Below are 57,671 nucleotides of genomic sequence, written 5' to 3'. Positions count from 1 at the left end.
GATACCTTCGTCAAAATAGAGCCCTGCAAAGGTCCAGTCATCACGGGAGGTGATGTAGCTTTTGTAGTGCTCCTTCTGTGCATCCAGACTTTCGAGCTGTGCATCAGAATCCGTGGAAACGCGGCAGTAAGCAGCCACATGGAGCTTCTTTTTCGAAGCCAGTGAAGGTTGGATTTTATCGATTTTGGTTACCTTCTTCATGGTGATTCACCTCCTTTGTCAGTGTAAGATTTTCATAGATTGTCCTTTCTACCAAAAAGGTGGTGAGATTGCTCCCACCACTTCCTTGGATTCTTTTTCAGTAGATTAGTTTGTCTTCTCGTAAACCTTCATGCGAGCTTCGTGATATTCAAGATCACGCTTAGCACTTTCCTGTTCGCGAATCTCACGCTTGTGGTCATTGATGAGGTTCTGGATCGCAGTGATAAGGAATACCACACTGAACAACAGCCAGATTGCAAGAAGAACAACAACGAGAATAGTCTGTAACATTTCCATAGTTGCCACCTCCATTAATTAAGGAAATCGTCATCTTCATCAGATGCGAAATCAGACTCAGCACTTGCCTTACCACCAAGAGGCTCACCGTCACGAATCTTCTGCAGATTGTTAAGTCCACAGGCGATACCCTTGTTACCGGAGCTGTTGAATGCATAGAAGCTGATGCTGGCACGACCATACACACCAGAGTAAACCTCGGAGCGAGTAAGGATCGGATTGCGATCTGCATCCACGATGCCAGGAGCAGAGGTTGTATTGGCATTTACGAAATAAGCATTGGCGTAGGCCGGATCGTCCGGATGCTCCATGTCGCCATCACGAAGCGGAGTCTTGATGACAGAGAGGGCAGGTACAGACTTGCCATTGCCTTTGAGCTTGGCCTCGCCTTTCTTGTAAGCGGCCTCGATGGCAGCTTCAATCTTGGCGATGGTCTTGGTATCAGACTTCGGAATAATCAGAGATACGCTGTACTTCGGTGTACCTCCATTGATGGATTTCGGCTCCCAGACGTTGGCATAAGACCAACGAGTGTCAGGACCAGTGATTACCTTCATAGGATTGTTGATTTTTACATTCTTGTTCATTTAATTTTCCTCCATAAAATCAGTTTTTGCATTGTTCATTGCCGGACGTTTATCGCTCTCCGGTACGAGCGTCGGTTTACCTTGAGGCTTTTCAATATAGGCGGTAAGCAGCTCATCGAATCTGGATTTGCCAAGACGCTTCTGCATGGCAGTGATACCAAGGAGCTTCTTTTCATATGGATCAAACCCGGCATCTGTAACTGCCTGGATGACTGCCTCCTCATTGGAATACTTGCGGTTGGATCTACCTTCGACCAGCTTCCAGCCAGCCCATTCCTTACCGCTGATGGCCTGCTGCAGAGCATATTCCTTGATATCGGATGCCCAGGCAACTAATTCATCTGCACGAGAGAGGATGTATTCAATCTCCGAATCCTCTAAAAGAGGTGGAAGCTTGAAATCGTACTGAGCCAGTGTGAGATTGGCCTCGGCTCTGGCACGGCATTCGTGCTTGGCCTTGCAGAAACCACACCATTCGCCACAGAGAAAGTTCCCATCTCCGGCAAAGGCAAGATCTGCGGTCGGCTTCAACACTTCATTCGCCCACTTGTACAGCTCTTCCTTGGAAAGCTCGAAGGTGGAGATGTTCTGACGTCTAGGCTGATAAATGGTCATGCTGACGTTATCAATGTCGTAGATGTCATCAAAAAGCTCCAGGGCTCCAAGTGCGTAGCACTTCATTTGCGGATTAGCGGTCGCATCTACGAGGACTCCAAGACCGTGCTTGTAATCGCATATTCTCAAGGTGCCATCTGCAATGATGATGCAGTCAGCGGTTCCGAAGCCCTGCTCCACCCAGCGAGAAAAATCTACACGCTGTTCAATCAGAACCTTCGGGTCAGCGCAGCTTTCCTTGGCGGCCTCTACCATTTCAAGGATGTAGGCGGCATAGCCATTGGCACAGTCCTCCATTTCCTCGTTGTACCAGGTGGGATTTTCCGTCGGATCACTGGCATCCATGCCCAGTGCCTTTTTCAGCTTGTACTCACAAAGCTCGTGAGCATTGGTGCCTTCCGCAGCATAATCGCTGCCTTTATCCTCGTAGGTCTCGCAGAGTCTTGCGGAAGGCGGACAGTGAAGCCAGCGGTCTGAAGAGGAAGCAGATAAGGTAGCGTGTCCTTTAGGTGGCATCGTTAAGCACCTCCGCATCCTTTAACAAGGCTTCATAGTGCTTCGGATCAACAGCAGATAGCTTGGAAGCACCATACTTCTGAAGTAATGTACGGATAGCAGCGGTATGCCCGGCACGGGACTTCTCTGCTAAGACAGCTCGTACATCTTCAAGCTTCAGCTCCTGTTTCTTTTCTTCCTTGGCAGCAGGCTCTTTGACAGGTGCTTCATAAGCAGTGCCACTAAACTGTTCTGCTAACCAGTTGGCTGCTTCGTTAATAGCAGCGGCTACACTGCGCAGCTCTTCGATGGTCATAGCCATATCGCTCATTTTGCTCATAGCGACGATCTCCTTTCTCTGATTGTCTTTGCTGTGCGAGGATTGTCATGTTTCTCGCCATTCTTGCGGATACGTGGGAGATTGTATTCAATACTGCAATCAGCTCTGTGTCGTTACCGCCTGAATCGAAGTAGGACTTCTTCATGTGTTTCACCTCCGTTTCTGTGATGGTTAAGGCTTGTTGTTTCGTGCCTTACATCTTCCACTGGAGATGAGTGGCGGATTTGAGCGGGGAAATTTTGAAAAATATAAAATCTCTCAGGACATCGGTTGTGATGGATGCCGGAGGGATGAATTTCTACATATGATATGTAGGATTAGTAGCCACGGATTTTACGAAGCTCCGTGCGGATCTTCTTCATCTGATCAGCGAAGGTGCGCTGCTTGCGGCCGAGCTGTTCTGCAATCTTACGATCAGAAAGCTCGTCCCCCAGCAGTTCAATGATGCGGTCTGCATCCGGATCAAGCTCGCGGAATCTTGTGATGAGCTGTTCCAGGAGCATCGCATCAGAAAGAACATCCTCCATGGTTGGAGCAGTATCGGGAATAGTGTCGTACATATTTGCGTTACCGTCTTCTGTCGGAACATCAAGGGAAAGCATGTCTCCGGCAGCATGATATTCACATAAGTCGCAATTACCATCGCACTTCCAGAGATACTTTCTGGTGCACATACAGCGGTGATGGTGCTGTTCACGCTTCTGGGTAGTCCAGATCTCAGGATACAAAGCTCTGTACTGAGTCTCAGTGATTTCAACGAGTGTGACATTGTAAGGATTGATCGCGTCGCGAAGTGGATAGTAGCGTTTTTTACTCTGATTGTCTTTGATTGCCATGATATTTTTCTCCTTTCGGCTTTCAAACCGAAGCGGAGATGCCCATCATGGCTGCCAGTGATATTTGTCATAGTTGGTCACCTTTCGCGGATAACTCCGCTTCATTTCTGGTAACCAGCTCGTTCGTTAAAGCTGGCACGGTATTTACTTGTTGCTCATATAACAGTTACGAACACACCTCGTGGCCACGAGAAAGGTGAACTGGTATACAAGAAGCCTTTTTATGTCTTGCTCAGGACATTGACCGCTAGCTGAGATCCGCTTCGAGGGCGAATAATTCGCTGAATACGTCTGGCAGATCACTCGGATTTAGGTCTTCGACGCTGTGAGCGCCGTATCGCTGGAATACTCCGTCAACTACAGCTGATCCCAATTGGGAGCTGATCGTAGATGCGGTGTTCTCGATATTGATAATCCAATTCTCGCGTTCGTCTTTAGTCACGTTTTTCATCTCCTTCCTGCTCAGCCTTCCGTTCAGAAGTCAGCTGCGTTATTTGCACCACCCTTGAAAACTGAACTCATCCTTGATCAGGGGATGTATCCAAGTGTTTTGGTGAGTCGGAACAATGAAGTGGTTTTTTGTCGGTTTATGTGAGTTTATAACCAACTATTATTGACAGAGACTGTGTTTCTGTGTATAATTAAATAGTTAAGGTCTCGCATTGTCGGCTTTCCGCTTTCTTTGCCCTGCCTATTATTAGTTTCGCACGGCGTAATGAGACGGCCTGACCGGTAACGTGAGACACATAGGACAAAACATAAGACAAGATTTGAGGGGAGGTATTCGATTGGAATTAAATGAATATTTCAGCCGGATATTTCCGAACACGGCATCACAGATGTATTTTCCGAGCCGGAAGAACAACGGGATCTTTGTCTCCTTCTGCTTTAGTGAAGCAGGGAGTAATTATTTCTCGCACAAGCAGGGTGATAGATTAAAGTCAGACGATGTGCCCTTGGAACGCAAGCTCTATGACGGGTCGAGAAAGATGTCTCCAGACCTGAAGGCTTCTTTTAAGACTTTTAATGAGGATGGCCTGTGCGCATATTTTGAAAAGATCATCGACAAGAATAAGTACGGCGATGTAATGCTTGCCTTTGGAATACCTCCCACGGCAGAAAAAAATCCGCAAGCACTCCGAAGAGCACTTGCGGTTCAGTTCAAAGCCTTTATAGATAGCGACAAGGAAGACGCTGCGGATATTGTGGCAATGACCTATCAGCAGCTTTTGGAGGAACCAGAACAGGAGACCAGTTCCTTTCACCACATATCGTCTCTGTACCCGGACGACACGGTGTACATCAAGCCGGATCACAAGAGAAGCTATTCCGGTTTCATGTATGAGAAGCTGACGATAATGTGGAAATTCTCTAATCTGGGTACGCAAACTTGGCATGGTCGAAAGCTGTATCTTTCCAATCATGATGAGATAAGGCCACGGGCAGAAAGCAACTACATTGAAATACCGGAGACGCAACCGAAAACCGGTGTGGAAATCTCCACAGTCATTGAGCTCAGACCATTTGAAGGGCATACGACTTGCCATTGGATCATGGTAGACAGCGATGACAATGACTGTTATCCCGGTAGTCGAATGTTCGATATAGATATAGATGTAAAGTTCAAAAGGAAGAACTCTTAAAGATGGAGGTAATAAAGTGAGCGATCAGCTGCAAGTTGAAAAATGGGTAACATTAAAAGATGTACAGGCATATCTCGGTGTTGGACGAGAGACTATTTTGCAGTGGATTTCAAAACGGAATATGCCTGCGTATAAAGTCGGCAGACTCTGGAAATTCAAACTATCCGAAGTCGATGATTGGATTCGCTCCGGCGGAGCATCCGATGATAACGTGCCTGAGAAAGAAGAACAGGATGCTGAGTGAGTCCGATTTATGGGATAACAGATTTATAGAATGAAAATATAGAGTGGCAAACGGAGGAAAATGTGATGGACAATCAGGTTCATAATCAGATAGTGAGTTTTATATGGGGAATTGCAGATGACTGCCTGCGTGATGTTTATGTGCGCGGTAAGTATCGTGATGTTATTCTGCCAATGACGGTCATTCGCCGTCTGGATGCTATGCTGGAAGAAACAAAGCCAGCTGTGCTGACAATGAAGAAGCAGCTGGATGCCGCAAAGATTGATAACCAATGGCCAGCGCTTTGTAATGCTGCAGGTCAAGCTTTCTGCAATGCTTCGCCCTTCCTACTGAAAGACTTAACAAGCCGTGCAAAGGCTCAGACGCTTAAGGCAGATTTTATTGCTTATCTTGACGGCTTTTCGCCAAATGTTCAGGTGATTTTGGATAAGTTCAAATTCCGTAATCAGATCGACACGATGGTGGATGCGGATATTCTTGGGGCCGTTATTGAAAAGTTCACTTCTTCTGATATCAACCTGAGTCCTAATCCAATTTATAAGGATGAGGCAAAGACGATCCTCAAGCATCCCGGCCTTGATAACCACGGCATGGGTACCATCTTTGAGGAACTAATCCGTAAGTTTAATGAGGAGAACAACGAGGAAGCCGGAGAACACTGGACACCTCGTGATGTTGTTGAGCTCATGGCTGACCTTGTGTTTATGCCGATTGCCGACAAGATAAAAGATGCATCTTATTCCTGCTATGATGGAGCCTGTGGTACTGGTGGTATGCTCACCGTCGCTCAGGACAGACTTCTGACGCTGGCCAAGAGACGCGGCAAGGAAGTGGCTATCCATCTGTTCGGGCAGGAGATCAATCCTGAGACTTACGCTATCTGTACTGCGGATATGCTGCTGAAAGGTGACGGCGAGGAAGCTGAGCATATCATGTACGGCTCCACTCTTTCCGACGATCAACATGCATCCCGTCAGTTTGACTTCATGCTCTCAAATCCACCTTATGGAAAGAGCTGGAAGACCGATGCCGAGAAGATGGGCGGCAAGAAAGAAATACTCGACACGCGCTTTAATACCTATCTTGAGGGCGGAGAGGCTATGCAAATGCTTCCGAGTGTTAGAGATGGGCAGTTGTTATTCCTTTTGAATAATGTGGCAAAAATGAAAAAGGATACTCCTATTGGGAGCAGAATTGCGGAGGTTCATAACGGATCATCCTTATTTACGGGCGATGCCGGAAGTGGAGAAAGCAATGCAAGAAGATACCTTTTTGAGAATGATCTTGTTGAGGCTATAATTGCGTTGCCTGATGGCATGTTTTACAACACACCTCTTGGAACGTTCATCTGGGTTTTAAGCAACAAAAAGAGTGATAAGCGAAAAGGTAAAGTTCAGCTTATTAATGCCACAGAAATGAAGGCTTCAATGTGGAAGAATATGGGAAAGAAAAACGCTGAATTGAGTCCTGACATTAGAAAAGAAATTGTTCGCATTTTTATGGATATGGATGAAAGCGAAATCAGCCATGTGTACGGTAATGAAGAATTCGGCCATTGGAGAATTACGGTTTTACATCCTCTTTATGATGAGGCCGGATCTGTTATTAAGGACAAAAAAGGTAGAACTCAGATCGATAAAACCAAGACGGAAACAGAAATTGTGCCGTTTACATATCCCGGAGGAATTGATGTGTATATGAAAACAGAGGTTCTTCCATATACTCCTGACGCATGGATTGACGAAAAGAAAACACAAATAGGCTACGAACTAACGTTTACAAAATATTTCTTTGAGCCACGTCCAATAAGAGATATAGATGCAATTGCTGCAGATATCAATGATGTAATAGGACAGATGTCCGGAGTGTTAAGCGAGGTGTTATCATGAGTACATTTCATAGTTATACAGAATACAAGCCCACAGGTGTAAGCTGGATAGAATCAATTCCATCCCATTGGGAAATGAAAAAAATTAACGATCTGTTTTCGGAACGTTCAGAGAAATGTTCTGATAAGGATTTTATGCCTTTATCGGTCACTAAGTTTGGTGTAACAAAACAGCTTGATACTGCTGTGAAATCCAAAGACAGTGATAACCGAAAGAAAGTTCTGAAAGGTGACTTTGTTATCAATAGCCGCTCTGATAGGCGTGGGTCAAGCGGCTTTTCTGAATATGATGGTTCAGTATCGTTGATAAATATAATTTTATGCCCACGAGAAAATACCTCAATGTACTATCACTATTTACTTAGGAGCCATAAGTTTATTGAGGAGTTTTATCGAAACGGCAGAGGTATTGTGGCGGATCTTTGGACTACCCGATACAGCGAGATGAAGAATATATATGTTCCGGTTCCTCCTATAGAAGAGCAGAATCATATTTATGAGTTTTTGAGATGGAAAACATCAGTTTTTAACGGCCTTATTCCTGAAAAAGCAATTACGAAGGGAAACATGATTGCTTCAAGCAAGTCGTTGCTTGCACAAGAAATGATGCTCATTGATGAATACCGAACGAGCCTGATCTCGGCTGCTGTTACGGGAGCGATTGATGTACGGGACATAGTAATTCCTGAATATGAATACATTGAAGATCCTGACGAGGAAACGGATGAGGACGTAGATACAGAAGAAATGGATACACAGGAGGATTGACAATGGCTTTTACCAACACAAAGGAAAGCGGCCTTGAATCCTTAATCGTGAAGTGGCTGGTTGAGCAGAACGGGTACGAGAAAGGAACAAACGCCGACTATAACAAAGAATATGCTGTCGACGAAACACGCCTGTTCCGGTTCCTGCAGGATACGCAGCCGAAGGAAATGGAAAAGCTGGGTGTGTTCACTTCTGATACAAAGAAGCGACAGTTCCTGAACCGTCTATCTGGAGAGATTGCTAAGCGCGGTATTATTGATGTGCTTCGCAATGGCGTGAAGGTTTATCCGGCAGACCTCATCATGTTCTACCTGACGCCGACCGAAAATAACGAGCAGGCCAGAATCATGTATGAGAAGAACATTTTCAGCGTGACACGGCAGCTGCGCTATTCGCAGGATGCCGGGAAGCTGGCGCTGGATGTTTGCTTGTTTATCAACGGCCTCCCGGTTATCACAATGGAGCTGAAGAACCAGCTCACAAAGCAGAATACCGAAAATGCTGTGCGCCAGTACAAGGAAGATAGGGATTTTCATGATCTGCTGTTCTCCTTCAAGCGTTGCATGGTTCATTTTGCCGTGGATGATGCCACGATTCAGTTCTGCACGAAACTTGCAGGAAAAGATAGCTGGTTCTTGCCGTTCAATAAAGGCTATAACGACGGCGCAGGAAATCCGCCGAATCCGGATGGTCTTATGACAGACTATCTTTGGAAGGACATCCTGACAAAGAGAAAACTGTCCCGAATTATAGAAAACTACGCGCAGGTCATCGAAGAGGTGGATGAGGATACCAAGAAGAAGTCCATCAAACAGATCTGGCCTCGCTACCACCAGCTCGATTGTGTGGAGAAGTTGCTGGCCGATGTACAGGAGAACGGTGTCGGCAAGCGGTACCTAATTCAGCACAGCGCCGGAAGCGGTAAATCAAATTCCATTGCATGGCTGGCGCATCAGCTGATCGGGCTTGAGAAAGACGGCCACCCAATGATTGATTCTGTCCTTGTGGTTACTGACCGCCGTATTCTGGATAAGCAGATCCGCAATACGATCAAACAGTTCATGCAGGTCAAGAACACCGTAACATGGGCAGAACATTCCGGTGATTTGCGTAAGGCCATACAGGATGGCAAGCGCATCATTATATCTACGATTGAAAAGTTCCCGTACATCATCTCTGAGATCGGGCAGGAACATAAGAATAACAAGTTCGCCATCATCATCGACGAGGCACATTCCGGCCAGAGTGGACGTAACTCCGCGAATATGAATCTGGCGCTTTCCGGTCTTGCCACAGATGACGATGCGGACAACGAGGACAAAATCAATGCCATGATGGAAGGACGCAAGCTCGTCTCCTCCGCCAGCTACTTTGCCTTCACCGCCACTCCGAAGAACAAGACCGAGGAGATGTTCGGTGTTGCCTATGAGGAGGATGGTGAAATCAAGCATCGCCCGTTCCATGTCTATACGATGAAGCAGGCCATTCAGGAGGGCTTTATTCTTGATGTGCTTCGGAACTATACGACCATCGACAGCTGGTACAAGATCATGAAAACGGTCGAGGACGATCCGATGTTTGACAAGAAGCGTGCGCAGAAGAAGCTGCGTGCCTTTGTCGAGGGCAATCCGGACGTCATTGCAAAGAAGGCCGTCATGATGGTGGAGCATTTCCATGAGCAGGTCATTGCCAAGAAAAAGATCGGTGGCAAAGCTCGTGCAATGGTAGTCACCGCCAGCATTCCAAGGTGTATCGAATACTATTATGCAATCAATAAGTGCCTCGCTGACAGGCATAGTCCTTATAAGACCATCGTGGCCTTTTCCGGCGAGCATAAATATAACGGTCAGGAACCGGCATTGACGTCGGCTGCCATGAATGGATTCCCGGATGCTAAGATTCCGAAGGAGTTCAAAAAAGATCCGTATAGAATACTTATCGTTGCTGACATGTTCCAGACCGGCTTCGACGAGCCGCTGCTGCAGACAATGTATGTGGACAAGCCGCTCTATGATATTGCTGCGGTACAGACGCTTTCCCGCTTGAACAGAGCGTATCCCGGCAAGGATGAAGTATATGTTTTGGACTTTGCGAACAAGACCTCTGTGATTGAGGAGGCGTTCTCGAAGTTCTACAGAACAACGATTCTTTCCGGGGAAACCGATCCCAACAAGCTGTACGATTTGATCACCATTATGGAGGAGTATCAGGTCTACGATGACAGCGATGTTGAAAAGCTGGTAGACCTATTCCTGAGTGGAGCGGAGCGTGATCGCCTCGATCCGATTCTGGATGCTTGCACAGCTGTATATAAACAGCTCGAACTTGACGATCAGATTAAGTTTAAGAGCGCTGCTAAATCGTTCGTGCGTACATATGGCTTCCTTGGTGCAATTCTTCCTTATGGAAATGTTGACTGGGAGAAGCTGTCGATCTTCCTGAACTTGCTGATACCGAAACTTCCGTCGCCTCGTGATGATGATCTTTCGGAGGGTATCCTTCAGACGATAGATCTGAGCAGCTACAGGAATGAAGCGCAGGAGGCCATTGCTATTAAGTTGGAGGATGCTGATGCAGAAATTGCGCCGGTACCTGCAGGCAAGGTAGGCCATATCGTTGAGCCGGAAATGGATCTGCTTTCCAAGATCATCATGGACTTCAACGACATGTTCGGAAATATAAACTGGAACGATGCAGATAATGTGCAGCGTCAGATTCTGGCCATCCCGGAGATGGTGTCAAAGGATAAGAAATATCAGAATGCAATGAAGAACTCTGATGCACAGGAGGCGCGTACCGAAAGCGAGCGTGCTCTGCAGGCGGTTATCTTCTCTATCATGGCGGACAACATGGAGCTCTTCAAGCAGTTCCAAGACAATCCGTCCTTTAAGAAGTGGCTCTCAGATCTGGTATTCAACCTCACCTACAATCCGGAGGGCAAGGAGTACGTGATGCCGGGTGCGGAGCGGAAGTCTGTTACTTACGATTTTAATCCGCAGCAGGATTTGATGATGGTAGCTGAAGATACGGCACCTTATGGTGAAAAGAAAGATGACGACTAATTACAGGGAGGTGTATGGGCATTGGAACTCACAAAAACTGTAAAGGATAAAACTTTTGATGATTACTTTACAGAGGTCGATCACAGCGATTGCATCAGTGAAGATCGACCGGGTTCAATGCGCCTTTTTTACCTCAATGTCAGAAGCGGAAAAATCAAGATAGCTGATCTTGAGAAATTCACAATGCTGAACATTGGCCGCTATGTATTTTCGCGGGCAAAGCAGGAACAGTATGAAAAGGCCGGAAATCTTGATGCAGTCATGCAGCAGGCTCTTCGTATTATGCGTAAACGAGGTGCAGCTGATGCCAAGGGCACTGGAAATGAGCTCGGCGAGATTATGATTTATGCTTTCCTTGAGGAGAAGTTAAAAGCATATAAGCTACTCAGCAAAATCGAGCTAAGTACGGATGCCGCGCAATATTTGAGTGAGGCTGATGGTATCCATTTCCTGTGTTCTGACGGTACCAGCGGATCGTATAACCAGATGGTATTCGGTGCTTCAAATATCGTCGGAGAGATTAAGGATGCCATAGATCAGGCTTTTGAGATCATCAAGAAGATCAGTGCCCATGAGGATGACGAGGTTTATATGATTGAAAAGACCGTCCTCGACCGGTTCTACGATGAAGACGATCTGGCTGTTCTGAAAGAGTACATTGTACCAGAGGAAGGTAAAAAAGCTAAGTACGCAATTTCGTATGGCATATTCTTAGGATACAATTTCGGCATTCTACCTTCAGGTCGCAGCGATGATGAATTGCTGGATATTATGCAGGAGAAGCTGGAACAAGACGCACAGCAACACGCTGCATACATCTCGCAGAAAATAAAGGACTGCGGGCTGGAAAACCACGCATTCTATTTTTACCTGCTTCCGTTGAATGATGCGGAGACCGAAAAGAAAACGATAATGCAGCACGTATTGGATGGAGATGTTGACCTATGAGCGGTGAAAAGAGAACACTCGGTGCCGCCATATTTGCCGACATCGAAGATAACGAATACTTGAATAAGATTCATGAGAAGGTGCTGTATAACTATGCCCTGCGACTGCTTCAACTTACCAAGAAGGAACCACTGCCTTTCGGCCAGAAGGAGAAGCGTGATGCGTTGCGTTTCGCTGACCTGCTATCGAAGTCCAATGATCCTGAAAAGGCAAATGCTCATAAAATCTGGGCGCAGGAAATTGTAATCCTCTTGAATGAGCTTTATCCGGAGGACACGCTGATCAAGCTTTATGCCGGAGATGTCTTTTCAAGCATAGGAAACCACAAGGGCATAGAACACATTAATTCCGAATATCAGGACATTACTGCGCTGGAGAGGTTCTTCTCTGAATTTAGGGATGACTATCTTACGATTCCCGCCGAACCGAGCGAGAAGTTTTTCGCTGCTCAGAAAGCGGCATATGACCACTTGACAGACGAGTGCTTCAGTTATTCGGCTCCGACCTCTATGGGAAAATCCTTCATCATGCGGATGTTTATCAAGAACGAGGTTATCCACGGCGCACAGAAAAACTATGCTCTGATTGTGCCAACAAAGGCACTCATAAACGAAGTCCGTGGCAAGGTTATTGATGACCTCGGTGAAAATGGAAACCTTCAGAAAATCAACTACCTTGACCGCTGCAATTATCGTGTGGTAACTGCGGCCAGTGATATTGCGTTGGAGGAGGAACATAATTATATCTTCGCTCTCACGCCGGAGCGCTTACTTTACCTGTTGATCAGCCAACCGAAGGTACAGATAGACTATCTGTTTGTCGATGAGGCACATAAGTTGTCTGGCAAGAACAGCCGTGCTCCGTTTTATTACAAGGTTGTGGATATGCTTTTGAAACGAGAGCATAAGCCACACTTCATCTTTGCCTCCCCGAATATTCCGAATCCGCAGGTTTATCTTCGGATGATGACGGATATAGAAGCCGGTGATGATAGCAATCTGGCAATTACATATTCACCGGTTGTGCAGGTGAAGTTCCTTGTTGATCTGAAAAACAAGGAGATACAGGTATATAACGAGCACAATGGAAAAAGAATCCATGTTGCAAATATCCGTGACATGAAAGGCAGAAAAGCAAATCTCACTGATATACTGGTGTGGTTTGAAAGTATGAATGATAGGCTTCCTGAAGAAAGGCGGAAGCAGACTATTGTTTACTTTAATGGCAGGAATAAAGCTATCGATGCTGCACGAAAATTTTCAGATGCGATCGGTGATGCAGGTGTTAAGAATGATCCTGTCTTGGAGACGCTCGCGAAGGATATCCGGCAGGAAGTACATGGCGATTATTTCCTCGCCGAGATGATTCGAAAAGGCATCGCATATCACATTGGTTATCTACCTGCTTCTATACGAGCAAGGATTGAAACGCTGTTCCAAGAGGGACATATCACAATTATGTTCTGTACCAGCACTTTGCTTGAGGGTGTCAACCTGCCAGCGGACAATCTTTTTATTACAGATAACAAGATATTTCGCAGTGAAATGGAGCCAGTCGACTTCAGAAATCTGATAGGACGCGTGGGGAGGATCAGCTTTAACCTTTTTGGAAATGTGTACTTCGTCAGTGAGGAGACGGAAAAGGTTGAATCTGATGATTATGTCAGAATGCTGCAAGAGAAAGTTCCTGAGCAGGTGCTTTCCATTACAACAGATCCGAAAGTTCTTAAAAAGGTGGAAAAGAAGTATGTCGCAGATATCCTTAAAAGTGGCAGTTCGGTAATCCCGCAGCGAGTCAATGAAGAAGGAAAAGCTCTACAATCCGAAGAATCCTACATCATGATGAGAAAGTTCGGATTGATCCTTTTACGAGACATTGTTGAGGATAAGGATACACTTGTCCGGAGGGAGTTTAAGCAATTTCTTACAGATGAGGACGAGAGGAACATCCGCGCGAAATTTAAAAATACTGAGACTGTCCCGGATGACGATATTAACACATCTGTTGATCAGACAAAGCGGTTGATTATAGCAATAAAGAGAGATAACCTCCGCTATCCTGATGTGAAGGACGGATACTTCAAGCACGATGTGGTTTTGGCGTTTTTGAGGAAGCTGAGCGATGTTTTTCAGTGGAAAATATATGAGTCCAATACTCTTGGAAAGGATACACTGCTGAGTTGGTACGCTGTTATTCTCTGCGAATGGATGGAAGGAAACGGCCTAAATTATATTATGCGGGCTGCCCTGAAGCATCATCGTGAACATCCAGAGAATTTCTGGATCAACAATTATACGAGAGATGTTTATAACGACAACGACAAAATTCATAGAAACATTGTCTTTGCCGATACGCTTGAGGTTATTGAGAACATAGTTCTATTTAGCATATCGAATTATTTCCTTCGCTTCTCTAACGAGTTCAGGCGCATTAAGGGTGACGATGAACTGGATGCCAATAACTGGTATGAATATGTTGAATATGGTACCACCAATCCGCTGACAATCCTTCTTCAGAGAAATGGCTTCTCTCGTGAGTCGGCACGATTTATCAAGGAAAATCCAGAGTACGTTGTGAAGGACGGCAGCACCGGTAAGTTGAAACTGAAGGCCTCGTTGTCAAAGTGCGGGAGAACCAGCGTGGAGAACGAAGTCGAATATATCCGGCAGAATATTCCCGGAATCTTTGTAGACGAGGAGGATTAACACAAGATGAAAGGATCAGAATGTAAATTCGTAAAATACATGGAAGGCTCTGACAAGCGCTTTGTTATCCCGGTGTATCAGAGAAATTATGACTGGAAGACCGAGAACTGCAAGCAGCTATACGATGACCTTGTAAAAATCATCAAGTGTCACCGGAAAAGTCACTTCTTTGGGAGCCTCGTTTCCGTTTACAATCCGGATGGTCACAATGAGGAGTTCCTGATTATTGACGGTCAGCAGCGTCTTACGACTGTATCATTGTTATTCCTTGCCATGTATAACCTGATTGATAAGGGGATCATTGTGCCGAAAACCGCTAATCTGAAGCAGCGGATTTTTGAGGAATACCTTGTAGATAAGTGGAAGCCGGAGGATACTCGTATCAAACTCAAACCGGTAAAGAATGACCAGACTGCCTTTGGAAAGCTGTTCTCTGATCCGACGGAGCATATCCGCGAGTCAAATCTGACTGTAAATTACGATTATTTTTATGACCGCATTCAGAAACAGGAAATCACCATCGACCAGCTTTACGATGCGATCTGTTGTCTGGAGATTATAAACATCCGGCTGGATATGGACGACAATCCACAGCTCATTTTTGAAAGCCTGAACTCGACCGGTCTTGACCTCAGCGAAGGCGACAAGATCAGGAACTTCATTTTGATGGGCTTACCGTCCAAGGAGCAAGAGGCCTACTACGAGAAATACTGGAATAAGATCGAGGTTTGCACGAAATATGATGTAAGTGCCTTCGTCCGGGATTACCTGAGTGTAAAGCAGCAGGCCATCCCGCAGCAGAAGAAAATCTACATCAATTTTAAGGACTTTGTGGAGCTTGGAAAAATCGAAACGGAACCACTCCTTGCCGAGATGCTGGCCTATGCAAAGCGGTACCAGATTCTCCTAGAGGGTAATTCTGGAAGTGCTGCCCTTGACGCTTGCATTGACCGACTGAACCGTCTGGAGACTACGGTAACAAGGCCGTACTTCCTCGAAGTGCTGCGCCTATATAATGAAAACAAACTGACTTTAACACAGGTCACGGAGATTTTCCTGACGACAGAGAACTATCTGTTCCGCAGGACGATGTGTGACCTGCCAACAAATGCTCTAAATAAAATCTTCCTCATGCTGCACCGTGAAATCGTCCGGTACGACGGTACCGAGGATGACTATGTCGAGAAGTTCAAGTATGCGCTTCTCTCAAAGAAGGAGCGTGCGCGCTTCCCAGACGATGTTGAGTTTAAGGTGGCATTTGAGGAACGTCCAGTTTATCTGATGAACAGTAAGAATAAGATTTACATCCTTGAGCGCTTCGAGAATTTCGGCACTTCGGAGGATAAGGATGTATACCGCCACTGTGATGACGGCACCTATTCCATTGAGCACATCATGCCTCAGCATCTGACACCAGTATGGCAGAAAGAACTGGGTGATGATTATGAGCAGATACATGAAGTGTGGCTGCATCGTATGGCAAATCTTACACTGACGGCCTATAACTCGAAGTACAGCAACAGCTCATTCACCGAAAAGAAAACCATGCAGAATGGCTTTGATGATAGTGGTATCCGCATGAATACCTGGATTGCCAAGAAGAACAAGTGGACGCTGGCAGAACTGGAGGAACGCAGCGAATATCTCATAGGTCGGGCTCTTTCAATCTGGGCAGCACCTGTCACAGAATACAAACCGGAAGAAAAGCAGCTTGATACTTATACGCTTGAAGATGAGGGCGAGCTGACCGGACGACTGATTGCAAAATTCACCTTTAAGAACACGGAACAGCCGGTAACGAGCTGGGTTGAGATGTTCCAAAAGGTTATTCAGATTCTGTATGCCGAGGACAAGGCTATTATCACAAAGCTGGCCATGTCGGAGGAAGAGAATATTGCTCTTCACTTCAACACTAATCCGGATGCATTCACGAAGTCAGTGGAGATTGGTGACGGCATCTATGTATGGACAAACACCAGCACGCAGAGCAAACTATCTGTCCTTAGTCGCCTCTTCAAACTGTACAATGAAGATCCTTCTGATTTAGTTTTTTATCTACGTGATGAAAATGAGGCCAATGAGGATGAGCCGGGCAGCCGTTACGAGCTCCGGAGAAAATACTGGACGTGTGCGCTTCCGATTATCCAGAAAGCGCACGGTGAGGACGGTTCTTTCTCCAATGTTAATCCGTCAAGGGATAACTGGATCAATGGCTCCTTCGGTATCGGCGGTTTTTATCTATGCTGCGTAGCAAACTATGATGCAGCACGGGCAGAGGTCGTATTTGGCAGAGGAAATAAGCAAGAAAACAAGGACGCCTTCGATAGCCTGTACACACATAAAGCGGAAATAGAATCAGCGTTGGGCACGACGCTCCAGTGGAACCGTGGTGACGATATCAAATCGTCCAAGGTTTTCATTCAGCTGAATAACGTCAGTATTGAAAATGAGACTGACTGGCTCCAGATGGCAAACTTCCACGCCGACTGGACGAAGAAGTTCTACGATGTGATTGTGCCGTTTATAAAGCAATAAAGAAGGAGCGCATGATGAAAATAGGAAGAAATGATCCGTGTCCATGTGGAAGCGGAAAGAAATATAAGAATTGTTGTCTCCGAAAGGAAACAATGAGCATCCCTGACCGTATAAAACAAGCGGTTAAAGAGAGCGGATATAATGAAGATATCGGGAATGTGCTTGCAAATATGTATAGGTACATGGAGAGAAAGCAATGGTGGGGTGCCTGCCACGCTTCATGTGCTGCGTTATACGTTTGTCTGTCTGAGCTCGGATACAAACCTAAGCTATGTATAGGTGAGGTGCTTGGTCAGGGATTGTATTTTGATCATTCGTGGATTAGCCTTGATGATAAAATGATTGATCTTGCAATAAGCATGACAATGCTTGGGGGAGCACCGGCATCAGGAGTGATTATTCTTGGAAAAGATATCAAAACAGGGCTGCCTCCTATACTGGATTATGGCGTTCCAGGAAGAGGCATCGAGGATCAGGCGAAGTTCGTGATGGGGCTCCCATTTACCCAGTATATGGATAGCTTTCCGGATGAAAAAGGTGGTCTATGGGGCGTCGTGCGTGAAGTATTAAGTACTGATGTAAATATTCCGTCATTACGTGAAAAATATAAGGACACGAAGAGAGTTCTTATAAGACATGAATGATGGTAATTATGTTGCATTTGGAGGAGGTCTATTCGTTCGTGAGTAATGATATTAAAGCAATGGCTATGAGGTGCTTGAAGAGACTGGTGACCTAAAAACAAACTACTGGGATTATATGACCACAGAGCCTATAAATTGTAACGAAGAGTTAAAACGCTTGGAATGCGCTGACTATGATTTGTGTTCAGCTTTGTTGACGATGCTATTGCGAGAAGATCATTTTTGTAATGGTGCTTTTGATCAGAGAGTGGAATCTGGGCAGGTTGAATGTATTGTTCAACGAATGATAAAATTGCTTGAAAGGTAAGGCTGGGTTTCATTTATATCATTTCCTGCAACAGGATTCAGTTATTCGAAAAATTCGAATAACTCATAATTACAAGAGTGGTCAGTTATCCGATAATTTTGGATAACTGCTGGTAGCGGTTATTCACAGGGCGAAATGGAAAAACAGTATCTACCCAATTCACAAATCAGTTTAAATGAACTATTCGGAATTTCCGGATAGTTCAAATCTAATGGAAGCTAGGGCATATGTAATACCGATAAAATAATGACCGGATACCAGGTCGAGACGGTGAAATCCGGCAACTCAACTCCCTGCGAGTGTATGGCAAATTCGTGCTCGGAGCGGATGAATTGTGTAGAAGTTGAGCGGCTTTCACTGTCTCAACGGTCGAGACAGTGGCAGGGAGCAGCAGTGTAAAATTGCCTTGCATTATATAGATAGCAAAGGCCTTATACAGATTTGTTCCCATAGACTGGGGTGGTTAAGACCGTGATATGGATGTCAATTTTGCCACAGATTGCATCTGTTTGCATCTGCGAATGCGCAATGTCAGAGGTGTGGACCTGTTTCCGTTTTGATCGGATATGTTTCCGCGAATGGGCACAATACCTGACATCAATCAGAAGGTATCGTGCCATGTGGAGACGGTTGTCTTACTTTCCAAGGCGCTAAAGGTCCGGTGGACCTTTGCTCAGCGCGGACCGAAGTGGAACGGAGAATGGTCGACAGCAGAAAAGTGGAGGTGGACTTCTCTCTGGAGGATATGGATTTATCTGAATTCAAAGGAAAAGCGACACATGAGTAGATAAAGGCATATGTACTTGAACAGACAGGACTTAAGGTTTCATCACTGTATATCGCACAGATTAAGAAGAAGTGTGGACTGGATGTCCTTTTGCTGATATGGAAGTGTTCAATGGACAAGGTAATGATACTGAGAGATATTAAGACTGATAGGAATGATATCTATCTTATCTATTGTTACTTGTTCTGATTTCTCCATTCCCGTGGGGAGACACCATAAATATTTTTAAATGCACGGGAAAAATGAAGCTGATTTTCGTATCCGACAGCAGAGCCGACATCTGCAATGGATAAGGAGGTCAGCTTTAATAATTCCGTAGCCTTTACCATGCGGTAGTTCATAAGAAATTCCTGCGGGGAGCGGCCAATCGAGTTGCGGAAGATTTTTCCGAAATAACTCCGGTTGATGCCGCATACCGCAGCGATATCTTCAATCGAAATATTATTCTGAAAATTCTGTTCCATATAATTGATCGCTTCTTTTATATAATAATCACTCATGCGTCCGCTGGAGACCAGCTTTGTCGATTTTGCCGACTGTAGCAGATAATCCAAAAACAGATACAGATGCCCAATCAGATGGAAGGAGGATTCCTGCGGATGATTGACGATATAAAGCATTTCATCGGCAAGTTTTTCCCGTAATTCTTTGGAGTGTGAATGATAAATGGGCGCGTCTTTGCACAAATCTGTGACACTTAAAGCCTCTTTTACACGTAAGCCGTCAAATTCGATCCACATATATTCCCATGGAAGCTGTTCATCGGCAATGTAAGTATTAATCTGCCCCGGGAAAATCATAAATCCCTGTCCGCTTTTTACGGAATAGGTCTGTGTATTCCCGTTTGCATTGTCTGCCATGAGTGTTCCGGTTCCGGAAAGAATGTAGTGAAACAGGTAGTGGTTGCGTGTTGCAGGCCCGAATGAATGGCCGGGATCACACTGTTCATATCCAAACTGATACATGCACAGATCGATAAAATTTTCATTTGGAAAAATATTAAAAAATGTATTACTCATAAAACACTCCGTATATACCAAAATGCGATATTAGTATCTATTATAGCACAAAATATTGCATTTGGGTATAAAATTGAAAAAAAACGGATATTTAAGGATGCATAAAGGTATGTTATAATCAGATTATCAAAAAGGCAAGCGGATATATTTAAGAAAAGGAGAGAGGAATATGGCAAAAAGGAATATTTTCCGTAGTGTTGCGGCTGTACTCGCACTTGGCATGTGCATGACGGGGCTAGCCGGATGCGGAAGTGAAAAAAGGGCAGACGGGAAAACCGAAATCGAAGTGGTTTCCTACAAACCGGAAGCAGTTAAGGCATTTGAAAAGATTGAAAAGCGGTTCAATGAAACACATGATGACATCCATCTGACGATTTCATCTCCAAACGAAGCAATGACCATTTTAAAGACACGGTTTATCCGGGAGGATTATCCGGATATCATCGCAATCGGAGGAGACATCAACTATTCCAACTTTTTAGATGCAGATCTGTTTGATGATATTTCCGATCTGGATGAAGTCCAGACCGTAAAACAGGCATATCTGGATATGGATAAGGAACTGGAGTTTATTCCAAAGGATGGCACGTATGCACTTCCATATGTGGCAAACGCGGCAGGAATTTTATATAACAAAGATCTGTTTGAGGAAAATGGCTGGAAAGTTCCAACCACCTGGCAGGAATTTACCACACTGTGTGATGAAATAGAACAGAGCGGAACACTTCCGCTGTATCTGGGCTTTAAAGATACCTGGACCTGTCTGGCTCCGTGGAATGCGCTGGCAGTCGGACTTACCGATTCGGATACCTGCAATCAGGTAAATATGGGAAATACCACATTTTCCGATACGTATGGACCGGTAGCAGAAAAGATGCGTGCGCTTTTGGATTACGCAGAAAAAAATCCGTATGCATATGGTTATAACGATGCATGTACAGCATTTGCCCGCGGGGAAGCTGCCATGTATCCGATTGGAAGCTATGCGATCCCGCAGATCAAATCGGTCAATCCGGATATGAATATCGGTTCTTTTACATTTCCTGCAAATGATGAGGAATCAGACAATGTATTAAATTCAGGAATTGATCTGCAGTTTTCCGTAATGAAATCATGCAAAAATAAAGAGGCTGCATATGAAGTTTTAAAATATCTGTATGACGATGAGACCATTCAGATTTATCTGGATGATCAGGGCGGAATTGCCTGCAAAGACGGGGATTTTGCAATTCCGGAAACACTCGAGGATATGCGTCCTTACATTGAAAACAACCGCATGGCAGATTATCAGGATCACCATTATCCGAGTGAGATGAGTGTGGATGCCATGATCCAGACGTTCCTGCTGGATACAAGCGACAATGCACAGGAAAAGTTTTTGAAAAAATTTGATTCCGACTGGAAGCGCTACAACCGGGATTTGATTCGGAAAGTACAGGATTATCAGAAAGAACAGGGGGATGCATAATGAAAAAGAAAATGTCAAACAGGGACAAAACATTCTGGGCGGTTATCATACCGGTTGTAATCTTATTTTTTGCATTCAATACACTTCCAATGATTAAAGGTGTGATTTACAGTTTTACCAATTATAAAGGATACGGAACTTACGATTATGTCGGGTTCCGGAACTATGCAGATCTGTTTACGGATTCCCGCGTGGGAAAAAGCTATTTGTTTACGTTTAAATATGCACTGGCAGGAACGATACTGGTAAATGTGCTAAGTCTGATCATGGCAGTTGGATTAAACAGTGCAATCCGTTTTAAAAGTGCACTGCGCGGTATTTATTTTGTACCGAATATTTTAGGAGGACTTGTCATCGGCTATATTTTCAGTTTTATTTTTACTTACATTCTTCCAACCGTGGGAAATGTGTTCCATATTGGATTTTTACAGAACAGTATTCTTGCAAGTGAAAAATACGCATGGATTGGTGTACTGATTGTTGGTGTATGGCAGGCAGTTGCCATGAATACCATCATCTATATTTCCGGTCTGCAGACTGTACCGGAGGAAGTCTACGAGGCGAGCATGCTTGACGGAGCCAGTAAATGGAAGCAGTTCTGGAAAGTAACATTTCCACTGGTGATGCCGTTTGTGACGATCAATCTGGTACTGAGCACAAAGAATTTCCTCATGGTATTCGACCAGATCATGTCATTGACTAAGGGAGGTCCGGCACAGAGCACCGAATCCATCTCTTACCTGATTTATAAAAATGGTATGGATGGCGGACAGTTTGGATTCCAGAGTGCAAATGCAGTCATTTTCTTTATTGTGATCGTGGCGATTTCACTTTTCCAGATGACAGTCATGAATAAGAAGGAGGAGCAGCTATGATGAAAGAAAAAAAGAAAACAAACTGGGTACTTACGATTGTTCTGATTTTGGGGACGGTTACGGTATTTTTCCCGCTGTATATGGCAGTGATCATTGCGTTTAAGAAACCGAGTGAGATGACAAACGATGTGGCGGGTGCACTTTCTTTCCCGAAACAGTGGAGTTTTGAAAATTTCCGTCAGGCAATGGAAGTGACCGATTTCTGGCACTCTCTTGGAAACAGTTTACTGATCACACTGGTAACAATCGTACTGGCAATCCTGCTCCACTCAATTGCAGGCTACGTGATCGGACGCGGCATGGCAAGAAGAAAAAGTTTCCGATTTATCTATCTGTATATTGTCAGCGGAATGTTTGTTCCGTTTTCCATCTTAATGATGCCTCTGGTAAAGCAGACGGCGCATATGGGACTTGGAAACCGCGCGGGTGTCATTCTGTTGTATCTGGTATTTTATATGCCAATGAACGTTCTTCTTTACAGTGGGTACTTAAAAAATATTCCGATAGCGCTGGAAGAGGCGGCAGATATTGACGGAGCAAGCACATGGACTACTTACTGGAAAGTGGTCTTTCCAATGATGATGCCAATGCATGCAACAGTTGCAATCCTGACAGCTCTTGGAACGTGGAATGATGTTATGACACCGCTTGTGATCATGTCTGGAACCGGACAGAATACGCTGCCGCTTGCACAGCTTAATTTCCAGACACAGTTTGGAACCAATTACAATCTGGCATTTGCTTCCTATATTATGGCACTGATTCCAATCCTTATTTTCTATGTGATTTGTCAGAAACAGATTTTAAACGGTGTGGCAAACGGTGCAGTCAAAGGATAAAAATAAAACGAGGTGACTTCTATGGCAATTATATACAATCCAAATAAAAGAATATTTAACCTGCATACGGTGCATACAACTTATCAGATGCAGGTCGATCCACTGGGATATCTGCTGCATCTGTACTATGGAGATAAAACAAACAGCCCCATGGATTATGTTTTAACCTATGCAGACCGTGGATTTTCCGGAAATCCTTATGCAGCGGGCATGGACCGCACCTATTCGCTGGATGCGCTGCCACAGGAGTATCCTTCCATTGGAACTGGGGATTACCGCAATATTGCGCTGAATATCAAAAATGAAAAAGGGGTGGAAAGCGCAGATCTGCTTTTTAAAAGTTATGAGATCCGAAGCGGCAAATACCAGTTACAGGGACTTCCGGCTGTCTGGGCAGACAAAGAGGAAGCACAGACACTGGAAATTGTCCTTGCAGACGAAAACGCACAGGTTGAAGTTCATCTGCTGTATGGTGTTTTGGAAGAAAACGATGTCATTACAAGGAGCGTCCAGATTAAAAATACGGGAACTGGGCAGATTACGATCGAAAAGGCAGCGGCAGCCTGTCTGGATTTTGTACAGGGAGATTTTGATGTCCTGCGGTTTTATGGAAAGCATGCCATGGAGCGCAATCTGGAGCGTACGCCGCTGGGGCATGGAACCATTGCGTTTGGCAGCCGCAGGGGAACGTCCAGCCATCAGTATAATCCGGCAGTGATTTTGGCAGAAAAAGGAACAACAGAGACCGCAGGCAGCTGCTATGGAATGCTGTTTGTATACAGCGGAAATTTCTCCTGTGAGGCAGAAAAAGATCAGTTCAACCAGACGCGCCTGCTTCTCGGATTAAATGAAGAACTGTTTTCCTATCCGCTTGCGGAAGGAGAAACCTTTACGGTACCGGAAGTCATTTTGTCTTATTCGGCAGACGGATTGTCTGCACTGTCGCAGCAATATCATAACTGCATCCGCAACCATGTGTGCCGCAGCAAATATGTCCATATGCAGCGCCCGGTGCTGATTAACAGCTGGGAGGCAGCATATTTCGATTTTACGGGAGATACGATCGTGGATCTGGCAAAAGAAGCTGCTTCCCTTGGAATTGATATGGTAGTGATGGATGACGGCTGGTTTGGGAAAAGAAACGATGATAATTCTTCTCTTGGGGACTGGCAGGTCAATGAAAAGAAACTGGGGGGAAGCCTGGCAGAGCTTATTACCCGTGTGCATAATCAGGGGGTGAAATTTGGCATTTGGATTGAGCCGGAGATGGTCAATGAAGACAGCGACCTTTACCGGGCACATCCAGACTGGGCAATTCAGATTCCGGGGAAAAAGCCGGTGCGCTCGAGAAACCAGTTACTGCTTGATTTTTCCAGAAAAGAAGTGCGCGACTGTGTATTTGATCAGATTTGTGCCGTGCTGGATCAGGGAAAAATTGATTATGTCAAGTGGGATATGAACCGCAGTATGGCAGATGTCTATGCCGGAAATCTTTCCTATGATTATGTGCTTGGTGTCTATGATTTTATGGAGCGCCTGTGCAGCCGGTATCCGGATCTTCTGCTTGAGGGATGCAGCGGTGGCGGCGGCAGATTTGACGCAGGAATGCTTTATTATTCCCCACAGATCTGGTGTAGTGACAATACCGATGCAATCAACCGCACAAGGATCCAGTACGGAACGTCGTTTTTCTATCCGGTTTCCGTAATGGGGGCGCACGTTTCAGCGGTGCCGAACCACCAGACCGGACGAGTAACAAGTTTCCACACCCGAGGGGTGACGGCGATGGCTGGAACCTTCGGTTACGAATTAAACCCGGCACTTTTATCCGATGAGGAAAAACAGCAGATCAGGGAGCAGATTAAAACATACAAGAAGTATGAAACGCTCATTAACGAGGGAACCTACTGGCGGCTGTCCGATCCGTTTATGGATGAAATTGCGGCATGGATGACGGTGTCAGAGGAACAGGATCATGCATTAGTCAGCGCAGTGCGTCTTAGGGCAGAGGCAAATCAGGCAGCCGTTTATGTCCGCCTGCGTGGGTTAAAACCGGATGCCTTGTATCTGGAAGAACAGAGCGGCAGACAGTATTCCGGTGCAGCACTGATGCATGCGGGAATTCCGCTTCCGCCGTTTACCAGAGAATATGAGGCGTATCAGTTTGTTTTTACAGAGCTGAAAGAGGCTGGAGCATTATACGAAAAAGTACAGAAATGGTGTGAGAGGAATACCAAAAATCGCATGGTCATCAGCATTTACGGTGGCTCCGGTTCCGGAAAAACAACACTTGCCACGGCATTGCAGCAGTATTTTTTAAATGACGGCAGGGGCTGTTACCTGCTCTCGGGCGATGATTATCCACACCGGATTCCAAAACGCAACGATGAAGAACGGCTGCGTGTGTATAAAGAAGCCGGGGAAGACGGACTGCGTGGATATCTCGGGACAAAGAAAGAGATTGACTTCGACCGGATCAATGAAGTGCTTGCGGCATTTCATGAGGGAAAAGATTCGATCACATTGCGGCATATGGGACGGGAAGATGGCGAGATTTCATCGGAAGAAACCGATTTTTCCGGAATATCCGTATTACTTCTGGAGTGGACACACGGAGGCAGTGACGATTTACATGGTGTGGATCTGCCCGTCTTTCTGGAAAGTTCCCCGGAGGAGACCAGGGAGCGGCGCATCCGCAGAAACCGCGATGAGAATGCCGCAAGCCCGTTTATCTGTCGCGTGGTAGAACTGGAACAGGAAAAACTTGAAGTGCAGCGCAAAAATGCAGGATTAATCGTGGGAAAGGACGGAAGAGTTTATGAACCATAAACCGATGCTCAATGCATATCCCGACAGCCTTGGAGGAAATCTGGGAGATATCGTAACATTGCTGAAAACTGAGGCTTTGCAGGATGTATTTTCTTCTTTTTACATTCTGCCGAGCCTGTACCATTCCGATCTCGACCGGGGATTTTCCGTGATCGACTATGACCTGAATGAGCAGCTTGCCAACCGGAAAGACCTTGAACAGTTAAAGGATATGGGAATTGATTTGAAACTCGATTTTATTTTAAACCATGCTTCCGCACAGTCCCCGCAGTTTCGGGATCTTGTGGAAAAAGGGGAGGCTTCTGCGTACCGCGATTTCTTCATCGATTGGAACCATTTCTGGGAAGGGCATGGAACCATGACGGAGGAAGGCTATATCCAGCCGGATGAAAGCTGCCTGAAGCAGATGTTTTTCCGCAAACCCGGGCTGCCGATCCTAATGGTGGAATTTCCGGATGGAAAAAAAGTGCCGTACTGGAATACCTTTTATCAGGAAGTGCATGGCAGACAGTATCTCGGACAGATGGATGTAAACATCCAGTCACCAAAAGTGTGGAAGTTTTATCGTGAAACACTGGAAAAAATAGCCTCTTACGGCGCAGCGATTGTGCGGCTGGATGCCTTTGCCTATGCGCCGAAGACACCGGGAAAGAAAAACTTCCTCAATGATCCGGAAACGTGGGAACTTTTACAGAAGATCCATGCGCTGGCAGAACCTTTGGGACTTACGCTTTTGCCGGAGATCCACGCAGCGTATGATGAAAAAATATATGAGACACTTGCAGAAAAAGGCTATGCAACCTATGACTTTTTCTTGCCGGGACTGGTCATTGATGCGATTGAGAACCGGCGGGGAACGTACCTTGCGGCATGGGCGAAGGAGATTGTGGAAAAGAAGATCTCCACGGTCAACATGTTCGGCTGTCACGATGGCATCCCGCTTCTGGACTTAAAGGGGCTACTTCCGGAAGAGGAGATCCAGTCGTTAATTGACCGGATTGTATCCCGCGGAGGCATGGTCAAAAATTTACATGGACAAAAGAATCTGTATTATCAGGTAAATGCCACGTACTACAGTGCATTGGGAGAGTCGGATGAAAAAATGCTTCTGGCGCGGGCAATCCAGATGTTTATGCCGGGCAAACCGCAGATCTGGTATCTGGATCTGTTTGCCGGAAAAAATGACCATGAAGCGGTGCAGCGCGCGGGAGAATCCGGACATAAGGAAATCAACCGGACAAATCTTTCCACTGATCAGATCACGGAAGGGTTGAAAAAAGATGTGGTTCAAAAACAGCTTGCGTTAATCCGCATGCGAAATACCCATAAGGCATTTTCGGAAGGCGCAGAGGTAGCAATCTCCGGAGGGGAGAGGTCTCTGGAAATCCGCTGGGAATATAATAGTGCATTTGCAACATTATATGTAAATTTTGAATCAGGAACATATACAACAGTAGAAAGCAGATAGTTAAGTTGGGCTGTCGATTGTACATGAAACCTAAACTTTATAATGGAAGCTTTCATGAGAGAGTAATTCTGATAATAACCGTGGATTATATTTTTCATCAGTCAGTATTTGAACTGCATCATCATTGAGATGCAGATCGGATACTGACTGATTTGTATGTTCACGTAGTTCGGTTCGGCAAAGAAGATAATCGGTGCTTACTTGATAAAAGTCTGCAAGCGTCAGTAGATTGCCAAGTGACATATCTACATTTTCATCTTTCTCATAGTTGCCGGGTGTGGAACTTGGGATGCCGGTAGCATCAGACAATTCCTGCAATGACCTTCTTTTTTCTGCGACTCTCAAATCTTTCAGCGTTCCGGTATGGTAAGCCTTGTGTGCATAGTACAAAGGAAGTGTGGGAAGCAGGTAATCGGAAGAAAGCAATAAGGACTTGTCAAAAAAATTTTTAAAAAAATAAAACCTGCCATAATATTATTCCGTCATATAAGTGAAAACAATAATAAAAACCGGTGGAACATCGGAGAAAAGAGGAAAATATTATGGCAAAAGAAAAAAGAAATCTTTATGAAGAAGTAGAATTTGGTAACGATTATGGTTATGCAATGCAGGTAAAACGGGAAGCGGAGACACAGTTATATGAGGTTCAGAAAATCTGGGGACTGGCAATTGCCGGAACGGTCTGTGGAGGTATCGGAATGGTGCTGGCATTCCATCCGATTTTTATTATGATAGGATTTGTTATGGGCTGTGTTTGTTACAGCAAAGTGGGTGGTTTTGGAATAGCGGCAAAATGGGCATGGAACATTGCAAAATTTGGCTGGTTTGTAGTCCCGTATTTTCCGATTGATTTATTAGTCGGTGCCATCGCATTGTGTTTAGGTTTCCTTTCCTTATTTTTCCTGCCTTTTTTCGTGGTTAATCATATCAGAAAACAGGCACAGCAGAACCAGCAGCTGGCAGAAGCATTCCTGCATACATGCCAACAGAATGATGGTGCAGCTGCATAGTTGTTCGTCAAAATACATATAAAAATTACAGATTATCAAAATATTTTGATATTTCATCCAAAAAAATTCTATTCTTTCCAGATTGGTTTGTGATTATAATGAATTTAGTCGATGAGACAGGTTCGGAGAAACCAAAATCAACAAATTGCAAATCAGGAGGAAAAAAGAATGAGAAGGAAAAAATTATTAACTGTATTGGTGGCAGCAACACTTGCATTATCCATGGTTGGATGTGGCTCTTCCGGAGGAAGCGGCTCTGGTGACTCAGGAAGCACCAGCAGCGTAGCAAACAAGGATAAACCACTTTGCTGGTTTAACCGTCAGCCATCCAACAGCTCCACAGGAGAACTTGACATGGATGCATTAAATTACAACAAAGATACCTATTATGTAGGCTTCGATGCAAATCAGGGTGCTGAACTGCAGGGACAGATGGTTCTTGACTATATCAAAGAAAATGCAGCGACCATTGACCGTAACGGAGACGGAGTAATTGGTTATGTACTTGCAATCGGAGACATCGGACATAACGATTCTATTGCACGTACCCGTGGTGTCCGTTCTGCACTTGGAACCGGAGTAGATGCAAATGGAGCAATTGATTCAACACCGGCTGGTACAAACGTAGACGGTTCTGCAAAAGTTGTTCAGGATGCAACACTGGATGTAGATGGAAAGACTTATACAATTCGTGAACTTGCTTCACAGGAGATGAAGAACTCTGCTGGTGCAACATGGGATGCAGCTACAGCAGGAAATGCAATCGGAACATGGACCGCATCTTTTGGTGACCAGATTGATGTAGTTGTTTCTAATAATGATGGTATGGGAATGTCAATGTTTAATGCATGGGCAAAAGATAACAAAGTACCAACCTTTGGATACGATGCAAACAGTGATGCTGTTGCAGCTATCGCAGAAGGATATGGCGGAACAATTTCACAGCATGCAGATGTTCAGGCTTACCTGACATTAAGAGTGCTTCGTAATGCATTAGATGGAGTAGACATTGATACCGGTATCGGTACTCCGGATGATGCAGGAAACTGCTTAACAGAAGGAGAAGATTACAGATATAGTGAAGAAGAAAGATCTTACTATGCATTAAATATAGCTGTTACAGCTGATAATTATCAGGATTTCACAGACTCAACCAAGGTTTATGACAAAGTATCCAATCAGCTGGATGAAAGCAAGAGCCCAAGCAAGAAGGTATGGCTTGATATTTACAATGCTTCCGATAACTTCCTTAGCTCAACCTATCAGCCACTTCTTCAGAACTATGACAAACTTTTGAATCTTGAAGTAGATTATATCGGTGGTGATGGACAGACAGAGTCTAACATTACAAACCGTCTTGGCAACCCGGGTGAGTATGATGCATTTGCAATCAACATGGTTAAAACAGACAATGCATCATCTTATACATCACTTCTTTCAAAATAAGGTTATTGCCTGGAAGAAAACAGCATAGATACAGAAGGGCATCAGATAAAAATGGTGTCCTTCTTTTCAAAGAAAAGGAAGTAGAATTATGGCAGAGGATAAGAATAAATATGTCTTATCGATTAACGGCATGAGCAAATCGTTCGGAAGAAATAAGGTTCTGAATCATATCAATCTGAATGTCAGACCTGGAACAATCATGGGACTTATGGGTGAAAATGGTGCCGGTAAATCGACAATGATGAAATGTCTCTTCGGAACTTATCAAAAGGACGAAGGAACAATAATATTAGATGGAAAAGAAGTTAATTTTTCTGGCCCAAAGGATGCACTTGAAAATGGTGTCGCAATGGTTCATCAGGAATTAAACCAGTGTCTGGAGCGCAGTGTCATTGACAATATGTTCTTAGGACGCTATCCGAAGAATTCATTGGGAATGATTGACGAAGGAAGAATGAGAAAGGAAACTTCCGATTTATTCCGTAAACTTGGTATTACTGTTAATCTGACACAGCCAATGAAAAAAATGTCTGTATCACAGCGCCAGATGTGTGAAATTGCAAAAGCAATTTCTTATCATTCCAAAGTAATCGTATTAGACGAGCCGACTTCATCACTGACAGCACCGGAGGTTGCAAAACTTTTCAAGATGATGCGGCAGTTAAAAGAACAGGGAATTTCATTGATTTATATTTCACATAAAATGGATGAAATTTTTGAAATTTGTGATGAAATATCAGTTCTTCGGGATGGCAGCCTTGTTATGACAAAGGCAAGTAAAGATACCAATATGAATGAACTGATTTCTGCAATGGTTGGCCGTTCTTTGGATAACCGTTTTCCACCGGTAGATAACCAGCCTGGTGAAACGGTTCTTTCTATACAGAATCTTTCAACTAAGTATGCACCAAAATTACAGAATATTTCTTTTGATATTAAAGAAGGAGAAATTTTTGGACTGTATGGTCTGGTTGGAGCCGGTCGTACGGAACTATTGGAAACTATTTTTGGTATGCGTACCAGAGCGGCAGGAAATGTAATTTATAATGGAAAAGTAATGAATTTTACATCCCCGAAAGATGCAATGGATCATGGATTTGCTTTAATTACAGAAGAACGAAAAGCAAATGGACTTTTCCTGAAAGCAGATATTACATTTAATACTACAATCGCCAATATGAATCATTATAAAAATGGATTCGCACTTTCCAATGATGATATGGTTCGTGCGACGGCAGAAGAAATTAAAGTCATGCATACAAAATGTATGGGACCAGATGATATGATTTCCAGTTTGTCCGGAGGAAATCAGCAGAAGGCAATATTTGGTAAATGGCTGGAGCGCTCACCAAATATATTTATGATGGACGATCCTACAAGAGGAATTGATGTAGGTGCCAAATACGAAATATATGAATTAATTATCAATATGGCAAAACAGGGAAAAACAATCATTGTTGTATCCTCTGAGATGCCGGAAATCCTTGGAATCACAAACCGGATTGGTGTTATGTCAAATGGACATCTTGCCGGAATTGTTAATACTAAGGAAACAAATCAGGAAGAGTTATTAAGACTCAGTGCGAAATATTTATAATCAGGAAGGAGCATTGGATATGGCAGACAGTAGTATTATTCTTTCATCCGCTGCAGAGGCAGAGCTTTTGAAGCCGATTGATGAATATGTAGGGAAAATACAGGCACAGATTGATGAACTTCGTAAGGATGGTTCAGATAAGGTGCGCAGCTTAAAAAATCACATTGCAATCGTAAAGGAAAATAAGAATTTAACAAAAGAAGAAAAGAGCAGAATGATTGCAAAGGACAAGGAAGCCTTAGAAAAGGCAAAAGCGGTAGAGTCTTCAAATAAAGACAAAGTATCAAAGCTTATCGCAGATGCAGAAGGTTATCTTGCAAAACATTATAAAAATGATTACTATCAGAAAGTTGCTGATAGCTGCAAAGCTGAGAAAGAAGCTGAAAATGCAGAATACAAAAATATATGTGCTTCCATCAAAGCAGAGCATGAGCAGAATATGAGCAGACTCAGCGATGCAGATGAGAAAAAAGACGAGAAGTATGTTTATAAGAATAAATTATTTGATGCCCAGATGGCACATGAGTCCAGACTTCAGGAGATTAAGGACAGAAGGCATGATGCATATGCACATAAGTATCATCTGATTGACTTACTCCGTATGTCAAGATATACATTTGCACAGAAGAGAGCACAGAAATTTGAAAATTACAAATATACCTTTAATACCACACAGTTCCTTTATAAAAATGGATTGTATATTGTCATTATTTTAATCTTCATTGCTTTATGTATTATTACACCGGTTGTAAAGAATACACAGTTGCTGACAACGACAAACATCTTAAATATTCTGCAGCAGGCTTCACCAAGAATGTTCTTGGCATTAGGTGTTGCAGGACTGATTCTTTTAACAGGTACTGACCTTTCTGTTGGACGTATGGTTGGTATGGGTATGGTAACAGCAACCATCATCATGCATAACGGAATTAATACAGGTGGTGTATTTGGCCATATCTTTGACTTTACCGGTATCCCGGTTGCTGCAAGAGCAATTCTTGCATTGGCAGTCTGTATTGTACTTACAACAGCATTTTCTATGCTGGCAGGCTTCTTTATGGCGAAGTTCAAGATGCATCCGTTTATTTCAACCATGGCAAACATGCTGATTATTTTCGGACTTGTAACATATGCAACAAAAGGTGTTTCCTTCGGAGCTATTGATTCTGCAATCCCGGCTATGTTTATTCCGCAGATTGGAAAATTCCCGACAATTATCCTCTGGGCTGTTGTTGCAATTATCGTAGTATGGTTCATCTGGAATAAAACAACATTTGGTAAGAATCTGTATGCGGTTGGTGGAAATCCTGAAGCAGCAGCAGTTTCCGGTATATCAGTATTTAAAGTAACATTAGGAGCATTTATTCTGGCAGGTATCCTGTATGGATTTGGTTCCTGGCTGGAATGTAACAGAATGGTTGGTTCCGGTAGTGCAGCATATGGACAAGGATGGGATATGGATGCTATTGCAGCCTGCGTAGTTGGTGGTGTATCCTTTACCGGTGGTATTGGTAAGATTTCCGGAGTTGTAACTGGTGTACTTATCTTTACATCCCTTACATATTCCCTTACTATTCTGGGTATTGATACAAATCTTCAGTTTATTTTCGAAGGAATCATCATTTTGGCAGCAGTAACACTTGACTGTCTGAAATATGTACAGAAAAAATAAGTAATTCGTAATCAGAATCATTCATATATAATCACCATAGGCCGCCCGCTCATCGCCAGAGATGAATGGACGGCCTAAACAATATCAGGTATTCAGAAAAAGACATTTGTCTGATATAATAAGAACAGGAGAAGAAAGAGCTGAAAGAGGAACGTCATATGGAAAAGTATAAAGTGATTTTAGTTGATGATGAAATAGAAGCAATCCAGGCAATGGAACATAAGATGGACTGGGATGGACTGGGCTTTGAGGTGTCAGGCAGTGCAACCAATGGAGTGAAAGCCCTGGAACTGGTAGAAAATATACAGCCGGATGTTGTGATAACCGATATAAAAATGCCTTATATGAATGGCCTAGAACTGGCACAGAAGTTAAATAATGATTATCCCAATATACATATTATTATTTTTACAGGATTTGATGAATTTGAATATGCCAAAGAGGCAGTACATCTGGAAATTGAAGAATATATGTTAAAGCCGGTAAATGCAGTTGAATTATCTGACTGCATGGAAAGATTGAAAGAGACTTTAAACAGGGAAAGAGAAGAAAAATTAAATGTTAAAAAACTGCAAAATTATTTCCAGGATGCACTTCCGGTGCTAAGGACGAATTTTTTTGTTTCGTTAATTGAAGGCAGGGTAAATGAGACAGAATATGAGAAATTTTTATCTGCCTATCAGATTCCACTGGAGGGACCCTATTATTGCAGCGTGGTATTTCATACTTCAGAGCACCATGTGCCGGAAGGAATGAATCCATTGTTGTTATCCATGTCTGTCGAGCATGAAATAAAGGAAAGGATTGCATCAGAACTCAACTGTCAGGAATTTATGTATCTTGGGAATACAGTTTTGATAGTATCGCTTGATTCAGAAGATAAGGCAACAGAACTGACAGATTTTTGCGATAGATTCTGCAGATGGGCGAACCGTGTGATTGGTGCAGTTGTAACGGCCGGTGTTGGAAGATATTGCGATAGTCTTTTGAATATCAGTAATTCTTATGAAGGTGCAAGAAAAGCAGTATCCTACCGGGTTCTTTATGGAACTGCAAGGGCTATAAATATTGCGGAAGTAGTTCCACGGGAGCAGACGGTAGCCGTACAGTCAGAAGATACGAAAATGCATGAGTTGTTTAAAACGATTTATCTTGGAAATGTAAAAGACATTGAGTCAGCAGTAGAGAGGGAAGTGGAAAAACTTCATAAAAGTGCTGCTACAGTAAATCAGTATCATTTATCAGTTATGGAGATGGTAGGTGCTTTTTACCGGTTCTGTGCCAATAATTTTATGGACTTTAATGATTTCTTTGAAGAAAAAGAAAATCTCTATGAAAAGGTGCCGGAACTGGATAAAGCAACTCTGATGAAGTGGATGAAAAAAGCAGCAGTGGCAATTAGTGAAAAGTTGAAAAGTGCAAGAAATAATACTTCAAGGCGGCTGATTACAGATGCAAAGAATGTTGTGGCAGAGCGTTATATGGAACCTGATTTTTCCCTGGATACGGTATGCTCAGTGCTTGGTGTATCCAATTCGTATTTTTCAACGATATTTAAAAAAGAAACCGGGAAATCCTTTATTACATATCTGACGGATTACCGGATGGATGTCGCAGTCAGGCTTATTGTAGAAACCAATGATAAAAGTTATGAAATTGGAGAAAAAGTAGGGTATCTGGACGCAAATTACTTCAGTTATGTGTTTAAAAAGAAATTTGGAGTATCTCCGTCAAAATACAGAAAATCACCAGAATAGGAATATGGAGAGGTATGGATCAGAAAAAAAACAGAAAGAAAAAGCACGAAAAAAGGAATATAATTCAAAACATGATGCAGAATATTTCAGCCTGGATGGATATACAGTCACTGCTTATGACAGTTCTTTCTGCCATGACCATTGTTACAACAATAGTTATGGGATTACTGATTTATAGCCGTTTTAAAATGTCAGTAAAAGAAACCGCAATTTCCAATGCAGAAAGCCGGATAGAGAGTACAGTGGATCAGGTAAATAATGAATTGCGGAATATGAGACAGATTTGTAATGCTGTTAATTATAATATCGTACAGGAATATGATATTTCTGACCAGGAATTCAGCAGGCAGTTCAGTCTGTTGTATGAAGTAAATAATGATAAGCTGCAGAGTATGGCCCTTTATGACAGTGATGGGAAAATTATTGCAGCAGAACCAGTAGCTACCAGAGAAAAGAATCAGAAAGTAACAGAGCAGGACTGGTATAAAAGCGCTATAGATGAGATAGAAAATATACATATATCAACACCCCATATACAGGATTTGTTTGAGAATGAGACATATCAATATAACTGGGTGGTGTCTTTAAGCAGTCTTGTGGATATGAATCATGGTGACACTCCGGACAGTGGAGTATTGCTGGTTGATATGAAGTATTCCATGATAGAAGAGGTTTTAGATAACCTGAATGAAGCAGCGGGAGAGACGTATTATTATTTATGTACAGATGATGGGGAAATTCTTTATCACCCAAGAAAAGCAGAAATAGACAGGGGATTTTTTACAGAAGATAGCAGTACGGCTGCCGGTTATGCAGATGGTACATATGAGATTTCTGTGAATGTGGAAAAAAGTAATATAGTTGTGAACAGTCTATCTTATACCGGATGGAAACTGGTAGGAGTTGTACCGGAGGGGGTGCAGACGGCAAGCATTAATAAGTTCCGGTATTATATAATTGCCACGGCAATTATTCTTCTGATGATGCTTTTTGTTGTGAATAAAATTATGGCAAGAAAGATTTCGAAACCGATTTTGAAATTGGATGAATCCGTAAAGTCTTATGAAACAGGAGAAAAGACTGAAATATATATAGGGGGTGCTTCAGAGATAAGGCATCTGGCATATTCTGTCCAGAATTCATATAAGCAGATAGAACAATTGATGGAAGAAATTATCCGGCAGCAGAATAAGCGGAGAAAAAGTGAAATGGATGCACTGCAAAGCCAGATTAATCCACATTTTCTTTATAATACACTGGAATCCATCACCTGGATGGTAGAGGCAAATAAGAATGAAGAAGCTGTTTTTATGATTTCGGAACTGGCAAAACTGCTTCGCATCAGTCTTTCAAAAGGAAAAACAGTGATAAGGATTTCGGAAGAATTACAACATAGCAAAAGTTATATGAACATACAGCAGATTCGTTATAAAGACCGGTTTCAAGTGGAATTTCTGATTGATAAAAACGTAGAGGAATGCTGTACTGTAAAACTGGTAGTACAGCCATTGCTTGAAAATGCGATTTATTATGGAGTAGGAAATATGGATGAAGATGAGGGCGGCAAAATTATTGTACGCGGTGAGCAGAAAGGGAATGATATTTTCCTGTCGGTAGAGGACAATGGAATGGGCATGAGCCAGGAAGTGGTTGATAATCTTCTGACAAATAGTGAAAAAGTTCCGAAGCATGGTTCGGGAGTTGGGCTTATCAATGTGCATACCAGGATACAACTGATGTTTGGCAAAGAATATGGATTAAAAATTTACAGTGAGCCGGATGAAGGAACAAAGGCTGTAATACATATTCCGGCAATTCCTTATTCAGAGGAAAAACGTGGAGAACTTGAAAATCAGAACAGAAAAAGAGAGAGGGTAGAAGATGAAGAAAAATAAGCTTACCTTTATTCTCACAGAACTGATGCTTATTGTACTGGCTGCATTTTTTATAATCAGGATTTTTTCAGATAATGAGTCGATGAAAAGAGTTGCGGTTATTGTGGAAGATTCCGGAGATAAGAGATGGGATGCATTGCTGAATGGGTTAAAACAGTCTGCGGAAAATAATAATCTGCATCTGATCATTTGTAATACAGATTTAATTGAAAGCATGGAGGATGAAGAAGAACTGATTAATGAACAACTGCAGAATAATGTAGATGCATTTGTAATCTGTCCGGCTCCGGGAAAAGAAACAAAGACTATGCTAAACCGGCTGCAGGGGGAGAGACCGTTTATACTGATTAATGAGGATACCTACGCAGAAGAGCCATCTGGTTATGCAACGGTAAAGCCGGATAATTATAAGATTGGTCAGATGCTTGCGGAGCGGTTAATACAGGATGATGAAGAACAACTGGAGAATAAAAAAATCGGTGTCATTCTTGGAAAGGCAGAGACAGAGGAAAATGTGAACAGAATTGCAGGGTTGAAAGATGGTCTGGAGGGAAGTGGTTGTGAAATTTCCTGGGAGTACAATTATGCCAGGGGAAACCAGAACACCAGTGAGATTATTGCATCTAAGAAACAGGTGGATTATCTGGTAATTCTGGACAATTGGGCATTAGAAGAAGTGGGGGAGGCTGCAGAAGAAAATAAGTATCACGGTGCAAAGATTTATGGAGTTGGAAGCAGTGAAAAAGCAATTGTGTTATTAGATAATCAGAATATAGAATGTCTTGTCGTACCGGATGATTATGAGACGGGGTATAAGAGTATGAATGAGATTGCAAAAAAGCTAAGGCATTCCTTTTACAAAATGAACAGTTGTAAAACAGAAGTCAGAATAATCAATAAAGAAGATTTGTATTCAAAAGATCTGGAAAGGTTTTTGTATTCATATGAGTAGAACAAGAAGAAGGACAATGGCGGTTACGGTAACACTGATAATACTGATACTGGTGCTGTCCGGATGCAATCAGAAGACAAAGCGGATAGAAAATACGCTGAGGGTGAGTGTAGTTACCTATACGCATGATGACCCGTTTATCAATGCCACGGTGGATGAACTGAAGGAAGAGTTAAAGAAGCGGGAAACAGAAGAACGGAAGATTATAACATCTGTCAGAAGTGCAGATAATGATCAGAAAGCCCAGAATGAAATTGTCGAAGAAATGATAGATGCCGGGTGTGATATTTTATGTGTAAATCTGGTTGACCGAACGGATCCGACAACCGTTATCAGACTGGCAAGACAGAATGATATTCCTGTCATTTTCTTTAACAGAGAACCGGTTCCGGAGGATTTGTCGCAGTGGAATCAACTATACTATGTAGGATGTGAGGCAAAACAGTCCGGCGAGATGCAGGGAGAAATTGCAGCAGATTACATAAAGAATCATCCTGAGGTTGACAGGAATCAGGATGGGAGAATTCAGTATATTTTACTGGAGGGAGAGGCTGGACATCAGGATGCCATCAGCCGTACAGACAGTTCGGTAAAGACACTGATAGAACAGGGAATCAATCTGGAAAAACTGAGCTACCTGTTTGCAGACTGGAACAGGGGACAGGCGGAAAATAGAATGAATCAGATTATCAGTCAGTATGGGACCGAAGTGGAGATGGTTATTTCCAACAATGATGAAATGGCATTAGGGGCAATTGAAGCTTATAAAGATGCCGGTTATAACCGGCAGGAGTGGCCGATTATATTTGGTATTGACGGATTGGAAGATGCATTAGAGGCAATACAGAATGGAACCATGCAGGGAACCGTATATAATGACAAGGAAGACCAGGCTGGAGAAATGGCAAGGCTTGCAGTGGACATTTATGATGGAAAGAATCAGGAAGTACAAAGCCTGCAGGAAGAAAAATACTATGTATCTCAGTATCGTAAAGTTGACATCAGTAATGTTGAAGATTTTATAAAATAGTGACGAAGAGGAAATATTATGCAGGAAGATTCAAAGTGGCTGAATGATTTTTATCAGGAAGTTAATGCTGGAAAAAGAATGGAACTATGGCAGAAGCACGGGTGTACGGAACAAGCAGAAGGAGATACTTTCCGGGAGCAGCTTTTATATGCTCGATATGGAAAGAAGAAAAAGAAAGAGGATACCTTTATTGGTTATCTGATGCAGATGAAATATCTTTCGGAAAGTACCGGAGTAGATTTTTCGGGACAGCGGAAGAAACAGGCAGTTGAAATCATAAATGGGTTATATCTTCTGGATGCAGAGAACCGAAGCCGGGTGGAACAGGAGATACTTCAGGCAGAATTAAAGAATACGTTTCTTACATTTATGGATGTGAGTAAAAAGGGAAGAGGTTTCACCTCTTTAGTATTTGGAATGGGACAGCTGTCAGAGGAAGGAATTGCTAAAAAAATAGCAGAGCAGATAAGTGCAATTGCATTTACAATGCCACATAAATTTCATATGGACAGGGAATTTGCAGTTTTGCAGAAAGCTGCGTTGGAAGCATTCCGGCAGCAATACCCTGAGCGGGAGCATTTTCTGATGAAATAGCTGCAGATTTTTGCCAGACAATAGAGATGAGGACTATTTTTTACTCGAAAATTGTCGAAAATTGTGGAAAATCGTAAGAATAAAACACATTAAAAATGTGAAAATTTGACAATTTTATTGAGAAATAATATTATTAACGAATAGATAAATATGAGATATTATTTGTTGAAATTGAAAAAAGGTAGCTTATGAGTATAAGTAAAGGGTGGTGCTTGAAATGAGTCTGGTTTTTACCAATGACAACTGTATTGGGTGTAACAAATGTATTCGCGTGTGTCCTTGTCCGGGGGCATGTGTGGCAGTAACAGAAGAAGATGGAACAGAGCGGATTCAGGTAGATCCGGCAAGGTGTATTGGCTGTGGTGCATGTATGGATGCCTGCAAGCATGGTGCAAGAGAGTTTGAAGATGATACGGAGCAATTCTTTGCAGACCTTGCAAAAGGTGAGAAAATATCCATACTATTAGCTCCGGCGTTCAAGGCAAACTATCCTGAAGATTATGAGAGGGTATTGGGAGGATTAAAGAATCTTGGAGTGAACCGTATAATCAGTGTATCTTTCGGTGCAGACATTACAACCTGGGGATATCTTAATTATGTAAAGAAATACAACTTTACCGGTGGAATTTCCCAGCCATGTCCGGCAATTGTGGGATATATTGAACACTACTTACCGGAGCTTCTTCCAAAGTTATTCCCGGTACACAGTCCGATGATGTGCAGCGCAATTTATGCAAAACAGGAGATGGAAATTACGGATAAACTGGCATTTATCAGTCCATGTGTTGCAAAATGGTCAGAGATTCATGACCCGGATACAGAAGGCTATGTATCGTATAATGTGACATTTGATCATTTGATGAAATATGTAAGAGAACATAATATATCAGGTACATTTGCCAGTGATGAAATTGAATATGGACTTGGTTCCATCTATCCGATGCCGGGTGGCTTGAAGGAAAATGTATACTGGTTCTTAGGGGACGATGTATATATACGTCAGATAGAAGGAGAGAAACACACATATCGTTATTTAGAGGAGCATAAGGAAGAAATTGCAAAGGGCATGAATAAAGAATTATTCATTGACGCATTAAACTGTGGAATGGGTTGTATTTACGGAACCGGTGTTGAAGAGGAAATTGCAGGAACAGATAAAGCTTTATATAATATCCATCAGATACAGGAGAACTGTAAGAAGAATACAAAGAACAGTGCATGGTCAAGAAAACTGACTCCGGCACAGCGCCTTGCAAAATTAAATAAGCAGTTCTCAAAATTAAAATTGGAGAATTATCTTAGAAAATATACAGACTGCTCCGAAGAGTGTAATTATAAACTTCCGTCTACAGAGGAACTGAATCAGATTTATGATGAGATGGGCAAGAAGACTAAGGAAGCAAGATGCATTGACTGCGAATGCTGTGGCTATGAAAGCTGTGAAAAGATGGCATTTGCTATTTATAATGGCTTCAATAAGAAGGAAAATTGTATTCATTTTGTAAAGGATACCGTAGAGGAAGAGAAGAAGAGAGCATTAGAACTTGCTGATGAAATCAAGGCAGAAAAAGATGCAGTGGAGAAACAGCAGGAGAATATTAAAACAACGGTGGAGACAGTCAATGACTTGTTTGTATCACTCTATGATTCTGTGGATGATATGGTGAATGGAAACGAAAGTAATGCGACGGAATGCAGTGCAGTATCAGAGGAAATTGGTAATGTGTCTGAATTCTGTGAGAAGCTGACTGGCAGAATGCAGGAGATTGATATGCTGTTGGAATCTATGGCAGAGAATAATCAGGAAGTAGTCTCCATTGCTGCACAGACTAACCTTCTGGCATTGAATGCCAATATCGAAGCAGCCCGTGCAGGAGAGGCGGGAAGAGGTTTTGCAGTAGTTGCAGATGAGATAAATAAACTGGCCATGAATTCCAAGGATACGGCATCCCGGAGTACAGAGAGCCAGGCAAAGGTAAAAGAATCCATTGCGGAGATTATCAAAGATGCGGATGAGCTGGCAAATGTTGTAAATGATACCGGCAACCGGATTCAGAATCTTGCCGCAGCAACGGAGGAGATTGCAGCATCGTCCAATGTGATTTTAAGTGCCGCAAATAGTGTAAAGAGCACACTGGAACAATTATAAAAATGGTTTACAGAATCGCAGATGAGAAATCATCCGGTTGCATTCTAGCTTTCATTGGAGTATGATTGCGTTGGTATGGAACCGGTCAGTTCCTACGAATATAGATGCACAGGAGGAGAAAGACATCATGAAAATGAAAACCAGACAAATTACAGTTAGTGCAATTATGCTTGCAATCTGTATTGCAAGTCAGTTCTTTAAAAATTTAAGTGTATACATAACAGGACCAGTTATCAATGCAGCATTAATCTTAACTGTATTGTATGCGGGACTGGCATGCGGAATTATTTTAAGTATTATTACACCGGTTACTGCATTCTTTATTACCGGAAGCCCGGTAATGGCAGCCATTCCAGCAATGTTTCCATGCATTATGGCAGGAAATGCCATTCTGGTGCTTTGTGTAGCGTTGCTTAAGGGTAAGCTTGGTAGTAAAGCAGGATTCCCGGTTTCTATTGTAATCGGTTCTATCTTAAAAGGATTATTTATGGGAGTTGTAATTTCCCTGATTATTTTACCAAATATGCTTCCGGAGAAAATGGCACCAATGTTAAAGGTATTGCAGCTTCAGTTCTCACTGACTCAGGTAGTTACCGCACTGATTGGTGGAGTGTATGCATTTATTATTGCGGCAGCATTAAGAAAGACTTCATTAGGCAAGCAGGATTAGTAGAATACGAACAGAATAAAAATAAAAATGGAATCCCCCGGAGCAGGCGGTTAATAATAACCCAAATCTGTTTCGGGGGATTTTTGGTTACGCGATAATTAGAAAAACTTGCAAAGCGTGTCTCTCGTAGTTGCCGGGTACCCGTAAAAAGCTGCCGGCAGCTATTGGTGCGGGTTTTGTAGATTGAAATTCTGCCCCAAAAAGCCGGGTGAGATAAATTTCTCATATTTTGAAACGGATGTAGACTGCACAGAATCTATCGTTTTCCTTATAGTGTTTTTATAATACGAAGAAAGGAAGGATAGATTTATGAAAATGAAACGTGCTTTAAAATGTATTGGTGCAGTGGCACTGGCAGCATCCCTGATGATGGTTCCGTCCATGATTCCGGTGCAGGCATCAAATGGACCATGCATGGAAGGAGAGTTTGCATTTGCCAATATTCAATTGAATGATACGGTTGTATTTTCCACCAATGAGAAAAATACAGTGGACGGAGCGTCTTATGACCAGGCAAGCAATACGCTGACCTTAACCAATTATGACCATCCGGATGTTGCACTTTATACCAACATGATGGGAGACGATTTTAAATTGAATCTGGTAGGCAGTAATAAGCTGCAGAATCTTGGAATCTGGCATGGCGGCTGGGGCGGCTCCCTGACAATCTGCGGTTCCGGAAGCCTTACTGTCAATGAAAACAGAAAGAATCCGGATGGTATTGAATTATTTGCAGAAGGCGGCAAGTCGCTGCTGACGGTTTCCGGGGACAGTACAGTAACGGTATATCGTGGAACTGACGGATGTCCGTTTGGTTCATCCTGGAATTATACGTCATCACCGATTGTGGCAAAGGGACAGGTTAATGACATGAAGATTCAGGCAGAGCATCCTTTTGAAATGATTCAGGTATATGGTGGTTATTTTGGAACTGATATCAGTCCGGTCCAGAGTGATGTGTATACAAAAACCGGAGAAGAAGGCCGGTTTGTTATAACAGAAGTAACCGATATGTCCGGAAATAAGACCTACCGGATTGAAAAATTGCAGGAATGCACTACGCTGGGTGCAGAGGTAGCAATAACTGTAGAAGATAAGCTTACGGATATTTCGGCATATACAGCAAATGGAGAGATAGCAGCTTATTATTCCACTACGATGGCAAGTGGAGGAAGTGATGCCTGTCTGGTAAAGAAACAGGATACGGGAGACACCTTTATTTATAGAGGAACCTATTATGAGGCTGGTAATTCTTACCGGATTCTTTGTCCGATTCTTATGAGTTATACGGATTATAATACACAGGAAACCAGATATCTTATGGACGCAGCACATCCGGTTATGAAAGAGCTTGTAGAAAACATGGCGCTTGCGGAAGATACCTTACCGGCTGGTTATGAATTTGAAGGAAAAGAAGTAGAGAATGTTTACAATGTATATTCCGGGGCGGATGTGATTTCCTTTACACCGAAGCAGGTTGTAGTGAATGGCGTAGTGGATGTAACAGATGGAGATACCGCTATTTCCGACAATGGCTTCCAGCAGATATTGGCAGAGAATCAGACAAAGGACATTGTTATCAAATCCAATGATGAGCTTTCCTTTACCTTTGGAAAAGGAACCATGTCAGCCGTTGATAATGTTTCCAGCTATGATTTTGGAGTAAAGATTGTAAAAGATTACAGTGAGCTGGGCACGCTTCCAAATGCAGTAAATAAGAATATTTTCATTGAACAGATTAAGTATAATTATTCCGGTCAGCTTCCGGCAGAAGCACAGATTCGTATTTTTGTGGGAACCCGGTATGCCGGAAAGACATTATATTACAGCCGGTTATTTGACAATGGAACGATTTTAAATATTGATGCGGGAGTAGTAGATTCAGAAGGATATCTGACCGTAAAACAGAATCATTGCTCTACTTATCTTATTACCACAGAAAAGCTGGCAGATACGGCTGCCACAGGAAATGGTGGTACAACATCCGGAAATGGCGGTACAACTTCTGAAAGTGACAGTACAGCTTCCGGTGGTGCGGCTGGAACAGCAGCAAATGCATCAACAACAGCAAATAGCCAGCCAACCGTAAAGACATCCGGTAAACCAAAGACAGGTGATAATTCTGCAATTGCAGTTTGTATGACATTGATTGCAGCAGGTTGTGGAGGAATGTTTGTTTTCAGAAGAAAGAAAGCAACTGAAAATGAATAATCAGAAATAAAAAAGAATAATCAGAATGGAATAAACAGAACAGAATAATTAGAACAACCAGAACAGAAAGGACAGGCACGGATAAAGAGCCTGTCCTTTCTGCTGCCAAAAGAATTGTACAATCATCTTATTTGCCGTATAATAAAAAATAATATAGTAGAAAGAAGCGATAATATGCGCATACAACTTGCAGCTACCATTCGTAAATATGATAAGAAAAATCTTCCAAAGGATATTCTGGCCGGTATTATTATTATGGCAGTTTCCATTCCGATAGCTATGGGTTATGCACAGATTGCAGGACTTCCGGCAGTCTATGGTCTGTATGGTTCCATTTTCCCAATTCTGATATTTGCACTGTGTTCGACTTCACCACAGTTTATTTTTGGCGTAGATGCGGCACCGGCAGCCTTAATCGGTTCGGCACTGGTGGGACTTGGTATTGAGAGTGGAAGCAGTGAAGCAATTGCAGCAGTGCCGGTACTTACTTTCTTTGTGGCAGTCTGGTTATTGGCGTTTTATTTTATGAAAGCAGGAAAACTGGTGAACTATATTTCGGCACCGGTTATGGGTGGATTTATTACCGGAATCTGCACCACGATTATTCTGATGCAGGTACCAAAGTTAATGGGCGGTACCGCCGGCGTTGGAGAACTCATTGAGCTGGTGGAGCATATCGGGCAGACGAAGGTGAATCTGCCATCACTGATTTTAGGCGGCATTTCCCTTCTGATACTTCTTGTATCAAAGAAAGTAATGCCGAAATTTCCAATGGCAGTGCTTTTGATGGCAGCAGGAGCAGTAATGACAAAATTTTTTCCGGTGAGGGAATGGGGAATCCAGACGTTGTCTGCAGTAGAACCGGGACTTCCACAGTTTGTGATTCCGGATATCCGCATGCTTCCGATGAAAGAGGTAGTAACTATCAGCCTTTCGGTGGCAGTGGTCATTATGGCAGAAACGCTTCTGGCAGAAAATAATTTCGCACAGAAGAATGGATATCGAATGAATGATAATCAGGAAATTTTTGCATTCTCCATGGGAAATTTCCTGGCAGCATTTACAGGCTGCTGTCCTATTAATGGCTCTGTTTCAAGAACTGCAATGGGAGAACAGTATCAGAGTAAGACACAGCTGACCGGAATCATAGCCGGTTTATCCATGCTGGTATTGCTGCTTTGCGGAACCGGATTTATCGGCTATCTTCCGATTCCGATGCTGACGGCAATTGTAATTTCTGCATTACTTGGGGCAACGGAATTTGAGCTTGCTGCAAGATTGTTGAAGGTCAGCCGTACAGAATTCTTCATTTTCTTAGGCGCATTCTTTGGTGTGCTGATGCTTGGAACCATCAATGGCGTTTTGATTGGCATTATACTTTCCTTTACTGAGATGATTATCCGTACTGCCAAGCCATCAAGATGTTTTCTTGGAATCCAGCCGGGACATCGCCATTTCCGGGATTTAAAAGAAAGTCATCAGATACATGCGATAGAAGGCGTTCTGATATACCGGTTCAGCAGTAATCTCTTTTTTGCTAATGTGCAGATGTTAAAGCGGGACATTGAAGACAATATAAAAGAGGATACGAAGGCAGTCATTTTAGATGCCAGTGCTATCGGCTCCATGGACATTACAGCGGCGGATCAGTTGGAAATGCTGTATCAGGGTCTTAAGAAACGTGGTATCTGTTTTTATATTACAGAACATATTGCAGATTTGAATGAACAGATGCGAAAGCTTGGTCTGGGACACATCATAGAAGAGGGCAGCGCAAGAAGAACAATACATATTGCTTTAAAGGATATGGGTTATGAACGTCCTTATCCGCTGGAGGGCGGTGTAGACAATAAACAGCGCAGTGCCTCAAGAAAGAGGGCGGATAACCGGGTGCAGGAATTTGTCTGGGCATTTGGTTCGGAAACTGAAGATGCTATAGAGCGGCAGATTGTGGCACAGATAGAACAGCTGAAAAAGACAGGAGATGTGGAAAAGCTGTTACATGGAAGCTGGTCCCATATGGAAGAACTGGACGAAGATGAGTGGCTGGAGCATTTAGAGGAGCATTTGAAAGAGATTGTTAATATTTCCGGTAAAGATGAAAGAACGCTGGCTATGCGGTTAGAGGAACATCGACGGGAAGTACATGAGCGTATTGCAAAGGAACATCCGGAACTGGCAGAGCGCTTTAAAGAACGCCGGCATGCGTTAGACGAACATCTGAAGGAACGGAGACCGGAGGTTTATGCACTGGTAGAGGACTTAAGGGAAAAACGGACTTCAGGAAAGATTTAATTAGGCAGAGACATCTTGCTTTTTCGACAAAATTTGCAGGAACCAGTCTGATAATCTGAAACAGATTGGAAGGTATTATGCGGGATGAAAAAGGAAAAGCAGGAAAAAAGGTTTTTTACGGTATTGATTGTATGTATTGTGGTTATGGCTTTGATATTTGGCTGGATGTCAAAAGACCTTGGGGGTTCAAATCAATACATTGATAAGAACAGCAAACAGAGTTTATCTGAACTGATGGAACAGATGGAGCGTGCTTACCGGAACCGTCTGGAGATTACTTATGAACAGATAGATTCTATTGAAAAATATATGTTCGGGGATGGGGAAAGGGAAGCAGAACTGAAAGATTACCAGAACTATTTTGACTCTATGGAAAGTAATATGGTGCGGGATATTGTCTTTGTCAATGATGAAGGTGAATATCTGTGCATGCGTGGACTGAATGGCAGAATACAGATGCAGGATGGATTGTCAGAATTATTTGGTGAGAATAAAGGAATTGCCCAGTACTGTACCTGGAAGGATGGAGAGGAAATCTTTATAATTGCAAAATCAGTAGATTCTTTTTTGGTCAATGGGGAAGAATATGAAGCAATTGCATTTCTATTCCGGCCACAGATTATTAACGATCTTTTTGTAACGTCTGCTTATAACGGACAGGCTAATATCTATGTCATGGATGAAAACGGAGAAGTGGCATATGCAAGCATTAATAATGAGCCGGGTGAAGTAACCATAAATTATAATCTGTTTGATAGTTACCATGAACAAAAGATTATGAATAAGAAAGATTATGAAAAAGTGAAGTCGGACTATGCAGAACGCAGCTCCGGGTGTATAACCCTGGAACGTGAAAATGAGTCCGACTATTTTTCGTATCGTGCATTAAAAGGAACACAGTATATGATAGCCTGTGAAGTGGACATTACGATTGTGCAGAATGTACTGGCAGATTATCAGATTATGATGCTGCATATCTGGCTGACAGTGACCTGCATTATCATTGCAATGTTAGCAGCACTGGGTATTAGTATTCTATGGATTTATAATGAAAAGAATAAGGTAGCTTACGCGAGACGAAATGCAATGCAGCAGGCAGAAGCAGCAGAGAAGCTGGAAGAAGTCAATACTGCATTGGAAGAGACGGTGCTGTTTGCAAATACGGCAAAAGCAGAGGCAGAGCGTGCCAATGAAGCGAAAAGTGTATTTTTATCCAATATGAGCCATGATATGCGGACTCCTTTAAATGCGGTTATGGGACTGGCTACACTGATTTCAAGAGATGCTGAAAATTCGGATTGTGTCCGGGAATATGCAAGAAAACTGACTTATTCAGGGGAACATCTGCTTGGACTCATTAATGATGTCCTTGATATGTCGAAGATTGAGGCCGGTAAAACGGTCCTTAATATTATGAACACGAATATTGCTGAACTGGTGGAAGAACTGGATATGATTATCCGTTCACAGACCAGAGAGAAGGGGCAGGAATTCATGATTCATGTACATCGGATAGAAACAGAAGAAGTGGAAGCAGATAAATTACGTCTGAAGCAGATACTGCTGAACATTTTATCCAATGCAGTAAAATATACCCCAAAGGGCGGTAAGATAGTATTTGATATTACAGAAGTACCAAAGAAAAAGGGAAACTTTGCACAGTATCAGTTCCGGATCAGTGATAATGGACAGGGGATGGGTGAAGAGTATCTTAAGAATCTTTTTGACCCATTCAGCCGGGAAGTGCAAAGCACTGTTAATCCGGTTTCCGGAACGGGTCTTGGAATGCCAATTGCCAAGAGCCTGGTGGAGTTAATGGGTGGAAGCATTCATGTGAAGAGTAAGCTTGGAAAAGGAACTGCTTTTGAGGTGATTTTGAATTTCCGGAAAATAAAGTACCAGGAGAAGGTTAACTGGTGGAAACTGCAGAAGATAAGCCAGGTACTGGTGGTTGATGATGAGAGTGAATCAGGAAGATATATTATGGATACGCTGCATCCGTTTGGGATTGATGTGCAGACAGCAGATTCCGGCAAAATGGCGGTTCATATGGCAGAACAGGCTGTGGAAGCCGGAAAAACAAAGACCTGGGATGTTGTAATTATAGACTGGAAGATGCCGGGAATGGATGGTGTTACTACAGCAGAAAAATTGCATCAGATTCTGGGAGAGAAAACAGTATTACTGCTTTTTGCCTATGATTGTAAGGAGATAGAAGAAGCAGCGGGTTATGCTGGAATTCAAAGTATTTTAAGCAAGCCGTTTTTTGTGACAAATTTTAAACGGTGCATCGAACAGGCAAGAAAAGAGCAGCAATTGCAGGGGAAAGGACAAGCAACAGAAAAAGAGAAAATGACATTAAAAGGAATGCGTTTTCTGATAGCAGATGATAATGATTTAAATGCAGAAATATTGGAAGAACTGTTAAAAATGGAAGGTGCAGACTGTGACCGGGCAGTAAATGGCAAGGAAGCAGTAGAAATGTTTGCAAGAGCGGAGGAAGGACGATATAATATTATTTTAATGGACATTAAGATGCCTGTTATGAATGGCTATGATGCAACGAAAGAAATCCGGAGACTTAAGAAGAAGGAAGCAGCGAAAATACCGATTTTTGCCATGACTGCCAATGCCTTTGCGGAAGATATCCGGACCTGTATGGAAGCAGGGATGGATGCACACATTGCCAAACCGGTGGATCTGGATTTATTAGAAGAAAACATCCGGATTTATATGCAGGCAAAAGCATAACAAAAGAAGAAGGGAACAGAAGAATGGGTATTTTTAAGAAACGTCTGACTGTAAATGAAGCAATCAATGCAGCGCATACTTCGGAAAATGCAATTATAATTGACTGCCGGGCAAAGGAAGATTACCAGAAAGGACATGTGGCAGGAACAAAGAATATTCCGCTGGACAAGATAACGGAAGACCGTATTTTGCGGAGATTCCCGGATAAGGAAAAATCTTTTTATATTATAGGAAGTTATAGCTGCCGGTCCGAAAAGGCGGTAAAAGCATTTAAGAAATTAGGCTATAAGAATGCCATTTTCGGCGGTTATATGGAGGAACACCACGGAATTCTGGTGAAGTAAGCTTAATGATTAAAATTGTATAAAGTCTATAAAGAATAAGAAAAATGCAGAAAATGTTTGTGAAAAAACAGGAAATTTCTGCATTTTTTTAATGTCAAAATATACAAATTTACGCAAGTGTACAAATTGCATAAAAAAACAACCAAAAAACTGGCAAAAATTGCAGAAGAATATGGAATATTTACACGAAAAAACGGCAAATGGTCAGACCTATTTTCACGGGAAGAAAACGGTTGCGTTTGCATTTTTTTCTTGTTAGAATTTTAACGATTTAAAAATGCCTTAGAGCAGCAGAAGGAAGTGAGACAGATGGATGCTCTGGTAAATAGCCTGATGGAAGAATTGAACTGTGAAACGGTATTTACAATTCCGATTTTCGGAGGCATTCCCATTTATGAATCCGTAGTAGTAACCTGGATTATCATGGCAGTAGTTATTGTGCTGTGCATACTCCTGACCAGGAACTTAAGTGTGGAACATCCGGGACGCAGACAGATTATTCTGGAAACGGCTGTAAACGGGTTGAATAACTTCTTCCGGGATACCATAGGCGAAAATGGAAAGCAGTATATTCCTTATCTTATGACGGTGGCAATCTATATTGGAATTGCCAACTTAATCGGTCTGCTGGGATTTAAACCACCGACCAAGGATATGAATGTTACTGTGGCATTGTCCCTGATGAGTATCATATTGATTGAGATGGCGGGTATCCGCAGGAAAGGAACGAAGGGCTGGCTTAAGAGTTTTGCAGAGCCGATGCCGGTAGTACTTCCAATCAATATTCTGGAGGTCTTTATCAAACCATTGTCGCTGTGTATGCGACTTTTTGGAAATGTATTAGGTTCATTTGTCATTATGGAATTGCTGAAAATGGTAGTACCGGCAATTCTGCCAGCAGTATTTAGCTGTTATTTTGACATTTTTGACGGATTGATTCAGGCATATGTATTCGTATTTCTGACCGCATTGTTCGTCAAAGAAGCAACCGAATAGGGAAGAAAAAACAAAAAGAGAAACAAAAAAGTAGAAAAGAAAAGGAGTGCATATTATGTCATCAACATTATTAGTAGCAATCGGAGCAGGTATCGCAGTATTAACAGGTATTGGAGCAGGACTTGGAATTGGAAAAGCAACATCATCCGCAGTAGATGCAATTGCAAGACAGCCGGAAGCAGAGAGCAAAATCAGCAAATCACTTCTTCTTGGATGTGCATTGGCAGAGGCAACTGCTATTTACGGATTCGTTATCGCATTGTTAATCATCCTCTTCTTAAAATAATAAAGAAAGATTATAGAAAGGCAGGTACGGGAAATGCTTAGCATTAATTTTTGGAATATCTTATGGACCGTTGTAAATCTGCTGGTATTATATGTAGTCTTTCGTAAATTTCTTTATCAGAGAGTCATGAATGTGATTGAGGCAAGAGAAGAAATGGTAAAGAAGCAGTTCGACGATGCAAAGAAAAGCGAAGAAGATGCCAGAAAATTAAAGGCAGATTATGAAGAACACTTATCGGATGCAAGAACGGAGGCAGACCAGATTATTATTGATGCCAGAGCAAGAGCAGAAGAAGAGCATGCACGCTCGGTAGAGAAGACCCGGGAAGAGACTGAGCATATGTTAGAAAAAGCCAAGGAAGATATTGCAAACGAGCAGGAAAAGGCACAGCAGGCAGCTCAGGCTGAGATTGCCAGACTGGCAGTCATCGCTGCACGGAAAATTATGAAAACAGGTGATGCTCATGACACAGGAAGCAGTAAATAACGCAAAGGTATTGTATCGGCTGGGTGCCACAAGACAGGAGGCAGATGAACTCCGGGAGCTTTATGAGCTTACACCGGAACTGCTTAAGGTTCTCACAAGTCCGGTGATTTCCATACATAAGAAGGATGCCGTGATAGAGAAAATTTATCAGGATGCCGGATTATCCAAGGTGCTTGTGAACTATACCAGGATGATGTGCAGACTGGGTTTTATCGGAGAAATGGAGGATATACTGGATGCATTTTATCTCTATTGGGACAGACAGAATCATATCCTGCGTGCAGAACTGACCTGTGCAGGCACACCACAGCCGGAAGAAGAAGCAGAGGCAAGAAAGATTCTTGCAGAGAAATATCCCGACTGTGAGATTGTTCTGACAGAAAAGGAAGATGAGAATCTCTTAGGCGGATACATCATTAAGGTTCATCATAAAGAATATGACAGAAGCTATGAAGGCCGCTTACGTCAGTTGGAAAGAAAATTAACAGGGAGGTGAAGCCTGTGGGCGCAATTAGTGCTGCAGACATAATCTCGATTATCCAGAGCGAGATAGAAGAATTTGACTGGGATGAATCCAGTCGTGAGACCGGTTCCGTAATCTGGGTTGGTGATGGAATTGCAACCATTTACGGAATTGACCATGCAATGTATGGTGAAATTGTTGTATTTGATAACGGTGTCAAAGGAATGGTACAGGATATCAGACAGAATGAAATCGGTGTTATTTTATTCGGCCGTGATACCGGAATCAAAGAAGGAACCAAAGTGGTTCGTACCAGGAAAAAAGCCGGAATCCCGGTAGGGGAAGGCTTTGTTGGAAGAATTATCAATGCATTAGGTGAGCCGATTGATGGAAAGGGCGAGATTAAGGAAGATGATTATCGTCCAATCGAAGAGGAAGCACCGGGCATTGTAGAACGTAAATCAGTAAATACACCAATGGAAACAGGAATCTTGTCCATTGACTCCATGTTCCCAATTGGTAGAGGACAGCGAGAGTTAATTATCGGAGACCGTCAGACCGGAAAGACCTCCATTGCAACAGATACCATCATTAACCAGAAAGGCAAAGGAGTAATCTGTATCTATGTTGCCATCGGACAGAAGGCGTCCAGTGTAGCAAAAATCGTATCTACACTGACCAGGCATGATGCAATGGATTATTCCATTGTGGTTTCCTCAACTGCAAGTGATCCTGCATCCATGCAGTACATCGCACCATATGCAGGAACTGCAATGGCAGAATACTTTATGCATCAGGGAAAAGATGTGTTAATCGTATATGATGATTTATCCAAACATGCGGTAGCATATCGTGCAATCTCTCTGCTGTTAGAGCGTTCTCCGGGACGTGAAGCTTATCCTGGTGACGTATTCTACTTACATTCCAGATTGTTAGAGCGTTCCAGTCGTTTAAGTGATGAATTGGGCGGAGGTTCCATTACCGCACTGCCAATCATTGAGACACAGGCAGGAGACGTATCCGCATATATTCCGACCAACGTCATTTCCATTACAGACGGACAGATTTTCTTAGAGAGTAACCTTTTCTTCTCAGGTATGCGTCCGGCAGTCAACGTTGGTTTGTCCGTATCCCGTGTCGGTGGTGCTGCACAGACCAAGGCAATGAAGAAGGCATCCGGAAGTATCCGTATCGACCTGGCACAGTATCGTGAGATGGAAGTATTTACCCAGTTTGCATCGGATCTTGATGATATGACCAAGGCACAGTTACAGCATGGAAAAGCATTGATGGAGCTTTTAAAACAGCCACTCTGCCATCCGCTTTCCCTGCATGAACAGGTAGAGACACTGTGTATGGCAAACCATGGTGTATTTGATAAAGTAGAAACAAAGAATGTAAAACAGTATCAGAATGAGATTCTTGAATATATGGATTTGAAGCATCCGGAAATCGGCAGGGAAATTGAAGAAACCAAAGTGCTTTCCGATGAACTGACCGATAAGATTGTTGCGGCTGCAAAAGAATTCGAAGACAGTAGAAATCAATAGGAATGAGCAGGTGTTGTTATGGCAAATGCAAAGGAAATTCAGGATCGGATGAAGAGTATCAATGATACATTGAAGATTACCAATGCAATGTATATGATTTCTTCTTCGAAGCTGAAGAAATCAAAGAAAATGCTTTCTGACACAGAACCTTATTTCTTTACCCTGCAGTCGGAAATGAGCAGAATCTTAAGACATCTTCCGGATATAGAGGACATTTATTTTAAGACCAACGAAGAGAAAAAGCCGGAAGAACGGATGGTAGGTTATATTGTTATTACGGCAGATAAGGGTCTGGCAGGCTCCTATAACCATAATGTATTAAAGCTTGCAGAGGAGCATTTGAAAGCACATAAAAATAACAAACTGTTTGTATTAGGTGAGTTAGGCCGTCACTATTTTGAACAGCGTGGAATTGAGATTGATAAGCAGTTCCACTATACCGTACAGAATCCGACATTGAACCGTGCAAGAAATATTGCAGAGGAACTTCTGGAACTGTACCGGAAAGAAGAGTTAGACGAAGTCTATATCATCTATACCAGCATGGTCAATGCGATTCAGGAGGAGACACAGATCAGACAGCTGCTCCCACTGAAGAAAGCAAGTTTTAACGTGAAACTGCCTGCAGATATTCCGATGGAGGAACTGGCATTGAAACCATCTCCGGAGGCAGTGATGGATCGAATTGTACCGGATTATGTAGTTGGTTTCATCTATGGAGCGTTAGTTGAGTCTTATTCCTGCGAGCAGAACGCAAGAATGATGGCAATGGAGGCAGCAACCAAAAGTGCCAAAGATATGCTCCATGAGCTGGATATTTTATATAATCGTGCAAGACAGGCAGCAATTACCCAGGAAATAACCGAGGTCATTGCAGGAGCGAAAGCTCAGAAACGGAAAAAGAGGCAGTGATAAGGAGGCTTTTTCATGAAGACAGGAAAAATCATACAGGTGTTAGGCCCGGTAGTGGATGTCTCATTTGAAGACGAAGAATTGCCGGCAATCAAAGACGCCCTTGAAGTGAAAAACGGCGATAAGAAGTGCATCATGGAAGTGGCACAGCATATCGGAAATCATATGGTACGTTGTATTATGTTAGCTTCCAGTGAGGGACTTTGCCGTGATATGGAAGTAACCGCTACAGGAAGCGGAATAAAAACTCCGGTCGGTGAGCAGACATTGGGAAGACTGTTCAACGTATTAGGAGAGGCAATCGATGGTGGCGAACCATTGAAGGATGCACCGGAATGGGTCATTCATCGTGAACCGCCGGCATTTGAAGACCAGAATCCGGCAGAAGAAATCTTAGAGACCGGAATTAAAGTTATCGACCTTTTAGCTCCATATGCAAAAGGTGGTAAGATTGGATTGTTTGGTGGAGCCGGAGTAGGTAAAACCGTATTGATCCAGGAGTTAATCAGTAATATTGCAACAGAGCATGGTGGATATTCTATTTTCACCGGTGTTGGAGAGCGTTCCCGTGAGGGTAATGACCTCTGGACAGAAATGAAGGAATCCGGTGTATTAGAGAAGACTGCCTTAGTGTTCGGTCAGATGAACGAGCCGCCTGGAGCACGTATGCGTGTGGCTGAGACCGGACTTACCATGGCAGAATATTTCCGTGATGAGAAACACCAGAATGTGCTTCTTTTCATTGACAATATTTTCCGTTTTACACAGGCAGGTTCTGAGGTATCTGCATTGTTAGGACGTATGCCTTCCGCAGTAGGATATCAGCCGACACTGGCAACTGAAATGGGTGAATTGCAGGAGCGTATTGCATCTACAAAGAACGGTTCTGTTACATCCGTTCAGGCAGTCTATGTACCGGCAGACGATTTAACTGACCCGGCACCGGCTACTACTTTCGCACATCTGGATGCGACCACCGTACTTTCCAGAAAGATTGTAGAGCAGGGTATTTATCCGGCAGTAGACCCGCTGGAATCTACATCCCGTATCTTAGAGGCAGATATCGTTGGAGAAGAACATTATCAGGTAGCCCGGAAAGTACAGGAGATTCTGCAGAAATACAAAGAGTTACAGGATATCATCGCAATTCTTGGTATGGAAGAGCTGGCAGATGAGGACAAGTTACTGGTATATCGTGCAAGAAAGATTCAGAAGTTCTTATCACAGCCGTTCCATGTAGCAGAGAACTTTACCGGCGTAAAGGGTGTTTACGTTCCATTATCTGAAACCATTCGTGGATTCAAGGCAATCATCGATGGTGATATGGATCAGTATCCGGAAAATGCATTTTTCAACGTAGGAACAGTAGAAGACGTTATCCGTAAAGCAGAAGAGATGGAACACCAGAATGCATAGCATATATTGTGCAGGAATACGCCTGGTGACATCTTTCGAATAAAGAGGTGCAAATATGGCAGGAAATACATTTTATTTAAAAATAATTGCAGCGAACCGGGTATTCTATGCCGGCAGATGCCGTTCACTGATTGTTCCGGAATATGATGGACAGAAAGAGATTCTGGCACATCATGAGGATATGGTTATTGCCATAGATGAAGGTGAAATGCGTTTTCAGCCGGAAGGAACTGCAAATTGGGAATATGCAGTAGTTGGTATGGGCTTTGTGGAAATCGTCAACAACCGTGTGACACTTCTGGTAGAAACCGCAGAGCGTCCGGAGGAGATTGACGTTGCCCGTGCCAGAGAAGCAAAAGAACGTGCCGAGGAGCAGATGCGGCAGAAGCAGAGCATCCAGGAATACTATCATTCCAGAGCATCCTTATCCCGTGCCCTGACCCGGCTGAAGGCAACCAGCAAGTACCAGTAAGCAATAGGAAACCCGCAGATTATCTGTTTGAAAACAGGTGGTCTGCGGGTTTCTTGAGCTGCCGGTGGCAGGTTCTATAGGTATCAAATATTTATGTAATATAAAAGTTATTTCATGAGTGCAGTAACATCCTCTAAAGGAAGATTACAAAGTTCTGCTATTTCCGTTGCATCAAATTTTCCAGTATTCAATAGACGAAGGGCAGTATCGGTAGAAGCCTGTTTCTGTCCCTGCTTAATGCCTTGTTTTAATCCCTGCTCAACACCGGCGTCAAATTCGGCTTTTCTCAGTTTTTTCTCTTCTTCAACTTTATCGTATTCAAAAATACTCATAGCAATTACCTCCGCCTGATTCTTCCTAAGAAAATCTGCCAGAATATTTTCCTGAATGCATTCGGTGACAGCCTTTTGCACGGCATCATCCAAAGGCATTTGTTCGGTAAAAGAACGAACCTTTGCGACATAAATGGAATATCTGGCAATAGGATGTTAGTGAAAAATTGAAACAAGGTTATTTCATGAGTGCAGTAACATCCTCCAAAGGAAGATTACAAAGTTCAGCTATTTCTTTCGTATCAAATTTTCCTGTTTTTAAAAGGCGAAGGGCGGTATCGGTAGAAGCCTGCTTTAATCCCTGTTCAACACCGGCATCAAATTCGGCTTTTCTCAGTTTTTTCTCTTCTTCAACTTTATCGTATTCAAAAATACTCATAGCAATTACCTCCGCCTGATTCTTCCTAAGAAAATCTGCCAGAATATTTTCCTGAATGCATTCGGTGACAGCCTTTTGCACGGCATCATCCAAAGGCATCTGTTCTGCAAAGGAACGAACCTTTGCAACATAAATGGAATATTCCTTTAATATCTGGCAATGGGACATTAACTCGTTGTTGTGTCCTGCGTTTACATTGAATGTAGTAACAATAAGTTCTAACGATGGATTGTCAGTTACATGATAAAAAGCATCTGACAAACGGCTGGTATAGCAATCATCTATCGGTGTGCTTCCATTATAAAATACAATAAAATGGGGATTTGGAATTTTTTGTAGTGCAGAAGAATACAGGGATTTCTTATCCACAAGCTTCTGGTATTCCGCTGCGATGTAGAATAAATCCCGAAGCGGAATATTTGGATTCATTGTGGACTGATGCTCGTATAGATAGAGATTCATGTCCAGAATAAAAGCCAGATCGTTCTTCATTCCCATGTAAATGGCATTTTCCAGAGTTGCAATTTCAAGCGCACCGGAATCCGTGTAATGACTGTTATTAACTGCATTATAAAGGGAAAGTAACGCTTCCTTATCCGAAAACAG

Annotated in this window: 48 protein-coding genes and 1 pseudogene (1 of these 49 running past the window's edge); 38 read left to right on the top strand and 11 right to left on the bottom strand. The window is 42.9% G+C overall.

All coding sequences use genetic code 11. The features are described from left to right. The 7 genes from DXB43_RS07370 to DXB43_RS07340 all read right to left on the bottom strand — a co-directional run. Positions 1–201 carry the 5' end (the start) of a recombinase family protein gene (locus tag DXB43_RS07370; RefSeq protein WP_117947226.1) on the bottom strand. Its footprint begins 1,341 nt before the window's first position, so the window shows 201 of its 1,542 coding nt (coding positions 1–201); its start codon is at positions 199–201; its stop codon lies off the left edge, out of view. A gap of 105 nt (positions 202–306) precedes the next feature. Then, on the bottom strand, positions 307–498 hold the full coding sequence (locus tag DXB43_RS07365) for a hypothetical protein (RefSeq protein WP_243006655.1): 192 nt from the start codon (positions 496–498) through the stop codon (positions 307–309). Between the two features lie 14 nt (positions 499–512). Beyond that, positions 513–1,085, bottom strand: coding sequence for a DUF2815 family protein (locus tag DXB43_RS07360; RefSeq protein ID WP_117947224.1), 573 nt, complete (start codon positions 1,083–1,085; stop codon positions 513–515). After that, a complete protein-coding gene (locus tag DXB43_RS07355; RefSeq protein ID WP_117947223.1) occupies positions 1,086–2,216 on the bottom strand; it encodes a DUF2800 domain-containing protein in 1,131 nt (376 codons plus the stop codon). It abuts the gene before it with no gap. After that, the gene (locus DXB43_RS07350; RefSeq protein ID WP_117947222.1) at positions 2,206–2,535 is read right to left on the bottom strand and encodes a DNA ligase; all 330 of its coding nucleotides are present in this window, start codon (positions 2,533–2,535) and stop codon (positions 2,206–2,208) included. The genes DXB43_RS07355 and DXB43_RS07350 overlap by 11 nt, the downstream gene beginning before the upstream one ends. A gap of 317 nt (positions 2,536–2,852) precedes the next feature. Continuing rightward, positions 2,853–3,371 (bottom strand): sigma-70 family RNA polymerase sigma factor, encoded by a 519-nt coding sequence (locus DXB43_RS07345; protein WP_117947221.1) that lies wholly within the window; start codon positions 3,369–3,371, stop codon positions 2,853–2,855. A 247-nt stretch (positions 3,372–3,618) separates the two neighbouring features. Further along, positions 3,619–3,813 (bottom strand): hypothetical protein, encoded by a 195-nt coding sequence (locus DXB43_RS07340; RefSeq protein ID WP_243006654.1) that lies wholly within the window; start codon positions 3,811–3,813, stop codon positions 3,619–3,621. A 346-nt stretch (positions 3,814–4,159) separates the two neighbouring features. On the opposite strand from DXB43_RS07340, the gene DXB43_RS07335 reads away from it, so the two are divergent. The 10 genes and pseudogenes from DXB43_RS07335 to DXB43_RS15880 all read left to right on the top strand — a co-directional run bounded on the left by DXB43_RS07335 (position 4,160) and on the right by DXB43_RS15880 (position 18,115). Further along, on the top strand, positions 4,160–5,014 hold the full coding sequence (locus DXB43_RS07335; protein WP_117947219.1) for a hypothetical protein: 855 nt from the start codon (positions 4,160–4,162) through the stop codon (positions 5,012–5,014). 16 nt (positions 5,015–5,030) lie between these two features. Then, positions 5,031–5,258 carry a helix-turn-helix domain-containing protein gene (locus DXB43_RS07330; protein WP_117947218.1) on the top strand — a complete coding sequence of 76 codons (228 nt, stop codon included), beginning with the start codon at positions 5,031–5,033 and terminating at the stop codon, positions 5,256–5,258. A 65-nt stretch (positions 5,259–5,323) separates the two neighbouring features. Further along, a complete protein-coding gene (locus DXB43_RS07325) occupies positions 5,324–7,147 on the top strand; it encodes a type I restriction-modification system subunit M (protein WP_117947217.1) in 1,824 nt (607 codons plus the stop codon). Continuing rightward, the gene (locus DXB43_RS07320) at positions 7,144–7,914 is read left to right on the top strand and encodes a restriction endonuclease subunit S (protein ID WP_117947216.1); all 771 of its coding nucleotides are present in this window, start codon (positions 7,144–7,146) and stop codon (positions 7,912–7,914) included. Before DXB43_RS07325 ends, DXB43_RS07320 begins: the two co-directional genes overlap by 4 nt. Positions 7,915–7,916: 2 nt before the next feature. Beyond that, positions 7,917–10,976 carry a type I restriction endonuclease subunit R gene (locus DXB43_RS07315; RefSeq protein ID WP_117947215.1) on the top strand — a complete coding sequence of 1,020 codons (3,060 nt, stop codon included), beginning with the start codon at positions 7,917–7,919 and terminating at the stop codon, positions 10,974–10,976. 21 nt (positions 10,977–10,997) lie between these two features. Next, positions 10,998–11,924, top strand: coding sequence for a HamA C-terminal domain-containing protein (locus DXB43_RS07310; RefSeq protein WP_117947214.1), 927 nt, complete (start codon positions 10,998–11,000; stop codon positions 11,922–11,924). Beyond that, the gene (locus DXB43_RS07305; protein WP_117947213.1) at positions 11,921–14,629 is read left to right on the top strand and encodes a DEAD/DEAH box helicase; all 2,709 of its coding nucleotides are present in this window, start codon (positions 11,921–11,923) and stop codon (positions 14,627–14,629) included. Before DXB43_RS07310 ends, DXB43_RS07305 begins: the two co-directional genes overlap by 4 nt. A gap of 6 nt (positions 14,630–14,635) precedes the next feature. After that, the gene (locus DXB43_RS07300) at positions 14,636–17,164 is read left to right on the top strand and encodes a DUF4268 domain-containing protein (RefSeq protein ID WP_117947212.1); all 2,529 of its coding nucleotides are present in this window, start codon (positions 14,636–14,638) and stop codon (positions 17,162–17,164) included. Next, a pseudogene (locus DXB43_RS15885) lies at positions 17,161–17,250 on the top strand (SEC-C metal-binding domain-containing protein); the annotation flags it as partial. The gene DXB43_RS07300 and the pseudogene DXB43_RS15885, both read left to right, overlap by 4 nt. Positions 17,251–17,923: 673 nt before the next feature. Further along, complete coding sequence (locus DXB43_RS15880; protein WP_442969678.1) at positions 17,924–18,115, top strand: DUF6508 domain-containing protein; 192 nt, start codon at positions 17,924–17,926, stop codon at positions 18,113–18,115. Between the two features lie 963 nt (positions 18,116–19,078). Here the strand turns inward: DXB43_RS15880 and DXB43_RS07280 are convergent. Further along, the gene (locus DXB43_RS07280; RefSeq protein WP_117947210.1) at positions 19,079–19,921 is read right to left on the bottom strand and encodes an AraC family transcriptional regulator; all 843 of its coding nucleotides are present in this window, start codon (positions 19,919–19,921) and stop codon (positions 19,079–19,081) included. A gap of 169 nt (positions 19,922–20,090) precedes the next feature. On the opposite strand from DXB43_RS07280, the gene DXB43_RS07275 reads away from it, so the two are divergent. The 5 genes from DXB43_RS07275 to gtfA are packed head-to-tail and all read left to right on the top strand — an operon-like array spanning position 20,091 to position 27,400. Next, entirely contained in the window at positions 20,091–21,389 is a 1,299-nt protein-coding gene (locus tag DXB43_RS07275) for an ABC transporter substrate-binding protein (protein ID WP_117947209.1), read from the top strand. Beyond that, entirely contained in the window at positions 21,389–22,264 is an 876-nt protein-coding gene (locus DXB43_RS07270; protein ID WP_072521426.1) for a carbohydrate ABC transporter permease, read from the top strand. The genes DXB43_RS07275 and DXB43_RS07270 overlap by 1 nt, the downstream gene beginning before the upstream one ends. Beyond that, positions 22,261–23,103 (top strand): carbohydrate ABC transporter permease, encoded by an 843-nt coding sequence (locus DXB43_RS07265; RefSeq protein ID WP_117947208.1) that lies wholly within the window; start codon positions 22,261–22,263, stop codon positions 23,101–23,103. The genes DXB43_RS07270 and DXB43_RS07265 overlap by 4 nt, the downstream gene beginning before the upstream one ends. A 21-nt stretch (positions 23,104–23,124) precedes the next feature. Then, on the top strand, positions 23,125–25,932 hold the full coding sequence (locus tag DXB43_RS07260) for an alpha-galactosidase (RefSeq protein ID WP_117947207.1): 2,808 nt from the start codon (positions 23,125–23,127) through the stop codon (positions 25,930–25,932). After that, positions 25,922–27,400, top strand: coding sequence for a sucrose phosphorylase (gene gtfA, locus DXB43_RS07255; protein ID WP_117947206.1), 1,479 nt, complete (start codon positions 25,922–25,924; stop codon positions 27,398–27,400). The genes DXB43_RS07260 and gtfA overlap by 11 nt, the downstream gene beginning before the upstream one ends. Positions 27,401–27,430: 30 nt before the next feature. Here gtfA and DXB43_RS07250 read toward each other — a convergent pair whose 3' ends face one another. After that, the gene (locus DXB43_RS07250; protein WP_147422401.1) at positions 27,431–27,745 is read right to left on the bottom strand and encodes a helix-turn-helix domain-containing protein; all 315 of its coding nucleotides are present in this window, start codon (positions 27,743–27,745) and stop codon (positions 27,431–27,433) included. A 197-nt stretch (positions 27,746–27,942) separates the two neighbouring features. Here DXB43_RS07250 and DXB43_RS07245 point away from each other — a divergent pair, with 197 nt between their 5' ends. The 23 genes from DXB43_RS07245 (at position 27,943) to atpC (ending at position 56,354) form a co-directional block, all read left to right on the top strand. Then, positions 27,943–28,410, top strand: coding sequence for a hypothetical protein (locus tag DXB43_RS07245; RefSeq protein ID WP_117947204.1), 468 nt, complete (start codon positions 27,943–27,945; stop codon positions 28,408–28,410). A gap of 168 nt (positions 28,411–28,578) precedes the next feature. Further along, positions 28,579–29,856 carry a substrate-binding domain-containing protein gene (locus DXB43_RS07240; protein WP_117841545.1) on the top strand — a complete coding sequence of 426 codons (1,278 nt, stop codon included), beginning with the start codon at positions 28,579–28,581 and terminating at the stop codon, positions 29,854–29,856. 88 nt (positions 29,857–29,944) lie between these two features. Beyond that, positions 29,945–31,453, top strand: a complete 1,509-nt coding sequence (locus tag DXB43_RS07235; RefSeq protein WP_117947203.1) for a sugar ABC transporter ATP-binding protein — start codon at positions 29,945–29,947, stop codon at positions 31,451–31,453. A gap of 19 nt (positions 31,454–31,472) precedes the next feature. Then, positions 31,473–33,125 (top strand): galactose/methyl galactoside ABC transporter permease MglC, encoded by a 1,653-nt coding sequence (locus DXB43_RS07230; protein ID WP_022243527.1) that lies wholly within the window; start codon positions 31,473–31,475, stop codon positions 33,123–33,125. Positions 33,126–33,283: 158 nt separating this feature from the next. Further along, a complete protein-coding gene (locus DXB43_RS07225; protein WP_117841665.1) occupies positions 33,284–34,882 on the top strand; it encodes a response regulator in 1,599 nt (532 codons plus the stop codon). 71 nt (positions 34,883–34,953) lie between these two features. Then, positions 34,954–36,777 (top strand): cache domain-containing sensor histidine kinase, encoded by a 1,824-nt coding sequence (locus DXB43_RS07220; protein ID WP_243006652.1) that lies wholly within the window; start codon positions 34,954–34,956, stop codon positions 36,775–36,777. Next, positions 36,764–37,729 carry a sugar ABC transporter substrate-binding protein gene (locus DXB43_RS07215; RefSeq protein ID WP_117947202.1) on the top strand — a complete coding sequence of 322 codons (966 nt, stop codon included), beginning with the start codon at positions 36,764–36,766 and terminating at the stop codon, positions 37,727–37,729. Before DXB43_RS07220 ends, DXB43_RS07215 begins: the two co-directional genes overlap by 14 nt. Before the next feature lie 16 nt (positions 37,730–37,745). Then, positions 37,746–38,759: a galactose ABC transporter substrate-binding protein gene (locus DXB43_RS07210; protein WP_305793755.1), complete on the top strand. Its 1,014-nt coding sequence runs from the start codon at positions 37,746–37,748 to the stop codon at positions 38,757–38,759. An 18-nt stretch (positions 38,760–38,777) separates the two neighbouring features. After that, positions 38,778–39,353: a DUF6553 family protein gene (locus tag DXB43_RS07205; protein WP_117841547.1), complete on the top strand. Its 576-nt coding sequence runs from the start codon at positions 38,778–38,780 to the stop codon at positions 39,351–39,353. A 217-nt stretch (positions 39,354–39,570) separates the two neighbouring features. Further along, positions 39,571–41,502, top strand: coding sequence for a [Fe-Fe] hydrogenase large subunit C-terminal domain-containing protein (locus tag DXB43_RS15630; RefSeq protein WP_117947200.1), 1,932 nt, complete (start codon positions 39,571–39,573; stop codon positions 41,500–41,502). 127 nt (positions 41,503–41,629) lie between these two features. Continuing rightward, the gene (locus tag DXB43_RS07195; protein ID WP_117698232.1) at positions 41,630–42,172 is read left to right on the top strand and encodes an ECF transporter S component; all 543 of its coding nucleotides are present in this window, start codon (positions 41,630–41,632) and stop codon (positions 42,170–42,172) included. Positions 42,173–42,481: 309 nt separating this feature from the next. Then, complete coding sequence (locus DXB43_RS07190; protein ID WP_117947199.1) at positions 42,482–44,383, top strand: NPXTG-anchored protein; 1,902 nt, start codon at positions 42,482–42,484, stop codon at positions 44,381–44,383. A gap of 174 nt (positions 44,384–44,557) precedes the next feature. Beyond that, complete coding sequence (locus tag DXB43_RS07185; protein ID WP_117947198.1) at positions 44,558–46,678, top strand: SulP family inorganic anion transporter; 2,121 nt, start codon at positions 44,558–44,560, stop codon at positions 46,676–46,678. 84 nt (positions 46,679–46,762) lie between these two features. Beyond that, positions 46,763–49,429 carry a hybrid sensor histidine kinase/response regulator gene (locus DXB43_RS07180; protein WP_117947197.1) on the top strand — a complete coding sequence of 889 codons (2,667 nt, stop codon included), beginning with the start codon at positions 46,763–46,765 and terminating at the stop codon, positions 49,427–49,429. Between the two features lie 23 nt (positions 49,430–49,452). Further along, positions 49,453–49,773, top strand: a complete 321-nt coding sequence (locus tag DXB43_RS07175) for a rhodanese-like domain-containing protein (protein ID WP_117841552.1) — start codon at positions 49,453–49,455, stop codon at positions 49,771–49,773. 309 nt (positions 49,774–50,082) lie between these two features. Then, entirely contained in the window at positions 50,083–50,769 is a 687-nt protein-coding gene (locus DXB43_RS07170) for a F0F1 ATP synthase subunit A (RefSeq protein WP_022243516.1), read from the top strand. A 55-nt stretch (positions 50,770–50,824) separates the two neighbouring features. Continuing rightward, positions 50,825–51,055, top strand: a complete 231-nt coding sequence (atpE, locus tag DXB43_RS07165; RefSeq protein WP_012743658.1) for an ATP synthase F0 subunit C — start codon at positions 50,825–50,827, stop codon at positions 51,053–51,055. A gap of 33 nt (positions 51,056–51,088) precedes the next feature. Then, positions 51,089–51,541, top strand: coding sequence for a F0F1 ATP synthase subunit B (gene atpF / locus DXB43_RS07160; RefSeq protein ID WP_117947196.1), 453 nt, complete (start codon positions 51,089–51,091; stop codon positions 51,539–51,541). Beyond that, a complete protein-coding gene (gene atpH / locus DXB43_RS07155; protein WP_158564731.1) occupies positions 51,519–52,037 on the top strand; it encodes an ATP synthase F1 subunit delta in 519 nt (172 codons plus the stop codon). The genes atpF and atpH overlap by 23 nt, the downstream gene beginning before the upstream one ends. Then, a complete protein-coding gene (atpA, locus tag DXB43_RS07150) occupies positions 52,034–53,554 on the top strand; it encodes a F0F1 ATP synthase subunit alpha (protein ID WP_442969677.1) in 1,521 nt (506 codons plus the stop codon). The genes atpH and atpA overlap by 4 nt, the downstream gene beginning before the upstream one ends. Before the next feature lie 18 nt (positions 53,555–53,572). Then, a complete protein-coding gene (atpG, locus tag DXB43_RS07145; protein ID WP_022243512.1) occupies positions 53,573–54,466 on the top strand; it encodes an ATP synthase F1 subunit gamma in 894 nt (297 codons plus the stop codon). A 15-nt stretch (positions 54,467–54,481) separates the two neighbouring features. After that, positions 54,482–55,882 (top strand): F0F1 ATP synthase subunit beta, encoded by a 1,401-nt coding sequence (gene atpD, locus DXB43_RS07140; RefSeq protein WP_117947193.1) that lies wholly within the window; start codon positions 54,482–54,484, stop codon positions 55,880–55,882. Between the two features lie 55 nt (positions 55,883–55,937). After that, the gene (gene atpC, locus DXB43_RS07135; RefSeq protein WP_117699298.1) at positions 55,938–56,354 is read left to right on the top strand and encodes an ATP synthase F1 subunit epsilon; all 417 of its coding nucleotides are present in this window, start codon (positions 55,938–55,940) and stop codon (positions 56,352–56,354) included. A 107-nt stretch (positions 56,355–56,461) separates the two neighbouring features. Here the strand turns inward: atpC and DXB43_RS07130 are convergent, their stop codons facing one another. Further along, a complete protein-coding gene (locus tag DXB43_RS07130) occupies positions 56,462–56,686 on the bottom strand; it encodes a hypothetical protein (RefSeq protein WP_147343675.1) in 225 nt (74 codons plus the stop codon). A gap of 178 nt (positions 56,687–56,864) precedes the next feature. Next, positions 56,865–57,671 (bottom strand): hypothetical protein, encoded by an 807-nt coding sequence (locus tag DXB43_RS07125; protein WP_442969676.1) that lies wholly within the window; start codon positions 57,669–57,671, stop codon positions 56,865–56,867.

It is taken from the genome of Roseburia sp. OM04-10BH (genome assembly GCF_003462605.1).
GTDB lineage: Bacteria > Bacillota > Clostridia > Lachnospirales > Lachnospiraceae > Roseburia_C > Roseburia_C amylophila.
This window is presented reverse-complemented; position numbering and strand designations above follow the sequence as displayed.

Coding starts and splice junctions, on each gene's coding strand:
- DXB43_RS07230 (WP_022243527.1), top strand. CDS start 31,473: ATGGCAGACAGTAGTATTATTCTTTCATCCGCTGCAGAGGCAGAGCTT.
- atpF (WP_117947196.1), top strand. CDS start 51,089: ATGCTTAGCATTAATTTTTGGAATATCTTATGGACCGTTGTAAATCTG.
- DXB43_RS07300 (WP_117947212.1), top strand. CDS start 14,636: ATGAAAGGATCAGAATGTAAATTCGTAAAATACATGGAAGGCTCTGAC.
- DXB43_RS07315 (WP_117947215.1), top strand. CDS start 7,917: ATGGCTTTTACCAACACAAAGGAAAGCGGCCTTGAATCCTTAATCGTG.
- DXB43_RS07365 (WP_243006655.1), bottom strand. CDS start 498: ATGGAAATGTTACAGACTATTCTCGTTGTTGTTCTTCTTGCAATCTGG.
- DXB43_RS07130 (WP_147343675.1), bottom strand. CDS start 56,686: ATGAGTATTTTTGAATACGATAAAGTTGAAGAAGAGAAAAAACTGAGA.
- DXB43_RS07305 (WP_117947213.1), top strand. CDS start 11,921: ATGAGCGGTGAAAAGAGAACACTCGGTGCCGCCATATTTGCCGACATC.
- atpD (WP_117947193.1), top strand. CDS start 54,482: ATGAAGACAGGAAAAATCATACAGGTGTTAGGCCCGGTAGTGGATGTC.
- DXB43_RS07225 (WP_117841665.1), top strand. CDS start 33,284: ATGGAAAAGTATAAAGTGATTTTAGTTGATGATGAAATAGAAGCAATC.
- DXB43_RS07170 (WP_022243516.1), top strand. CDS start 50,083: ATGGATGCTCTGGTAAATAGCCTGATGGAAGAATTGAACTGTGAAACG.
- atpG (WP_022243512.1), top strand. CDS start 53,573: ATGGCAAATGCAAAGGAAATTCAGGATCGGATGAAGAGTATCAATGAT.
- DXB43_RS07325 (WP_117947217.1), top strand. CDS start 5,324: ATGGACAATCAGGTTCATAATCAGATAGTGAGTTTTATATGGGGAATT.
- DXB43_RS07190 (WP_117947199.1), top strand. CDS start 42,482: ATGAAAATGAAACGTGCTTTAAAATGTATTGGTGCAGTGGCACTGGCA.
- DXB43_RS15880 (WP_442969678.1), top strand. CDS start 17,924: ATGACCACAGAGCCTATAAATTGTAACGAAGAGTTAAAACGCTTGGAA.
- DXB43_RS07320 (WP_117947216.1), top strand. CDS start 7,144: ATGAGTACATTTCATAGTTATACAGAATACAAGCCCACAGGTGTAAGC.
- DXB43_RS07180 (WP_117947197.1), top strand. CDS start 46,763: ATGAAAAAGGAAAAGCAGGAAAAAAGGTTTTTTACGGTATTGATTGTA.
- DXB43_RS07185 (WP_117947198.1), top strand. CDS start 44,558: ATGCGCATACAACTTGCAGCTACCATTCGTAAATATGATAAGAAAAAT.
- DXB43_RS07280 (WP_117947210.1), bottom strand. CDS start 19,921: ATGAGTAATACATTTTTTAATATTTTTCCAAATGAAAATTTTATCGAT.
- DXB43_RS07360 (WP_117947224.1), bottom strand. CDS start 1,085: ATGAACAAGAATGTAAAAATCAACAATCCTATGAAGGTAATCACTGGT.
- DXB43_RS07220 (WP_243006652.1), top strand. CDS start 34,954: ATGATGCAGAATATTTCAGCCTGGATGGATATACAGTCACTGCTTATG.
- DXB43_RS07355 (WP_117947223.1), bottom strand. CDS start 2,216: ATGCCACCTAAAGGACACGCTACCTTATCTGCTTCCTCTTCAGACCGC.
- atpH (WP_158564731.1), top strand. CDS start 51,519: ATGACACAGGAAGCAGTAAATAACGCAAAGGTATTGTATCGGCTGGGT.
- DXB43_RS07210 (WP_305793755.1), top strand. CDS start 37,746: ATGGCGGTTACGGTAACACTGATAATACTGATACTGGTGCTGTCCGGA.
- DXB43_RS07260 (WP_117947207.1), top strand. CDS start 23,125: ATGGCAATTATATACAATCCAAATAAAAGAATATTTAACCTGCATACG.
- DXB43_RS07275 (WP_117947209.1), top strand. CDS start 20,091: ATGGCAAAAAGGAATATTTTCCGTAGTGTTGCGGCTGTACTCGCACTT.
- atpC (WP_117699298.1), top strand. CDS start 55,938: ATGGCAGGAAATACATTTTATTTAAAAATAATTGCAGCGAACCGGGTA.
- DXB43_RS07205 (WP_117841547.1), top strand. CDS start 38,778: ATGCAGGAAGATTCAAAGTGGCTGAATGATTTTTATCAGGAAGTTAAT.
- DXB43_RS07350 (WP_117947222.1), bottom strand. CDS start 2,535: ATGAGCAAAATGAGCGATATGGCTATGACCATCGAAGAGCTGCGCAGT.
- DXB43_RS07235 (WP_117947203.1), top strand. CDS start 29,945: ATGGCAGAGGATAAGAATAAATATGTCTTATCGATTAACGGCATGAGC.
- DXB43_RS07195 (WP_117698232.1), top strand. CDS start 41,630: ATGAAAATGAAAACCAGACAAATTACAGTTAGTGCAATTATGCTTGCA.
- DXB43_RS07265 (WP_117947208.1), top strand. CDS start 22,261: ATGATGAAAGAAAAAAAGAAAACAAACTGGGTACTTACGATTGTTCTG.
- DXB43_RS07245 (WP_117947204.1), top strand. CDS start 27,943: ATGGCAAAAGAAAAAAGAAATCTTTATGAAGAAGTAGAATTTGGTAAC.
- DXB43_RS07215 (WP_117947202.1), top strand. CDS start 36,764: ATGAAGAAAAATAAGCTTACCTTTATTCTCACAGAACTGATGCTTATT.
- gtfA (WP_117947206.1), top strand. CDS start 25,922: ATGAACCATAAACCGATGCTCAATGCATATCCCGACAGCCTTGGAGGA.
- DXB43_RS07345 (WP_117947221.1), bottom strand. CDS start 3,371: ATGGCAATCAAAGACAATCAGAGTAAAAAACGCTACTATCCACTTCGC.
- DXB43_RS07270 (WP_072521426.1), top strand. CDS start 21,389: ATGAAAAAGAAAATGTCAAACAGGGACAAAACATTCTGGGCGGTTATC.
- DXB43_RS07240 (WP_117841545.1), top strand. CDS start 28,579: ATGAGAAGGAAAAAATTATTAACTGTATTGGTGGCAGCAACACTTGCA.
- DXB43_RS15630 (WP_117947200.1), top strand. CDS start 39,571: ATGAGTCTGGTTTTTACCAATGACAACTGTATTGGGTGTAACAAATGT.
- DXB43_RS07175 (WP_117841552.1), top strand. CDS start 49,453: ATGGGTATTTTTAAGAAACGTCTGACTGTAAATGAAGCAATCAATGCA.
- atpE (WP_012743658.1), top strand. CDS start 50,825: ATGTCATCAACATTATTAGTAGCAATCGGAGCAGGTATCGCAGTATTA.